The organism is Saccharothrix mutabilis subsp. mutabilis (assembly GCF_039521145.1).
GTDB classification, from domain to species: Bacteria; Actinomycetota; Actinomycetes; order Mycobacteriales; family Pseudonocardiaceae; genus Actinosynnema; species Actinosynnema mutabilis.
Map to the genome: position 1 here is coordinate 101075 of NZ_BAAABU010000018.1, position 57671 is coordinate 158745.

Below are 57671 nucleotides of genomic sequence, written 5' to 3' on the forward strand. Positions count from 1 at the left end.
CAGCGGCCCCAGCGGGCTCAGCAGCGCCCAGGCCCAGAAGTTGAGCGCGAACCCCGCTGTGGCCAGTCCCAGCACCAACCAGCGTGCGCGCTCCGAAGATGTCGCGGTCACGACCTCCACCCTGCGCCGCCGCCGCGCCCGCTGAAAGGGATCAACGGCCGTGCCCGTCGGGGACTTTGGTCCCTGCTCGGCGGGCACCCGGTCGGGTGGACTTCCAGGCATGGATTCCAGTGGCGAGGCCGGGCCGCTGCCGCGCGGCCGGCGGTACTTCACGCGCGGCGAGGTGTCGGCGGACGGGCGGACCCTGCACCAGATCGACCGCGGCGAGTGGGAGCGGTTCTACCGGGACCGGTGGTCGCACGACAAGGTGGTGCGCTCCACCCACGGGGTCAACTGCACCGGCTCGTGCTCGTGGCAGGTGTTCGTCAAGGACGGCCTGATCACCTGGGAGCACCAGGCCACCGACTACCCGTCCATCGGCCCCGACTCGCCGGAGTACGAGCCGCGCGGCTGCCCGCGCGGCGCGTCGTTCTCCTGGTACACCTACTCGCCCTCGCGGGTGCGCTACCCGTACGTGCGGGGCGTGCTGCTGAAGATGTGGCGCGAGGCCCGCGCCCGGCTGGGCGACCCGGTGCTGGCGTGGGCGGAGATCACCGGGGACCCGGTGCGCGCCAAGCGGTACAAGAAGGCGCGCGGCAAGGGCGGGTTCGTCCGGTCCACGTGGGACGAGGTGACCGAGCTGGTCGCCGCCGCGCACGTGCACACCACGAAGGCCTACGGACCGGACCGGGTGGTCGGGTTCTCGCCGATCCCGGCGATGTCCATGGCGTCGTTCGCCGCCGGCACCCGCTACCACTCGCTGATCGGCGGCACGCTGCTGTCGTTCTACGACTGGTACGCCGACCTGCCGGTGGCCTCGCCGCAGGTGTGGGGCGACCAGACCGACGTGCCGGAGTCCGCGGACTGGTGGAACGCCGGCTACCTGGTGATGTGGGGTTCGAACATCCCGGTCACCCGCACCCCGGACGCGCACTTCCTCACCGAGGCCCGCTACAAGGGCACCAAGGTGGTGGCGGTCAGCCCGGACTACGCCGACAACGTCAAGTTCGCCGACGACTGGCTCGCGCCGCACCCGGGCACCGACGGCGCGCTGGCCATGGCGATGGGGCACGTGGTGCTGGCGGAGTTCTTCCGCGACCGGCAGGTGCCCTACTTCACCGACTACACCCGCCGCTTCACCGACCTGCCCTTCCTGGTGCGGCTGGAGGAGCGGGACGGCGCGTTCGTGCCCGCCAAGTTCCTCACCGCGGCCGACCTGGGCTCGGCGGAGGAGAACGCGGAGTTCAAGACCGTGCTGCTGGACGAGGCCACCGGCGAGCCGGTGGTGCCGCCGGGCTCGCTGGGCTTCCGCTGGGGCGCGGAGGGCGAGGGCCGCTGGAACCTCGACCTGGGCGAGGTCGTGCCCGCCCTGACCCTCTACGAGCGCGGCGGCGACCGGGTCGCGGTGGACCTGCCCCGCTTCGACGTGGGCGAGACGGAGGGCGGCGGGTCGATCCGGCGCGGCGTGCCCACGGCCGTGGTCGGCGGGCACCGGGTGACCACGGTGTTCGACCTGGTCATGGCCCAGTACGGGGTGGGCCGCCCGGACCTGCCCGGCGACTGGCCGAGCTCCTACGAGGACACCTCCTCGCCGTGCACGCCCGGCTGGGCCGAGGAGATCACCTCCGTGCCCGCCGCGACCACCGCCCGCATCGCCCGCGAGTTCGCCCGCAACGCCGAGCGCACGCAGGGCCGGTCGATGATCGCGATGGGCGCGGGCACCAACCACTGGTTCCACTCCGACACGATCTACCGCGCGTTCCTGTCGCTGGTGCTGCTCACCGGCTGCCAGGGCCGCAACGGCGGCGGCTGGGCGCACTACGTGGGCCAGGAGAAGGCCCGCCCGGTCACCGGCATGCAGCACCTGGCGTTCGCGTTCGACTGGCAGCGCCCGACCCGGCACATGGCGGGCACCGCGTTCTGGTACCTGGCCACCGACCAGTGGCGCTACGAGGGGTTCCGGGCCGACGAACTGGCCAGCCCGCTGGGCAACGGGCTGCTGGCCGGCCGCTCGTTCGCCGACTGCAACGCCCAGGCGGCCCGGCTGGGCTGGCTGCCCTCGCACCCGACGTTCGACCGCAACCCGCTGGACCTGGCCGACGAGGCCGCCGCCCTGGGACGCCCGGTCGCCGAGCACGTGGTGACCGAGCTGCGCGAGGGCCGGCTCGGGTTCGCCGCGCAGGACCCCGACGACCCGGCCAACTTCCCGCGCGCGCTGACCGTGTGGCGGGCCAACCTCCTGGGCTCCTCGGGCAAGGGCAACGAGTACTTCCTGCGCCACCTGCTGGGCACCGACGCGCAGGTGCGCAGCGAGGAGTCCCCGCCGGACGCCCGCCCGCGCGAGGTGGTCTGGCACGACGAGGCCCCGGAGGGCAAGCTCGACCTGCTCACCACGATCGACTTCCGGATGACCTCCACGGCGCTGTTCGCCGACGTCGTGCTCCCGGCCGCGACCTGGTACGAGAAGCACGACCTGTCCACCACCGACATGCACCCGTTCGTGCACGCCTTCAACCCGGCCATCGCGCCGCCGTGGGAGGCCAAGTCGGACTACGACACCTTCCTCGGCCTGGCCGACAAGTTCGGCGAGCTGGCGGGGGAGCACCTGGGCAGGCGCACCGACGTGCTGGCCGTGCCGCTGGCCCACGACACCCCCGACGAACTGGCCCAGCCCGGCGGCCGGGTGCGCGACTGGCGGGCCGGCGAGTGCGACCCGGTCCCGGGCCGCACCATGCCGAAGCTGGTCGTCATCGAGCGCGACTACCCGGCGACGGGGGAGAAGATGCGCTCGATCGGACCCCTGCTGGACACCCTCGGGTTGACCACCAAGGGCATCACCTACCGGCCGGACAAGGAGATCGAGCACCTGCGCCGCCACAACGGCGCCCACGGCGACCGGCCCGCGCTGGACACCGCCGAGCACATGTGCGAAGCCATCCTCGCCCTGTCCGGCACCACCAACGGGCGGCTGGCCGTGCAGGGCTTCCGCACCCTGGAGCAGCGCACCGGCACCCGGCTGGCCGACCTCGCCGAGGAGCACGAGGGCAAGCGGATCTCCTTCGAGGACACCAGGAAGGGCCCGCAGGCGGTGATCACCTCGCCGGAGTGGTCGGGCAGCGAGACCGGCGGCCGGCGCTACTCCGCGTTCGTGATCAACGTCGAGCGCCTCAAGCCGTGGCACACCCTCACCGGGCGGCAGCACTTCTTCGTCGACCACGACTGGCTGGTCGAACTCGGCGAGCAGCTGCCGGTCTACCGGCCGCCGCTGAACCTGCACCGCCACTTCGGCTCGCCGGAGCTGCGCGAGGACGGCCGCGCCGAGGTCACCGTCCGCTACCTCACCCCGCACTCGAAGTGGTCGATCCACTCCGAGTACCAGGACAACGCCCACATGCTCGCGCTGTCGCGCGGCGGACCCGACATCTGGATGTCCACAGTGGACGCGGAGAAGATCGGTGTGGCGGACAACGACTGGGTCGAGGCGTACAACCGAAACGGCGTCGTCGTGGCGCGGGCCGTGGTCTCCCACCGGATGCCCGAGGGCACGGTGTTCATGTACCACGCCAAGGACCGCAACGTGAACGTGCCGCGCACCGAGATCGGCGGCAAGCGCGGCGGGGTGCACAACTCGCTGACCCGGCTGCTGCTCAAACCGACGCACCTGGTCGGCGGGTACGCCCAGTTCACCTACGCCTTCAACTACTACGGGCCCACGGGCAACCAGCGCGACGAGATCACCACCATCCGTCGCCGCGGCCAGGAGGTGCAGTACTGATGCGCGTGATGGCACAGGTGGCGATGGTGATGAACCTCGACAAGTGCATCGGCTGCCACACCTGTTCGGTGACCTGCAAGCAGACCTGGACCAACCGGGAGGGCACCGAGTACGTCTGGTTCAACAACGTCGAGACCAAACCCGGCATCGGCTACCCCAAGCGCTACGAGGACCAGGAGCGGTGGCGCGGCGGCTGGGTGCTCGACCGGCGCGGCCGGCTCAAGCTGCGCGGCGGCGGGCGGGTGCGGCGGCTGCTGAGCCTGTTCGCCAACCCCGACCTGCCGGCGCTGGAGGACTACTACGAGCCGGTCACCTACGACTACGACACGCTGCTGACCGCCCCGGCCGGCGAGCACACCCCGGTCATCCGGCCCAAGTCCGCGCTCACCGGGCAGGACACCGCGATCACGTGGGGCGCCAACTGGGAGGACGACCTGGGCGGCGCGCCCGAGCACGCGCCCGGCGACCCGAACCTGGCGGCGATGACGGAGAAGGTCCGCTTCGAGTACGAGCGGACGTTCATGTTCCACCTGCCGCGCATCTGCGAGCACTGCCTCAACCCGGCGTGCGTGTCGGCGTGCCCCTCGGGCGCGATGTACAAGCGGGAGGAGGACGGGATCGTCCTGGTCGACCAGGACCGCTGCCGCGGCTGGCGGATGTGCGTGTCGGCCTGCCCCTACAAGAAGGTCTACCTCAACCACGTCACCGGCAAGGCCGAGAAGTGCACGTTCTGCTTCCCGCGCATCGAGGCCGGGCAGCCCACGGTGTGCGCGGAGACCTGCGTGGGCCGGCTGCGCTACATCGGCATCGTGCTCTACGACGCCGACGCGGTGACCGCCGCGGCGAGCGTCCCGGACCCGACGGACCTGCTGGACGCGCAGCGCGGCCTGTTCCTGGACCCGCACGACCCCGCCGTGGCCTCGGCGGCGCTGGAGGCGGGCATCCCGGCCGACTGGCTCGACGCCGCCCGCCGCTCCCCGGTGCACCGGCTCATCTCGACCTACCGGATCGCCCTGCCGCTGCACCCGGAGTACCGCACGGTGCCGATGGTCTGGTACATCCCGCCGCTGTCGCCGGTCCTGGACGCGGTGTCCGGTCGGGACGGTGACGCGAGCGACCCCGACGACGTCTTCCACGCCATCCGGGACCTGCGCATCCCGCTGGAGTACCTGGCGAGCCTGTTCACCGCGGGCGACACCGAGGTGGTGGCGGGCGTGCTGATGAAGCTGGCCGCCATGCGCGGCTACATGCGGGCCCGGACCCTGGACGGCACGGTCGCCGAGGACCTCTTGGCCGCCACCGGCATGACCGGCGAGGACATGGAGGCGATGTACCGGCTGCTGGCCATCGCCAAGTACGACGAGCGCTACGTCATCCCCGCCGCCCACCGGGAGCAGGCCGCCGCCCTGGACGCCCAGGGCACCGGGTGCAGCCTCGACGTCGAGGGCGGACCCGGCATGGGCGGCGACGACTTCCACGTGCTGCCCGTCGACGGCCGCATCCGGCTGCCGCTGCACGTGGCCGACGCGAAGGAGGCACGGCGGTGACCGGGCGCGCGGAGACCTTCCGGCTGTTGGGGTTGCTGTTGCAGTACCCGGACGGCGGGCCGCCCGTCGTGCCGGCCACCGTGCCCGACGGCCCGGCGCGGGAGCCGCTGACGCGGTTCCTGGCCTGGTACGGCGCACAGTCGCCGTTCGACCTGGCGCAGCACTACGTGGAGACGTTCGACCTGCGCCGCCGCACCAGCCTGTACCTGACCTACTACCTGCACGGCGACACCCGGAGGCGCGGGATGGCGATGTTGATGCTCAAGCAGCGCTACCGCGCGGCCGGGCTCACCCCGCCCGAGGACGAGCTGCCCGACTACCTGCCGGTGGTGTGCGAGTTCGCCGCGCTGCTGGGGCCGGGCGCGGGCGAGGCGCCGTTGCGGCAGCACCGGACGGGGTTGGAGCTGATCCGCGCCGGCCTGCACGACGCGGGCTCCCCGTACGCGGCCCTGCTGGACGCCCTGACCGCGCTGCTGGGCGAGTTGACGCCGGAGGACCAGGCCGCGGTGCGGGAGCTGGCCGCCTCCGGGCCGCCCGACGAAGAGGTGGGGCTCGCGCCGTTCGCCCCGCCGGAGTACCTGACCGGACGGGAGGTCCGAGCGTGAACGTCGTGCTCTGGGTGGTGCTGCCCTACAGCGCGTTGACGGTGTTCGTGGTGGGGCACGTGTGGCGGTGGCGGGCCGACCAGTTCGGCTGGACCACCCGCACCACCCAGTTGCTGGAGCACCGGTGGCTGCGCTGGGGGTCGCCGCTGTTCCACCTGGGGGCGTTCGCCGCGATCGCCGGGCACGCGGTCGGCCTGCTGGTGCCGAAGTCGTGGACCGAGGCGGTCGGCGTGTCCGAAGGGCTCTACCACGTCGTGGCGGTGGGCGCGGGCACGGTCGCGGCGGTGATGCTGGTCGCCGGGCTCGGCCTGCTGCTGGCGCGCCGCTTCCTCCAGCCGCGTGTGCGCCGGGCGACCACGGCGATGGACAAGGTGCTGTACGCCGTGCTGGCGGTGGTGATCGCGCTGGGCGTGACGGCCACGGTCGGGGCGAACCTGCTCGGCGGCGGGTACGACTACCGGGCGACGATCGCGGTGTGGTTCCGCGGCCTGTTCTGGTTGCAGCCGCAGCCGGACCTGATGGCCGACGTGCCGTTGATCTTCCAGTTGCACGCGTTGAGCGCGTTCGCGTTGTTCGCGATCTGGCCGTTCACGCGGCTGGTGCACGTGTGGTCGGCCCCGATCGCCTACCTCTGGCGGCCCTATGTGGTCTACCGCCGCCGCGCCAGGGCCGGAGCGGTCCGGTGATCGAGGACCTCACCCTCGCCAAGCCGCGCCGCCGCGCTCCGGTGTTCGTGTGGGGCAACGCGCTGGTGCTGGTGTGGTTGGCCGTGGCGGTCGTCCTGCTGGTGGTGGGCGACCGGCTGGGGCTGCCGGAGTGGTTGCCGCTGCACGCGTTGCTGCTCGGGTCGGCCACCACGGCGATCGTGATCTGGTCGGACCACTTCGTGGCGGTGCTGTGCCGCGTGCCCGGGGCTTCGGAGCGGCACCTGGCGCGGGGGCTGGTGGCGATCACGCTCCTGGTCACCGCCGTGCTGGCCGGTGTCGTGGCGGACGTGCCCGTGCTGACCGGGGTGGGCGGGACGGGCCTGGCGGTGATCGCCTGCGTGCACGCCGTGGTCCTGCTGCGCCGCCGCCGTGCCGCGCTCAACCCGCGTTTCGGTTACCTGATCGGCTTCTACGCCGCCGCGAGCGCCGCGCTGGTGGCGGGCGCGGCGACGGGCGCGGCCCTGGCGTTGGGCGGCGACTGGTACGCCCGCGTGTGGCCCGCGCACGTGCACCTGACGTTGTTGGGCTGGGTCGGGTTGTCGGTGCTGGGGACGCTGTTCACGTTGCTGCCCACCGCGTTGGGCACGCGGATGGAGGAGGGCACGGCGCGGTCCGCGCGGTGGTCGCTGGGGGTGCTGTCGGCGGGGCTGGTCGTGGCCGCGGCCGGGATGCTGCTCGGGTGGCCGCTGCTCGCGGCGGCGGGCCTGGTGGGGTACGCGGCCGGGGTTGGCGTGGCGCTGGCGCCGCTGGTCGGCGCGCTGCGCCGCCGCCGGCCGCGCGGCCCGGCGGGGTGGATGCTCAGCGCGGCGACCGCGTGGCTGGCGGTCGCGGTGGTGGCCGACGCGGTGCGGGTGGCCGTCGTCGGGCCGGTCGGGGCGGTGGACCCGGTGCTGCCCGTGCTGGTGGTCGGCTTCGTCGCGCAGGTGCTGGTGGGGGCGTTGACGCAGTTGCTGCCGGTGGTGCTCGGTCGTGGTCCGGCCGAGCACAAGGAACTCGCCGCGGTGCTGGGCCACTGGTGGCGGGCGCGGGTCGTGGCGGCCAACGCGGCCGTGCCGCTGGTCGTGGTGTTCCCGCCGGTCGGGTGGGCGGTGGCGGCGTTGGCGTTCGGCGTGTTCGTCGTGCTGGCGTTGTCGATCGCGGTGCCGACCGCGCTGCACGGCGGTGCGCGGAAGGTCGACCGGCCGCAGTGGGTCGGGCTGGTGGCCGGGTTGGCCGCGGTGGTGCTCGCCGCCGGGTTCGCCACCAGCGGTCACGAGGCTCCCGCCGCCGGCGGCAGCCGCACCGTCGAGGTGGAGTTGGACGGCATGCGGGTGCGGCCCGCCGTGGTGGAGGTGCCCGCCGGGACCCGCCTGGTGCTGCGGGTGACCAACCGCGAGGCGATGCGCCACGACCTGCGGGTGGACGGCGGGCCGCGCACACCCCTGCTGCGCCAGGGGGAGACGGCCACGCTGGACGTGGGCGTGGTGCGCGACGAGCTGCGGGGCTGGTGCACGGTCGCCGGGCACCGCGCGGCCGGCATGACCTTCACCGTGCGCACCACCGGCGGGGGCGGCGGCGGACACCGCCACGGCGACACCCCCGACCACGGCGGTGAGACCCCTGACCCCGGTGGGGACGCCGCGACGGGCCTGGACCTGTCCGCCCGCCCCGGCCCCGGCTGGCAGGCCCGCGACCCGCGCCTGGCCCCCGCGCCCGCCCCGACCACGCACCGCGTCGAGCTGCGCGTCGTGGAGCACGAGGTGGAGGTGGCGCCCGGACGCCGGCAGCGGGCGTGGACCTTCGGCGGCACGGCGCCCGGCCCGACCCTGCGCGGCAAGGTCGGCGACCGGTTCGAGATCACCCTGGTCAACGACGGCACGATCGGCCACAGCATCGACTTCCACGCCGGCGCCCTGGCCCCGGACGGCCCCATGCGCACCATCGAGCCCGGCGAACGGCTCGTCTACGCCTTCACCGCCAACCGGCCCGGCGCGTGGCTGTACCACTGCGGCACGATGCCGATGTCGCTGCACATGGCCAACGGGATGCACGGCGCCGTCGTGATCGACCCGCCGGACCTCGCCCCGGCCGACGACGAGTACCTGCTCGTCGGCTCCCAGCTCTACCTGGGCGAGGGCGACGACCAGGCGGCCAAGGTCGCGCGCGGCGCACCCGACGGGTGGGCGTTCAACGGCATGGCCGCCCAGTACGACCACGCGCCGCTGACCACCGCGGTCGGCCGGCGGGTGCGGATCTGGCTGGTCAACGCCGGACCGGGCGACGGCATCGCGTTCCACGTCGTGGGCGGCCAGTTCGACGCCGTCTACAAGGAGGGCGCGCGGTGGCCCACGAGCGGGGCGCAGGCGTTGGACCTCGCGCCGGCGCAGGGCGGGTACGTGGAGCTGACCTTCCCGGAAGCCGGGCGCTACCCCTTCGTCGACCACGACATGCGGCACGCCGAGAACGGCGCGCACGGCTTCGTCGACGTGACGGGGTGAGGCCCCGTGCTCGACGTGTGGACGGTCGTGCGGTTCGTGCACGTGCTCGGCGCTGTGCTGTGGGTGGGCGGACAACTGACCCTGACGGCGGTCGTGCTGCCTCCCGTGCGGCGGCTGCTCGGCCTGGCCGAGCGCGGCGAGGTGCTCAAGGCCGTGGGCAAGCGGTTCGCGCTCATCACCGCCGCCGCGTTCCTGCCCGCCCAGCTCACCACAGGTGTCCTGTTGGCCATGCGGCACGGCGTCACGTGGCAGTCGCTGCTCGAACCCGGCTACGGCCGGCTCCTGGCGGCCAAGCTGCTGCTGTTCTGCTTCGTCATGGCCGCCGCCGCCCTGCACGGCCACGCCCAGGCCGGCGGCCGGACCGGCCGGGCGCGGGCCTCGTCGGCCGCCGCCCTGGTCGGGTCGCTGGGCGTGGTGCTGCTGGCCACGGGACTGGTGGAGGGCGGTTGACCACCGTCAGGCCAGCGGGACCCGCCAGGTCAGGAGGGTGCCGCCGGTGGGGCCCGGCTCGACCCGGCAGGCGCCGCCGAGGTCGTGGGCGCGCTGCTCCAGGTTGCGCAGGCCGCTGCGGGCGACCCGGGCCGGCAGGCCGACGCCGTTGTCCGAGACGGTGATCGTCAGCGCGTCGTCGGCTTCGACGGTGACCACCAGTTCGGTGGCCCGCGCGTGGCGCACGGCGTTGCTGACCGCCTCTCGCACGACCGCCTCGGCCTGGTCGCCGATGTGGTCGGGCACCGAGGTGTCGACCGTCCCGCTCATCCGCACGGACGGTGTCAGCGCCGTGTCCTCGGTCAGCTCGGACACGGCGTCGAGCAGCCGGCGGCGCAGCCCCGGCGCGTCGTCGCCGGACTGGAGGTCGAAGATGGACGTGCGGATGTCCAGCACCGTCTCGTCCAGTTGGACCACCGCCTTGCGCACCCGGTCGCGCACCCGCGGGTCGCTGATCGCGCCGAGCGCGCCCTGAAGGCTCATGCCGGTGGCGAACAGCCGTTGGATCACGTGGTCGTGCAGGTCGCGGGCGATGCGTTCGCGGTCCGCCAGCACGTCGAGCATCCTGCGGGCGTTCTGGTTGTCGGCGAACTCCAGCGCCACCGCGGTCTGGTCGGCGAACGAGGCCAGCAGCGGCACCTGTTCGGCGCCGAACTGGCCCTCGCCCTTGGCCCGCGCGACCAGCAGCACGCCGGCGGCGGCCGAACCGGTGCGCAACGGCACCGCGACACCGGGGCCGGCGTCGAGCGGCATGTCGCCCAGCCGGCCGTCCAGGTCCTCGATCAGCATCGGCGTGCCCGCGTCGAGCACCTCGGCGACCAGGGTCGCGGTCTCGGCGATCGGCGTGTCGAGCAGCCCGTCGGCGTCGCCGCCCGCGGTGGCGGCCACCCGCGGCTGTCGGCGGGGACCCTCGGCCAGCACGATCAGCGCCGTCGAGGCCCCGGTCAGCTCGCGCGTGCGCAGCGCGATCAGTTGCAGCGCCTCCGCGGTCGACGCGCCGCCCAGCAGCTCGGAGTTGACCTCGGCGGTCGCCTCCAGCCACCGCTCCCGCATCCGCGAGCGTTCGAACAGCCGCGCGTTCTCCACGGCGACCCCCGCGGCGGCGGCCAGCGCCGACAGCACCACCTCGTCGTCGGCGGTGAAGTCGGCGCCGTCGGTCTTGTCGGTCAGGTAGAGGTTGCCGAACACCTCGTCGCGCACCCGCACCGGCACGCCGAGGAAGCCGCGCATGGGCGGGTGGTTGGGCGGGAGGCCCACCGACGCGGGGTGCTGGGCCAGGTCGTGCAGCCGGATCGCCTTCGGGTCCTGGACCAGCAGCCCGAGCAGCCCCTTGCCGTGCGGCGAGTGCCCCATGCGCGCCCGTGTCTCGGGGTCGATGCCGACGTGGACGAACCGCGACAGGGTCCCGTTGCCGCCCAACACCCCCAGCGCGCCGTAGCGCGCCCCGACCAGGGTCACCGCGGCCTGCACGACCCGCCGCAGGGTGGAGTCCAGCTCCAGCCCCGCGCCGACCGCGAGCACCGCGTCCAGCAGGCCCTGCATCTTGTCCCGGGCCGACCCGATCTCGACCAGCCGCTCCCGCACCTCGTCGAGCAGCTCGTCCAGGCGGAGACCTTCGAGCAGGTGGTGCGGGCCTTCGTCGTCGGTGGCCGGGTGGTGCGCGGTCACGGCCCGAAAGTGATGTCGGCGCGGGTGAGGTCGAACTGGGCGTAGGTGAACGGCCCGTCCGGGAGGTGCCAGACGGCGGTGGCGCGGCGCGGGCGGATGCGCTCGGCGACCAGGCACCAGCCGTCGACGGGGGTGGACCAGCGCGCCCGCACCAGGCCCGTGGGCAGCGCGGCCCAGCGGTCCTCGGTGCTGAACTCGACCGGGGCGCCGCGGTCGTCCACGGTGACGTGGGCGGTGACGGTGGTGTTGTGGTCGGTGAGGGCGAGTCCGAAGGTGCGCTCGTCGACCGGGGTCCAGTGCACCGGCATCCGCAGCAGCATGGACGGGGCGAGCAGCACGGCGTCGTTGAGCAGCGTGACCAGCTCGCCCGCGTCGAACTCCGGCCCCTGCCCGTCGGCGAGGGTGAACATGCCGAGCGCGGTGGCGCGCATGTGCCCGTGCCCGTGGGCGTAGACGTCGGAGGCCTGGACCGGGATGAGGTGCGCCAGCATGAGCCGCATCCGGAAGTCGCGGCTGAGGGTCGTGGCGTCGTTGTGCTGCCACGTCGTGCAGGTCAGCCAGTTCTGGTCGGGCCGGAGGCGGAAGTGGCCGCGCACGGTGGCGTCGAACGACCCGTCGGCCGGGCGTCCGAGCACGCGGGTGAACCCGAGGTAGCGCCGCGCAGGTTCGGGCAGGTGTTCGATGTCCTCCTCGGTGACCGGGGCGGGTTTGGTGGCAACGTTCGTCATGGTGCACCTCCACCACCGAGCCTGCTCGACCGGCGGCGCCCGGGTCAGGGTCCAAGGCAACAACCGACCCGGGACTTCCGTCCGGTGGGTGCGCGACGACCTCCGCGCAGGCCCGCGAGACCGGGTTGACCACCGTGCCGATGCGGGCCTCGCGGGCTTCTCCCACCACACTGTTCTTGCGGGCGGTGTCGATGACGTCTTGTGCGGTGCGGGTGCCGAAGAACGAATCGCAGGTGTAGTGCTGGTGGGCGGCGTACCCGCCGACGCCGGCGGTCGTGGCGGCGATCAGCGTGCCGGCCAGGATCATCTTGGTGGTCACGACACCGCCCAGGCCGGTCGTGGTGGTGGTGCCGGTGGTGGCGCTGTTCGCGGCGATGGCGGCGACCGCCGTGCCGGTGGCGGACCCGACGGCCGCGCCGCCGATGCCGACGGCGGAGGACGAACGGCGTCCGCAGGAATACGGCGTCCGCGGGAGTGTTTGCCACCGGAGGGTTGTGTTGCTAGAAATCCGGCTTTGCGGCACCGGCGCGCCGGAGGGTTCGGGATGGTGGGGACGGTTCGGCACGCGGTTCATCGTGCGATGGTTCTCGTTGACGTCGAGGGGTTCGGTGCGGCTGCTCGGACGTTGCCGCACCAGTTGCGGACGCGGGCGGTGTTGTACGACGTCGTTCGGGAGGGGTTGGCGGCGGCGGGTGTGCCGTGGGACCGGTGTCATCACGAGGATCGTGGTGACGGCGTGTTCGTTTTGGTTCCGCCCGAGTACCCGAAGGGGCCGCTGGTGGAGGTGCTGCCTGGCGCGTTGGCGCGGGCGGTGGGGCGGCACAACGAACACAGCCAGGAGGCCGCGCGGGTGCGGTTGCGGGTGGCGGTGCACGCCGGGGAGGTTGCCTTTGACGAGCACGGTGTCACCTCGACGTCGCTGACCACCGCGTTCCGCCTCCTTGACGCCGTGCCGCTGAAGGTCGCCCTTGCGGGGTCGTCCGGTGTGGTGGCGATGATCGTGTCCGAGTCGATCTTCCAGGAGGTCGTGCGGCAGTCGGCGGCCGTCGACTCGGCGACGTTCCGGCCGGTCGAGGTGGCGGTGAAGGAGGTTCGTGAACGGGCTTGGGTTTCGCTGCCCGACCGTCCGTATCCGGCGGTCGCCGGTGGGGCCGCCTTGGACGAGGGGTTGCGCGCTTACCTGAGTGCCGCGCACCGGGCCGCCGAGGAGCACACCTACGACCCGGAGGACGCGCCCGCGCTGCCGGACATCTACGTGCGGCAGCGCAGCCGGCAGTCCGCCGGCGAGAACGCCACGGGGGTCGAGCCGTTCGAGGCGGTGATCGGCCGGGCGGAACGGGTGTGCGTCGTCGTCGCCGCTCCGGGTGGCGGGAAGTCCACGGCTCTGCGGATGCGGTTGCGGGACGTGGCGGCCCAACTGCTGGACGGCACCGGCGGCGTGGACGGTGCAGGCGGTGTGGACGGTGCGGGCGGCGTGGTTCCGGTGTGGGTCAGCGCGCGGGCGTTGGTGGACGACGGGACGCCGATCGCCGAGGCGCTGGCCCAAGCGACCGCCAGGCTGAGCCGGAACGCGCCCGACCCCGGGCTGCCGGCGGAACGCTTCCGGCGGAGTCCGTGGCCGGGCGCGCGGTGGCAGGTCCTCGTGGACGACCTGGACGAGGTGGCCGACGCCGGGCAACGTCGTGCCGTGCTGGAGAAGGTGGCCAACGCCGCCACCCACGCGCCACAGCTGTACCAGTTCGTCGTCGCGACCCGTCCGCTGCACGACCGGGAACTGGAGATCCTCGGCAAGCGGACGCCGCACCACGAGTTGCTGCCGTTCACCACCGACGACCTGCGCGCCTACGCCGAGAAGTGCTTCGCCGTCCGGTGGGAGGCGACCGAAGCCGCCCGGCACGCCGAGTTGTTCGCGCACGCCGTGGAGGCGGCCTCGCTGGCGGAGCCGGCCGGAACGCCCTTGATGGCGTTCATGCTGTGCCGCCTGTACCTCGCGGCGCCGGACCGGCGGCTGCCCGTGGGCCGCACCGCGCTGTACGAGGCGTTCACCGACCTGGTCTACGACAACAACCAGCACAAGCGGGTCGCCGACAGCCACGAGGAGTTGGTCGCGCGACTCGTGGACCGCGTCCAGAGCCCGAAGGAGCGCGCGGACACCGCGACCGCCGCGCGCCAGGCCCACGAGGCGGTGCCCGAACTGGTCGACCTGCTCGCGCACCACTGGCGCGGCGACCCCTCCGGTCCGCTGGTCGAGGTGGTGGGCAAGCACCGGTCGGTCCGCAGACCCCGCAAGATCCGTCCGGAGTGGTGGGAGGCGTTCCTGGAGGACCTGCTCCGGCTCACCGGCCTGCTGGTGCGCGGCGCGGGCGGCCTGCGCTTCGCCCACCAGACGTTCCTGGAGTACCACGCCGCGCTCCACGTCACCCGCGACCCGGCTCGGCGCGCACGCATGGTCAAGGCGTTGATGCCGTCCCTTCGAGGGGACATGGAATCGGCGCGGTACCCCTCGCCGGAGGCGTCCTACCTCGGGTTCGTCCTGGACCAACTGCTCCTCAACGAGGATTCCGCCGGTGAGACCGAGCGGCGACTGGCGGCGGTGGCCGAGCACGGCAGCATCCGGACGATCCACTTCCTGGTCATCCAGGCGACGCACCTGCGGACCGCGATACCGGCGGACCCGCTGATCCGGCGGCTGCGTCACCTGATCGAGCACCGCTCGGTGTACGACCCGATCGACACCGTGGTGTACGCGGCGGCGTGGCTGTCGTTGTTCGAGGGCCACCGGGAGGACGGCGCGGCCGTGCTGGCCCGGTTCGTGGCAGACGACGGCGAGCGGATCTGGGACCGCATCGAAGCCGCGAACTACCTGGGCGCGTTGGAGGAGCACGAGGAGGAAGCCGCGCGGTGGCTGCACCTGTTCGCCGCCCACGCGCTGCTCGAACCCGACGAGCGCACGAAGGCCGCCCAGGCGTTGGCGCGGATCGAGAGCCACCGGCACTGCGCCGTCACGTGGCTCAACCGGTTCGCGGGCACGGAGGGCTGGAAGCCCGGCGACCGGATCGCCGCCGCGCGGGCGTTGGCGACGATACCGAGCGAGGTGCCGGCCGCGGCGGCGCTGCTCACCGCCTTCGCCGACGGGTTCCCGACCGACGACGACCGCGTGGCGGCGGCGTGGTACCTCGCGACGATCGAGTCGTGCGAAGCCGAAGGGGCCGTGTCGCTGGTCCGGTTCCTGGAGGACCCGGCCGTCGACGACACGGCGCGCACGTGGGCGGCGTGGGGGTTGGCCCAGCTCGACGGGTTCGAGGAGATGGCGGTCGAGTGGTTGGTGCGGTTCGTCGGGCAGCGGGACGTGCGCGGCGAGGCGCTGCAACGGATGGCCCAGGTCGCGCCCGAAGCGTGCGTCGCGGCGCTGGAACGCATCGCCGAGGACCCGGCGGAGCCGCCGGCCACCCGGGAACTGGCGGCGAAGATCGCCGAGTCACGCGACCGGCCGTTGATCGACATGGTGCGCGTGTTGGGTTGATCAGCGGGGGCGGACCAGGAGGGACGCCCACAGCAGCGGGCCGTCGCCGAACGTCGGCAGGCTGCCGCACGCCACCGTGAGCCGCCGCACGCGGGCGAGGTCCGGGCTGGTCGTGGTCCGGCGTGGCGGGCCGCCCCGGTGCCGGGTGGCGAGGGTGAGGCGGCTGGGGAACAGTTCGGCGGTCACCACCAGCGTCACGCCCCTCGCTCGCGGCATGGTCTCGGCGAGGTGACCGGCGACCGGGACGGCGTGCGGGACGACGTCGGGCAACTGCCAGGCGGCGCACGTGCGGCGCGTGAAGTCCTGCGCCAGGGGCGCGGCTTCGTTGTCGGCGGTGAGCCGCGCCTCGTCGCGGCGGCGTTCGGGGAGCGCGGTCGTGGCGTCCAGCGCGGCGTCCAGGCGGTCGTAGCAGGGCAGGAAGCGGCTCAGGCCGGTGCGGACGACCAGGCGGCGCTGCGCCCCGGTGGTGGCGACCAGGATCAGCGGCGTGCCCGACCACGGGTTGGTGCGCAGCCACACGGTGGCGAACACGCTCGTCAACGGGTCGCTGACCACGTCGAGGTTCGGTCCCAGGACGACGATCACCGCCGAGGGTCCTTCGGCGACGTGCTTGAGCAGCTCCTCGCGGAGCGCGGTGTAGGTGGACGGGTCGAGTCGTCCGTGGGGCGACACCACGATCGCGTCGCCGTGCGGCGTGGCCTTGAGCCTGGAACCGGTCATGGCCGTCCTCGGGGGAGTGGGTTTCTGCCATTGGTAGCGCGGATGGGAGCGGGGGGCCGCGCCGGTCCGGCGGTATCGCCCGAATGGCCTGCCCCCACACCGAAGTTCACCGCCGCGCCGCGACCCGGTGCTCCTAATGTGGACGGTGGTGCCGATGAACGCCCCGACGGGGACTCGGGCGGCCGGGTCCGTCCGGGAGATGGAGGAGCCGTGTGCGCGAGTCCTCTCCACGTGGAACTGGCCGGTGAGGGCGGCGTCTGCGTCGTGAGCTTCTCCGGCGGGATGGAATTCCGCGACCACGTCCTGGTGCGCGACGCGGTGCTGCGGACGGCGGTCACCTGCCCGACCGCGGTGGTGGTGGACCTGACCGCCTTCGCGGCCGTGCCGCCGACCGCGGCGGCGGCGGCGCTGGCGGTCCGGGCGCAGGTCGCCGACTGGCCGGGCACCCCGATCCTGCTCGCCGGGGCGGAGGACACCCACCAGTGGGGCTTGCCGCGCCACGTGAGCGTCGCCGCGGCGGTGGCCGCCGTGGACCGCTCCCGGCCGCCTCCGATGGCGTTGTTGGCCGTTCCGCGGTCGTATGCGGCCGGGTTCGCGTGCGAGGCCGCCGAGAAGGCGTGCTGGGCGCGGGGGAGGGGCGACGTGGCCGCGATGGCGGGGCGGGTGGCGTGGCGGATGGTGGCCCTGCTGCACGACGCCGTGCGGCCCACGATCGCGTTCGACTGGCGTCCCGGCCTGCTGGTGGTCGTGGTGGGCGACGACGAGCCCGTGCCGTGCGGCCTGGCCGAGGTGGGGCGCATCGCGGCGGCAGGCCCGGTGGTGCGCTGCGGGTGGTCGGGGACGTGGTCGGGCGGGTCCGTAATCTGGGCGGCGGTGCACTTGAACGGATCTGCCTAGTTCGTGCGACCGTGGATGGGCCATGGCACAGGACGAATCGCATTCGGCCGACGAGTGGAGAGCGGGTCTGTGGAGCCGCATCCACGACCTCGCGGTGCAGGACGGCGTGGGGATCGCCCAACGGCACGTGTGCGCGGTGGCCGGCAAGGTCCTCGACGCCGAGGACGTCGTCGTCTACCACCTCACCACCGACGGCCGCTGCGAACCGGCGGCGCTGACCGGTCCCGGCGCCGACCGGCTCAGCGAGGCCGAGATCACCCTGGGCGAAGGGCCGGCGCTGGAGGCGCTGGACACCGAGTGCCCCGTCCTGGCCCGGGACCTGACCTCGCGGGACGGCTTGGCGCGCTGGCCGGTGTTCGCGCCGTTCGCGGTGTCCTGCGGGGCGGGCACGGTCTCGGCGTTCCCGGTGGTGATGGGCGCGGTGGTGGTGGGGTGCCTGGAGGTGTTCCACCGCGGTCCTGTCGAGCCCGGTTCGGAACTGGTGGTGGACGGGCTGTTGCTGGCGGACGCGGCGTTGCGGGTGTTCGTCGGTTCCGGGCCGACGGTGCCCGGGGTGGACCCGGCGGTGGACGCCATGGAGGCGCGGTGGGTGGCGGTGCACCAGGCGACCGGTGTGGTGGCGGCGCAATTGGGCGCGAGCCCGTCGACGGCTTTCGTGCGGATGCGGGCGCACGCTTACCTGACCGGCACGCGGTTGGCCGACGTGGCGGCGGACGTGTTGGCGCGGAAGCTGGTGTTCAGCTTCGGGGCGGATCCCGACGGCCGGCCGGGGTGACGCTGTTCTCCGTACCGGTTGTGTGGCTCGCTATAGGCGAGCGAAAGAGTTGAAAGCGGAAAGCGGAAAGCGGAAAGCGGAAAGCGAAAAGCGGAAAAGCTGAAAGGCGGCGCTCGCCGCGCGGCAGGCCCCCGGGGGTGGAAGGGCGTCGGTTCGTTCCCCGTACGGCCTGCCGGAGGCAACCACCCTTGGGGGTTCTTGGCAACCGGTGGAGCGTGGTTGCCAAGAACCCCCAAGCGTGGTTGGGCTGCGCCCAGGCCGTACGGGGAACGAACCGAGGCCCTTCCTGTGGCTCTCAGGAGCCGCTCGTGCTGACGTCGGACGGGCGTTGGGAGGTCGTTGTCCTGAGTCGACGCCCTGGGTCTCCGTTCGCCGGTGCGGTTCCCGTCCTGATCGCCTTCGGCTGCCGGGGTGGGGTTGCGAGGGTGGTGAGGCGGTGGAGTTCGTGGTCGATGTTGGTGGCCAGGACGTCCAGGTCCGGGGTGGTGGTCCGGTCGCCGGTGATGCCTATGGTCAGGTGGTTCTGGTAGGTCAGGGCGGCGATGCCGGTGCGCAGGTCCAGGGCCAGGGGGACGTAGGGCAGGATTTCCGCGACGGCGCGTCCGGCCAGCGACAGCTCGTGGCGTGGTCCTGGCACGTTCGTGGTCACGGTCGTGATGCTGCGCTGGGGGAGACGCGCGCCCAGCCGCACGCCGGACGACAGCAGGCGTGGGCACGCGTGTCGTGCCAAGGCCAGGAACGCCTGTCCGGCATCGGACTCGCCGGTTCCCCGGCGGTGGCGCATGGCGCGGTGGACCTTGTCCAGCGCTTCCAGCGGGTCGGTGATGTGGATCGGCAGGAACGGCAGTCGCACGGAGATCGCGTTGCCGCCCAGGCCGGTCCGCTCGTCCCGGACCGACACCGGCACCAGGGCGCGCACCGCGCGGGCGTAGGGCGGCTCGCCGCGAGCGAGGAGGAGGGCGCGCAAGCCGGCGCTCACGGCGGTGAGGACCACGTCGTTCACGGTGGCGCCGAAAGCGCGCCCGGCGGCGGCCACCTCCGGCAGGGACGCCCGGACCACCCGGTACCGGCGGCGCGCGCCGATCGGTCCGATGAGCGACGAGGTCGCCACCGGCACGGCCGCGCCGATCAGTTCCGCCGCACCGCGCACGACGCGTCGGGCGGCACGCAGCGGCGATGGCGTGGAAGGCCGCACGCCCCTCGGGCTGGTGGTGAGCTGGTCGGTGCACAACGCGGTCAGCAGGTCCACGCCGCCGACACCGTCGACCAGGCAGTGGTGGACCTTCAACACCACCGCCCACCGGTCGCCCGCGAGTCCTTCGACCACCCAGCACTCCCACAGCGGGTGGTCCCGGTCCAGGCGCTGTTCCATGATCGAGGCGACGAGGTCGTGCAGCGCCGCGTCGTCGCCGGGCGCGGTGGCGGCGACCCGCCGGACGTGGTGGTCGAGGCTGGAACGGTGGTCCTCGACCAGTTCGGGCGCGCCGAGCGGCCCGCGTCGGACGGTCGCCGTCGCGCCGGGCAGGGACAGCAGTCGCGGGCCGACCCGGGCGACGAACTCGGCGTGATCGGGTGGCGGTCCGTCCAGCACCAGCACCGAGCCGATGGCCAGGGAAACGTGCGGGTCGGCGTCCTCGACGTCGAGGAACGCGGTGTCCAGCACGCCCAGGTGCCGGGTGGTCGCGGTCATGGGGTTCGCCTTCGCCGGAGGTCGCCTATGACCACCGTGTCACCGGGCGCCTCGGGGCAGCAGGTGCGAAGGTCACTGCCTGGCACGGACCATTGGCGGGACGGGGGGCGTTCACCAGGGGAGTGGGGCGATGGGCACGACGGACGAGTACTTCGCGGGGCACCCGTTCGCGGCGGACGTGTTCGAGCGCGTCCGCCGCGTGGTCGCCGGGTTCGGGGAGGCCGAGGTGCGGGTGTCGCGCAGCCAGGTGGCGTTGCGGCGGCGGCGCGGGTTCGCCTACGTGTGGCTGCCCGGGAAGTACCTGGCGAAACCCGCGGCGGAGGTGGTGGTGTCCTTCGCCCTCGGCCGGCGGGACCCCTCGCCGCGGTTCAAGGAAGTCGTCCAGCCGGCTGCCGGGCAGTGGATGCACCACCTGGAGGTGCGTGACCCGGCCGAGGTCGACGACGAGGTGCGGCGGTGGCTGCGCGAGGCGTACGACCGGGCCGGGTGAGCGCGGTCACCGGGTCAACGAGCGGCGCAGCAGCCATGAGCCGACGGCGAACAGCACGGCGGCGTAGGCGGTGAGCACGCCCAGCGGGAGCAGGACCTCGGGCACGCCGCCGCCCCGGGACAGCGCCGAGAGCGCCTGTCCGGCCCACGCGTGCGGCGTGAACAGGGCCACCGTGCGCATGGTGTCGCCGAACAGCTCCAGCGGCACCATCACCCCGCCCAGGGCCGCGAAACCCAGGCCCATCAAGACCCCGATGCCGCCCACCTGCTGCTCGCTGCGCAGCACGGAACCGATCAGCATCCCCGCCGCCCCCGCGACCAGCGCGAACGCCGCCACCACCAGGGCCACCGCCACCGGGTCGCCCCACCGCACACCGAACAGCAGCCACGTGCCGGCGACGATGGCCACGCCCTGCACGGCCGCGACGGCCACCCGCCCCAACCCCTCGCCCAGCACGACGGCGCCCGCCGTGGTCGGCGTGGCGATCATCCGCCGGGACACCCCGAGCCGGCGCGTCTCCACCAGGGCCGCCGAACTGGTCAGCGCGGTCAGGAACACGAACAGCAGCAACTGGTTCGCCGCCCCCGTGTCGAACAGCCCCGTCGTCCGCGCCCCGCCGGAGGACGTCACGGTGACCGGCTCGACCGCGACCGACTCCACGACGGTCGCCGCGGTCGCGGGGTCCGCGCCGGTCTGCTCCGCGACGAACGCCACGACCTCGCGCCGCTGGGCGTCCCGGGCGAGAACCCCCTGGATCGCCAGGCGCACCTGCTGCCCGTACGCGTCCGGCCGGGCCAGGAACCGCGGCCCGGACAGCACCAGCCCGGCGCTCACCTCGCCGCGCTCGACCGCCGTGCGCACCTCCGCCTCCGACGCGAACGGCACGACCCGCACGCCGGGTTCGCCGCGCAACTCCTCGACCACGGCGCCACCGCCCACGACCCCGAGCTTGGGCACGATCGAGCCGCCGAACGTCGCGCCCATCACCAGCACCAGCAGGAACGGCAGCACGAACAGGAAGAACAGCCCCACGCGGTCGCGCAGCACGCGCCGCAGCTCCGTGCCCGCGATCACCAGGACCTTCACGGCCGCACCGCCTTCCGCGTCAACGACAACGCCAACCCCACGCCGACCGCGGCGAACGCGCACAACGCGCCGACCGCCGGCAGCACCGCGACCACCTCGCCGGAGGCCAGTTCGGACAGCCCGTGCAGGAACCACCGGTGCGGCGAGACGTACGACGCCGCCGCCAACGCGCCCCCGACCTGCGCGACGGGGAAGAACGTCCCGCCCAGCGCGCCGAGGGTGACCGCCACGGCCGCCTGCCAGCCACCGGCCTGGTCGGCGGTGCGGGCCAGCACCGCCACCACCGCCACCACCCCGGTCGCCGCGAGCACCCCCGCCACGACCAGCAGCGCCACCCCGAGCGGGTGCCCCCACCGCGCGCCGATGCCCAGGGTCGTGGCCACGACGAGCACCGCCATGCTCACGACCCCGATCACGGCGCTGGTCAACAGCTTCGCCAACAGCACCGACGCCGGGCGCAGCGGGGCGGCCAGCAGCCGCGGCAACGTGCCCTCACGCCGTTCGTCCAGCAGGCTGGTCACCCCGAACTGCACGGTGAAGAACAGGAAGAACACGGCCATGCCCGCCGCGTAGTACGTGGTCATGTCCAGCTGCCGCCGCCCCACGCCGTCCTCGGCGACCGGCGGCGGCACGGGCAGTTGCGCCGCGCGGCGGGCGAGTTCGGCCGGGTCCAGCGCCGACCCGCCGTGCACGGACGCGGCCACCGCGACCCGCACCGAGGTCAGCCGGTCGGTGAACGACCGCGCGAGCGACCGGGCGACCTGCGTGCCCAGCGGCGCGTCCGCGCTCCCGACCACCTCGACGGCGGCGGCGCGCCCGGACACCACCGCGTCGGTGAACCCGGCGGGCACCAGGAACGCCGCCGCCACCTCGCCGTCGGCGACCAGCCGGCGGGCCTCCTCGGCCGTCGGGACGACCCGGAAGTCCACCACCTCCCCGGCGGCCGGCAGGACGTCGTCCACGAAGGACGCCGCGACGGGCCCGCGGTCGTCGTCCACCACGGCGTAGTGGAACGGCGTGGCCCCGTCGACCCCGCTGAGCAGGAAGTTCATCAGGAACGTCAGCCCCAGCGGCAGCAGCAGGGCGAACAGGAACATCGAGCGGTCCCGGGCGCGTTGGCGCAGGTCCTTGGCGGCGATGAGCAGCACGTGGCGCACGACCTCACCCCCGCAGCGCTTTGCCGGTCAGGTGCAGGAACACCGCTTCCAGGTCCGGTTCGGCGACCTCCACCGACCGCACCACGACCCCGTCCCGCCCGACGCTCGCCAGCACGGCCGGCAGGCACGCGCGCGGGTCGTCCACCACGAGGTCGAGCCGGTCGTCGTGCGTGGCGGCCGACCGGACCTCGGGCAGCCCCTCCGCGAGCCGGCGGGCCGCCTCCGGGTCGCCCTGCACCACCAAGGAGATGCGGCTGCGCTCGCCGACGCGGGCGACCAGGTCGCGCCGCGTGCCCTCGGCGACCAGCCGGCCCGCGTCGATCACGCCGACCCGGTCGCACAGCCGTTCCGCTTCTTCCATGTAGTGCGTGGTGTAGAGGATCGCCATGCCGGTGGCGGCCAGTTCGCGGACGTTGTCCATGATGGCGTTGCGGCTCTGCGGGTCCACGCCGGCGGTCGGCTCGTCCAGGACGAGCAGCAGCGGCTCGTGCAGCAGCCCGATGCCCGCGTTGAGCCTGCGCTTCATGCCGCCGGAGTACTCGCGGGCCAGGTCGCCCGCGCGGTCGGCCAGGCCGACCACGTCGAGCACGTGGTCGACCCGCTTGGCCGCCGCGCGGCCCGACAGCCCGTAGAGGCGGGCGAAGAACCGGAGGTTCTCCCGGCCGGTGAGGTCCGGGTAGAGGGCCAGCTCCTGCGGCACGTACCCGATGCGCCGCTTGGCCGCCGCCGTCGAGGGTGGCGCGCCGTCGACCAGGACGGCGCCGGCGTCGGGCGCCAGGATGCCCACGACCATCGAGATGGTGGTGGTCTTCCCGGCGCCGTTGGGGCCCAGCAGGCCGTAGGTCTCGCCCGCGGTGATCTCGAACGAGACGTCGTCCACGGCCCGGACGTCACCGAAACTCTTGCGCAGTCCCCGACATTCGAGCACCGTCCGCGAGCCCATCTGCACCTCCTCCGGCCGGAACCACGACGACGGGGCAGGCGGCGTGCCGCAGGCAGTAGGAGGTGACCGGGCTGATGACCGTCACCCCTTCCCTGCGGTACCCGTGGCCGCCCAGGACCAGGTTGTGCGCGCCGGCGGACAGTTCCACCAGCACGGGCCCGGCGCTGCCGTTGGGCACGGACTCGACGACCTCGACGCCGGTGGTGTCCACCTGGTCGAGGGCGGTGCGCAGTTCACGTTGGTGCAGGGCCAGGAACGCGTCCGGCCCGTCCGCGCCGGGCGCCGGCGGCCGGACCCGGCACACGGACACGGCGTGCACGCGGGCCCCGGTGGTGCGCGCGTGGCGCACCGCCCAGGCCAGCGCCGCGGTGCTCGCGGGCGACCCGTCGACACCCACGACGATCGTCGGCTTGTTCATCGCTCACCGCAGCCAGGCGTTGTCGCGGACCTGCGGGATGGCGGCCCACGCGCGGCCCAGGCCCCAGGTGTCGCCGGCGCTCGTCCAGGCGACGGCGATCAGGGCGAGGGCGTAGACGACGTGGTAGTCCACGACGGGGTTGGTGGACATGGTCGGTTCGCCCGCCGAGTTCATCTGCGCGAGCGGCCACTCGGCGGCCCACATCATCAGCATCATGAGCGTGCCGGACACCGCGGCGACCCGCAGCCCGATCCCGAGCACGACGGCGACGCCGATGCCGAACAACCCGGCCATGAACAGCAGGTCCGCCCAGAACGCGCCCGCCCAGTCGTGGAACACCGACTCGAACGGCCCGACGTTCACGCGGCTGAGGAACCCCTTGGTCGGCGAGCCGCCGTTGAACCACGCGTTGGCGGGCTTGGTGGCGTAGCCGAAGCCGAAGGCCTTGTCGAAGAACGCCCACAGGAAGACGAAGCCGGTGGCGATCCGGAGCACGGCCAGCGCCTTGGCTCCGGTGTCGGTGTGGACGGGTGCTTTGGCGATCGCGGTCATTTCTCGCTCCCAGGGTTCTGTCTGTCGCTGTCGGGGTGAACACTCCTCGCGTGGCGGTTCGGGGAGCAGAGACCGAGGGCCTGCCGCGGGGGCACGAAAGTCCCTGCCGCGGCGGGACCCCGGGTCGGCGGCGGGCGCGTCGGCGGAGCGGGGGGTCACGACCGGCTCCAGGAGTCCTGAGTGGACGCGGAAGCGCCGGCTCGCGCCAGCTCCACCGCGCGGTCGACGTCCTCGGCCGTGACCAGGCCCAGCACGCGGCCGTCCCGCAGCACCACCACGACGTCGCGCGGCCGGGCCAGGGGGACGCGGGTCAGGACCTCGGCCAGGGGCTCGTCGGGACCCGCGGTCGCGGTCAACGGGCGGCAGACGTCGGCCACCCGGGTGGTCAGGCGTTGTTGTTCGGGCAGTTCGGTCAGTTCCGCCAGGCTGGTCACGCCCACCGGGACGCCGTCGAACGACACGACCGGGAAGACGCGTTGCCGCACGACCGGCGCGCGCCGCTCCAAGAACCCCTGAACCGTCCACCACCCGGGGGCCACCGCCGGGTCCGGCCGCATGGCGTCGCGGACCGGCAACTCGCCCAGCGCCTCGCGCACCACGGCGTACTGGCGTTCCGCCCCGGCGGCGGCGAGCACGAACGCGCCCATCAGCAGCCACCACACGCCGGCGGCGGCACCGGTCACCACCAGCGCCACCCCGGCCGCGAGCAGCAGGAAACCGAAGCCGCGTCCCGCGTCCGTCGCCGCCCGCTCACCCCGCGCCCGCGACCCGGTCCGCCACCACACCGCCGCCCGCAGCACCCGTCCGCCGTCCAACGGCGCGGCGGGCACGAGGTTGAACACCGCGAGGACGCCGTTGGTGAACGCCAGCCACAGCGCGGCCGTCGTCGCGAGCACCCCGCCGCCGACGGCGTCCACGAGCACCGCCACGCCGGCCGCGCCGACCGCCACCGCCGCGCTCGTCGCCGGTCCCGCGACCGAGATCAGGAAGTCCGCGCGCGGGGTCGGCGGCCGGGACGTCAGCTGGGACACGCCGCCCAGCAGCCACAGGTCGATCCGCCGCACCCCGACGCCGTGGCGGCGGGCGACGACCGTGTGCGCCAACTCGTGCGCCGCCAACGACGCGAAGAACGCCACGGCCACCACCACGCCGACCACCCAGTACACCGCCAAGGGGCGCCCCGGCGCGGCGGCCGGCAGCACCGACGCCGCCACGGCCTGCGCCACCAGCGCGACCGCCAGCAGCACCGACCAGTGCGCGCCGACCGGCACGCCGGCCCACCGGCCCAACGGGATGCGGCCCTTCACGGTGCACCTCCGGGGTTGGGCGACAGGTCCGGTCAGAAGTGGACCTGCGCGGGTTTGTGGGTCAGGGCCTCGATGTCGTCGGCGGTCGCGTTGAGCAGCGCGTGGGCCAGGTCGGCCAGTGCGCGGGCCGCCGCGAGCTCGTCGCCGATCTCGGGGACGTCGGTGTCGGTCGGGTTCAGCCGCGCCAGGCCGATGCCGGTCAGGTGGGTGCCGTCGCGGGTCTTCAGCTTCGCCTTGGCCCGGGTGCGGCCGTCGTGCTCGTCGAGGTGGATCTCGACGTACCAGGTCTTCATGATGTCCACGGTGTCCTCCTACTTGGGTTCGTTGCGCACTTCGACGCCGCCGAAGACGGCCGTCGCGTTGACCCGCAGCAGCGGGGCGTCGGGGTCGGGGTGCTGGACGGTGTTGTCGTCGTAGCCGCCGAAGACGGGCAGGCCGCTGAGCGCCACCCGCCAGCCCTCGGGCACGAGCACCTGGACGCCGCCGAACAGCGCCAGCGCGTCCACGTCGGCCTCGCGGTCGATGTGCGCGCCGCGCAGGTCCAGCGTCGCCCCGCCGAACACCGCCGACACGTCGGCGTGGGTCAGGTGCTCGGACCGGTTGCGCACCTTGGTGCCGCCGAACAGCACCACCGGGGTCGTGCTCTCGTCGCGGTGGTCGGTGCTGCGGTGGCGCAGCAGACCGGTCAGGATCGCGCCGCCCACCAGGACCAGCACGACCGGCCACCACAGGCCGCCCGACGCCCAGTCCCGCGTGTCGGCCAGCAGCACCAGCCCGATCGCGGCCACCACGACCGGGCCGAGGGACACGTGGCGCTGCGCGAGCATGGTCACCACGCCCAGCCCGACCACGGCCAGCGGCCACCAGCCGAGCACGTCGCCCGCGGCCAGCACGTCCAGCGCGTCCAGCACGCCGAACAGGCCCAGGGCCACCAACACGATTCCTATCCACAACCGCACGGGTTTCACGGCTCACACTCCTCTCGGGCACACGTCTGTCGCGTGTGGACTGTCAGCGGACGGCGTCCCGCTCGGCGGCCTGCTTGACCGCGCGCAGCACCACCCGTTCCATCAACCCCAGGAACGGCCGCGCGACCCGCCAGTACCGGCGGAACCGCACCCACGACTCCGGGTCGTCCAGGGCCACGCGCAGCTCGTAGGTCAGCACGCTGCGCCGCCCGCCGTACGGGCTGACCGCGAGGGAGCAGACCACCTTGCCGTAACCGGGTTCGGCGAAGTCGGCGAAGTCCCGCCCCTCCACCTCCCGCAGCTCCACGACCGGCCGCCAGAACCGGCCGACCGCGCCGAACACGACCTCGGTGTCGGGCCGTTCGCCGAGCAGCACCCAGTCCGTGCCCGCGGTGAGGTCGGCGATGGTGCGCCGGCTCGGCCGGCGGTGCTTGCGCCCGCGCAGCCGGGCGGGCAGGCGGCGCACGGCCTTGGCCGCGTCGAGCACCGGGTGGCGCAGCTGCGCGAGGTCCAGCGCGCGCACCGCCCGGAACACCGTCGCCGGCGGCGCGTCGACCAGCACGTGCGCGGTGCGCGTGAAGTCCGACGGCGCGGCGAACCGGTCGACCAGCAGCGGCACCGGGGCGGTGGACGTCATGGTGATCACCTCCGTGAGGGCTCACCCCGACGGTCGCGCGGACGGCGGCCGTTCGACAGGGTCGGCGGTGCCGGCACCACCGGGTCCTTGGTCCCGGGACCACCGAAGGGCCCCGCGAACAGGGGACCAATGACCGGCGAAGCGCCGCGGGGGGCCGCCTACCGTCGCCGTTACCAGCGGAAACGGGTGAGGTGCGTGATGAAGGCGGACGTGGGCGACTGGATCGTGGTGGAAGGCGCGGTGCTGGGTGTGCCGACCCGGCGCGGGCAGGTGGTGGAGGTGCGGCACCCCGACGGCACGCCGCCCTACGTGGTGCACTGGCTGGACACCGGCACCACGACCCTGGTGTTCCCGGGCCCGGACGCCCACGTCGTCACCGCCGCCGAGGAGGCGCGCAGGATCGCCGCGGCGTCCTGAGCGCGGGCGCCGTCGGCTTGCCGGGTCGCCGCGTGTCGCTACAGTGACCGGCTGTGACTACCCGTGACCGGATCGGGCCGGCGTTGATCCGGGTCCGGGCGGCGCGCGGGGTGGTCGGCGCGGGGTTCCTGGTGGCTCCCTCGCTGGCGGTGACCTGCGCGCACGTGATCGCCGACGGGCCCGACGAGCCGGTGGTCGTGGACTTCCCGCTGCTGGACCGGGCGCCGGTGACGGCGCGGGTCGAGGCGTGGCGGCCGGTCGCCGAGGACGGGCGCGGGGACGTCGCGGTGTTGCGGTTGCGGGCGCCGGACGGGGCGGTGCCGGTGCCGTTGGCGCCCGCCGAGAACGTGTGGGGGCACCGGGTGCGGGTGTGCGGGTTCCCGGCCGGGTTCGACGACGGGCGGTGGGTCGCGGGCGTCCTGCGCGGGCGGCAGGGGACCGGGTGGGTGCAGGTCGAGGTGGACGGGCCGGTGCGGGCCGGGTTCAGCGGCGCTCCGGTGTGGGACGAGGACAGCGGCGGGGTCGTCGGGATGCTCGTCGCGCGGGCCGGTGACCACACCGCGTTCCTGGTGCCCGCCACGGATCTCGGGGTGGATGTCGAGCTGCCCAACCCGTTCCGGGGGCTGGAGGCGTTCCAGGAGGACGATGCCGCCTTCTTCTTCGGGCGCGACGCGGATGTCGCGCGGCTTCGCGCGCATGTGGCCGATCGGCGCATGACCCTTGTCGTGGGTCCATCGGGGTGCGGGAAGTCGTCGCTGGTGCGGGCCGGGTTGGTGCCGTTGTTGCGGCGCGACGGGGTGGACGTGTCGGTGGTGGCGCGGGTTCCGGGTGCCGACGCGGCCGACGTGCTGGCCGGCGTGCGGCCGGGGCGGCGGGCGTTGGTGTTCGTCGACCAGTTCGAGGAGGTGGTGGACGAGGACCCGGGGACGGCGCGGGAGTTGCTGGAGCTGGTCAAGACCGCGCCGGAGGACGTCCGCGTGGTGTTGACCATGCGCTCGGACTCGCTGGACGGGCTGCTCACGGCGGCGTCCGCGGTCGCGTTGGAGCACGCCGCGCTCCTGGTCGGGCCGCTGGACGCGGACGGGCTCACGGCCGCCGTCACCGGACCCGTCGCCGCCACCGGCGGGGTGGAGTTCGAGGACGGGCTGGTGGAGCGCATCGTCGCCGACGCCGGCCGCGAACCGGGCCGGTTGCCGCTGGTGGAGTTCGCGTTGACCGAGCTGTGGTCCCGGCGCGCCGGCGGGCGGCTCACCCACCGCGCCTACGACGCGATCGGCGGCGTCTCCGGCGCGCTGACCCGCTACGCCGACCGCGCCCTGTGGCTGGAGACCGACCGCGCCCGCGCCGTGCTGACCCGCCTGGCCCGCCCGGACGGCAGCGGCGGCTACGTCCGGCAACGCGTGCTGGTGTCCGAAGTGGACGACCGTCGTGCGCTGGAACGGTTGGCCGCCACCAGGCTCGTGGTGATCAGCCACGGCGTCGCCGAACTGGCCCACCAGGCGCTGCTGGACCGCTGGGACCGGCTGCGGTCGTGGCTGGACGCCGACCGCGAGTTCCTGGCGTGGCGGGCGGACCTGGCGCAGCGGGTCGCGCAGTGGGAGGGCGCCGGGCGCGACCGCCGGAGCCTGCTCGGCGGGGTGGCGCTGGAACGCGCGCTGTCGTGGCTGGGCGCGCGGGAGCTGTCGGACGGGGAGCGGGACTTCATCGCGCGCGGCACGGCCGCCCGGCGGCGCGAGGCGTGGACGTGGCGGGCGGTCACCGCGGTGGTCGCGGTGGTCGCGGTGGTGGCCGGCGTCGCCCTGGTCCGCGCGGTGCGCCAGGGCGACGAGCTGGCCGACCGCGTGCTGGACGCCAACGCGACCCTGCTCGGCCAGGAGTCGTCGCGGCTGCACGACGTCCAGCCGACGACCGCGCTCCAGCTCGCCCTGGCGGCGTGGCGGGAGAACCCCGGCAACGCGGTGGCCGGCCGCGCCCTGCTGGCGCAGCGCCGGTACTGGTGGTCGGCGGTCGAGGTGGTGCGGCGGCCCGGCGGGTGGGCGGAGGCGAGCCGGGACGGCGACGTGGTCGCGGTGCGCGGCGCGGACGGGAAGGTCGTGGTGTGGCGGGGCGACCGGTCGTGGACCGCGCCGCCGAGTGGCGTCGCGGTGTTCGCGGTCAGCCCGGACGGCGCCCTGTTGGCCACCTCGACGGCGTCCGGCGAGGTCGCGTTGTGGCGGCTGCGCGATGGCGCGGGGAGCGGCCTGCCGGTGGCCGGCGGTGTGCGGGCGTTCGGGTTCGGTGCGGACAGCGGCACGGTGACCGTGTTGACCGGGCGGGACGGGCTGGTCGCCTTCGACACGACGACCCGGGACCGCATCGCGGAGTTCGCGCTGCCCGACGCCGGTGCCGCCGTCGTGAGTCCGGACAGGACGGTCATGGTGCGGCACGGCTCGGAGCCGTGGGTGGCCGTGTACGACCTCGCCGGCCGCGAGCTGCGCCGCTACGAGCCGGGCACGGCCTTCCTCGGCGCGGGCGAGGCCGTCGTGAGCTGCACCGACCGCGGTGTCCGGGTGCGCGAGCCCGACCGGGACCGGGTCCTGCCGGTGGGCTGGAACGCGTGCGGGCGGTGGTCGCCCCGCGGGTGGCTGCCCACCGACGCCACCGGCCGGTTCGTGGACCTGGGGGAGCACCCGTCGGGCCTGCGGACCCTGCTGCACTGGCCCACCGGCCACCGCGTCACCGTGCACGTGCCCCCGGCGACGGCCCCGGCGCTCGTCGCGTCCGCGACCGACGACGGCGGGTTCTCCGTGCTGGTGGTGCGGGACGACGTGGCGGTCCGGCTGCGGGCCGAGCACCCGGACCGCGCGGCCGGGACGGCGCACCCGGCGGTGTTCCACCCCGACGGCCGGTCCTGGGTGGACTTCGCGGGCGACGAGGTCCGGTTCGGCGAGGCCCGCGTGCGGTGGCCGGGGGCGCACCGGGCGGAGTTCACACCGGACGGGCGGTGGCTGGTGGTCGCCGACGACCGCGAAGCCCGCGTGTACGACGCCGCCACGCTGCGCCCGCACCGCAGGTTCCGGCCGCCGGACGTGGACCTGCCGTCCAAGCTGTCCTTCGCCGTGCTGTCCGACCACGCGGTCGCGACCCTGTACGGCGGCGAGCTGGTGCGGTGGCGGTTGGACACCGGCGCGGCGTCCGAGCCGATCCCGCTGTCGCCGGACCCGGCGCGGCTGCGCGAGATCGCCGACGCCGGCCACCTGCACCCGCGGCCCAACCACCCCGACCAGGTGGTGCTGGAGACGCCGACCGGCCGCGAGCTGTGGGAGGTCACGACCCCGCGGCTGCTGTTCCCGCTGCCCACGCCGGTCAACGGGGTGCGCGGCGGGTTCGTGTTCGACCCCACCGGGACGCGGGTGGCCGCCGTCCAGGCCGGCGGGCGCGGGGTGGAGGTGTGGGAGGTGCGGCCGGCGCGGCGGGTGGCGGAGTTCGTGACCGGGGCGACCGACCTGCTCGCGTTCGTGGACGACACCCTCGTGGTCGAGGTGGGCGAGCGCGTCCAGGTGTGGCGCGCCGAGACGCTCGTCGCCGACATCGACCTGCCCGACAACGCCCACCACACCTACCTGGTCCGCGACCGGACCCTGCACTACGTGGGCCGGCACGGCGGGGAGCAGGCGGTGGACCTGGCGTGGTCCATCCCGCTGAGCCCGTGGGACGCGTTCGACCAGCTGTGCGCCCTCGCCGACCGCGCCTTCACCGACACCGAACGCCGCCTGCTGCCGCCCGGCGCGCGCACCGACCCGCCGTGCCGCCGGTGACCACGGCCTGCTCACCACCCAGTTGATCCACGCGGGCGGGTACGGCCCCGGTGAGTGGGGTAGTCCTTGAGCACTTCGAGGCGCTCGCCGTCCGACCCGCGGCTAGCGGGCCAGGTGGTCGCGCAGGCGGGCGTGGCGGAACTCGTAGGTCGGGCCGGTGCGGCGCAGGACGCCCCGGTGGTGGGCGTCGGCGAGGAAGGTCATGAGGCGCAACGGGGTTCGGCCGCGGGCGGCCAGCCAGAGGCGGGTGAGGGTGAAGCGGGTCCACGCGGTGCCGCTCAGCCAGACGACGCCGTAGAACAGCCAGAAGGTGAAGAACGCCGCCGGCGCTTTCCACGGCGAACTCGCGAACGCGACGAGCGTGGCCAACAGCGCGGGGATCGGCAGGCTGCCCACCACGGTCGCGGCGAGGTCGGCGCGCAGCACGGAAAGCGGGCCGGCGGTGCGCGGCGGGGCGTTGTCGTGGATGCGGCCGACCACGCCCCACAGCACTGCGGAGACCGTCCCGACGGCCACGGCGGCGATCGGGCTCACCGCCCAACCGAGCAGGCACCCGAACCCGAAACCGCCCAACGCGCTCCACACGTGCAACCGCAGGCCGGTGTGCAGCCTTTGCACGTCCGGGTAAGGCCGCAAGAAGCCCAACAGCGCCACCACGAACGCGTTGGACAGCGCGATCATGAGGGCCAGTCCGGTGTCCTCCGGCAACCACAGCACCAGCCCGGCGTACACCACCGGCCCCACGACCAGCGCGGACAGCAGCGCGATGGCGGTGCGCGGCACGCTTCGCACCAGCCGCCACCAAGCGATGTCCTCCTCCCGCGCCAGGAACCGCAGCCACCGCTCCACCTGCCCGGCCCGCCACCGCCGCCGGCCGTCCGGTCGGGGCGTGTCGGGGTAGGCCGCGCCCACGAACCGATCCAACAACCGCCGCTCGACCTCGGCCTCCGGCAGCCCCACCAGTTCCGCCGGTTTCGCGCCGGACGCCATCGCCAGCCACAGCGACAAGGGCGAGGAAACCCCTTCCCACCCCGCAACGCGCGGCGGCCCCAGCTCCACCACCTCGGCCCCCGTCACCACGACCCGGTCCCGACTGGTCAGGATCAACGGATCGACCCCGGCTGGATCGTGCACCCGCTCCAACGCCCGCAACGCCGCCACCGGGTCGGACACCTCGTCCAACCCGTCGAGCACGGGCACGATCCGCCGCGCCCGCACCAGTTCCAACGCCACGGCGGGCGAGATCCCGTAGTCCCGGGCCAGTTCGGCGGCCATCCACCGGTGCGGGTGGTCCTTCAAGGGGTCCCAGGAGTGCAACGGGAACAACACCGCGACCGGCCCGCCCGGCGCACGCCGGGCCACCAACTCCCGCACCACCCGGATGGCCGCGACGGTCTTCCCGGCCCCGGCCGGCCCCACGATCACCAACCGCCGGTGCTCCGGCACCACGACGGTCGTCCACGCGGTCGCGATCCCCCGAACCTCGACCTCGTCCCGCCACTGCGCCCCCACCACCTCGGCCAGCCGGTCCAAGCGCTGGGCGGTGGACACCGGCCCGCGCCGGCGCAGCGCGAGGACGAGCCCGATGGCGGCCACCACGAACCCGGCCACGCTCGCGACCTGGTCCGCCGTCTCCAGCACCGTTCCATCATGGCGGACGACGACGGGCGGGAAGCGCCTGTCGGTGTTACCGGGAGCGGCGCTTGCGTGCGCGCAGGAGGTGGGCGTCCAGCGGGAGCGGGTGGGTCTCGAACAGGTCGAAGCCGGCTTCGGCCAGCAGCGCGCGGTACCGGGACTCCGTGCGTTCGCGGCCTCCGGTGTTGCACAGCATGTGGATGTCCCACGGCACGGCCAGGTCCTCGGTCTGCGACTCGGGCAGCAGGCGTTCGAGGACGACCAGTTCGGCGTGGTCGGGCATGTCGCGGAAGCAGGTGGCCAGGATCGCCTGGCACCGCTGGTCGTCCCAGTCGTGCAGGACGCGTGAGAGCAGGTAGACGTCCCCGGTGGTCGGCACGGACTCGGTGAAGTCGCCGGGGACCAGCGCGCAGCGGTCGGCGACCGGGGCCAGGGTCGGTTCGGCGGCGGCCAGGGCGTGCGGGCGGTCCATCAGGACGCCGTGCAGGTGCGGGTGCGCGGTCAGCACCCGGGACAGCAGCTCGCCGTTGCCGCCGGCCACGTCGACCACGACCCGCGCGGCGGACAGGTCCAGGACGCGGGCGGCCTCGGTGAACATCGCGCCGCCGGCGGCCATGGACTCGTGGAACAGCTCCGCCAGACCGGGATCGGCGGCCATGTGGGCGAAGTGGTGGGCCCCGAAGACCTTGGCGTAGGACTCCTCGCCGGTCCGCACCGCCTCGGTGAGCCCGGCGAAGGACCGGTAGAACGGGCCGCCGTACATCAGGGCCAGCGCCCGCATCGACCCTTCGACGTCCGAGCGCAGCAGCGTCCCGAGGTCGGTCAGTTCGTGGCCCGACCCCGACGGGCGGACGACGCCCAGGGCCGTCAGGTAGCGCAGCAGCCGGGCGAGGCTGTCCGGGTCGGCGCCGGTGGCGGCGGCCAGACCGGGCAGGCCGGGGGTGGTGACGAGGTGGTCGGGCAGGCGCAGCTCGGCGGCGGTCGCGATCGCCCGGGTGGCCCACGCGCCGGTCAGCAGGTGCAGCAGGGCGGTGGCCGGCGCGGACTCGCGGCGGTGGGCGGCGAGCAGGTCGGGGTGGTGGCCCGCGCAGATCAGCTCCAGCCGGTGGCGGTCGGCGGCGGTCGGGCGCGGGTCGCGGAAGTAGAGGACGGTGGCGTCCTCGTGCCCGTTGTAGCCGCCGCCGTCCGGGGACAGGTGGGCGCGCAACGTCGCCCGCGACCCGCGCACCACGACCGGGTCGGCCGGCGCGACGGTCAGCGCGAGGTGGCTCTCCCGGTCGTGCCGCCGCTCCTGCTCGGCGACGTGCCGCAGGTCGGGCGGCGTGACCAGGGCGAAGATCTCGACCTCGCACCGTCGTCCGGCGCGGTTGGCCACCGGGGCGCGCAGGATGACCACGTCCAGCCGCGCGGCGGGCACCGAGTACCGGCGGCTGAGCCGGTCGCGCACCACCACGCTCGACTTCGGCGCGCCGACTTCGAGGCCGTGCCGGCTCAGCTGGGCCGCCAACCCGTCGAGCGTCTCGGGGAAGACGAGCACGGCGGCGTGCGCGAACGCGGTGTGCCGCGCGAGTGCCGTGCGCTCGTCGTCGCCCAACAGCGGCATCGCCGAGGTGAGGACGGAGCCGGTGTCGAGCCGGCCGATAAGCCGCACCACCGAGAGCAGGCGGTCGAGGTCCTCGGCGTGGAGCGCAGGCGTGATCGTCGAAGTCATGTCCCGTTCCCGGTCGGTGGATCGCGAGTCCATGATCGACAAGCGCCGCCCGACCGGACGCTTGACACGCGGGGTGATCACTCCATCGTGTCCGGCCGTTCCCAGGATGGGCGCGCCCGCTCCGGGGCGTTCGAACCAGGGGAGCCCTCCGCGTGCCGTTCACCTTCGCCCACCCGGCCGCCGTGCTCCCGCTGCGCCGACGCCTGTGGTCGCCCGGTCCGGTGACGGGCTCGGTGGCGCCGGACCTCGCCTACCACCTGCCCGTGCCCGGCGGCGCGGACCTCACCCACTCGGTGCTCGGGGTCGTCGGGGTGGACCTCCTGCTGGGCCTGGCCCTGCTGGCGCGTGACCCCCGGAGGGCGGGGCCCGGCCCGTGGAGGCCGAGCCCCGTCCGGACCCGGGTCAGCTGGTCGGGAAGTTGTCCGCCGTGCTGACGCGGCTCTTGATGAACGCGCCGGACTCGGTGAGCACGCCGCCGCCGGTGTACGTGCCGCCGTCGCACGTGCCCGGCCGCAGGGCGGCGCTGCTCTCGTTCGCGTCGGAGTACGTCCAGTTCGCGTACCCGATCTTGAGCTGGTCCAGCAGGTCCAGCCACGCCGTGCTGCTCGCGCGGTCGAACGCCCCGCCGCCGGTGGCGCTGACCGTGCCGAACTCGCTGACGAACAGCGGCAGGCGCGACGCCGCCCGGCTCACCGTGGACCGGTAGTTGTCCTTGTGCGAGGCGGCGTAGAAGTGGAACGTGTACATGATGTTGGTCGCGTTGACCGGGTTGTTGACGATCTCGCTCTCGTTGGAGCCCTCCGAGACGCCCAACGACGACCACGCGCGCGTGCCGACGAGCACGACCGCGTCCGGGTCGGCGGCGCGGATCACCGGGATGACCTGCTCCGCGTAGCTCTTGATCGCCGCCCAGCTGACGCCGTTGGGCTCGTTGGCGATCTCGTAGACGACGTTCTTCTTGGCGGCGTTGCGGGACGCGACCTGGGCGAAGAACGTCTTGGCGCGGTCGATGTTGTAGTTCGGGTCGCCCGGCGTGAGGGTGTGGAAGTCGATGATCGCGTACATCCCGCGCGCCTCGGCCATGTCCACCAGGGTGTTGACCCGGTTGGTGAACCAGCTCGGGTTGGTCTCGTAGCCCTGCTCCTGCACGTACATCGCGATGCGGAACAGGTCGGACTTCCACTCGTTGGCCAGCGCGTCCAGCGAGGCGTTGTTGTAGCACTTGTCGAACCACTGGATGCCGTGCGTGCTCATGCCGCGCAGCTGGACCGGCCGGTTGTACTGGTTGCACAGGTTCACGCCGCAGACCCGCAGCTGGCCGTTGATCTCCACCGGCGTGCGCCCGACGGGCGGGTTGCCCGTGGTCGTCGTGGTGGTGGTCGTGGTCGTGACGACGGGGGAGCCGGTGCATGCGACCCCGTTGAGCGTGAACGCCGTGGGCGCGGGGTTGGCCCCGCTGAAGGTCCCGGTGAAGCCGATGTCGGCCGTCCCGCCGGTGCCCAGCGACCGGTTCCAGTCGACGTTCGTGGCGGTGACCGCGGTCCCGGACTGGCTCCAGCCGGCGTTCCAGCCCTGGGTGACCTTCTGCCCGCCGTCGGGGAAGGTGAACCCGAGCGACCACCCGCTCACCGGGTCGCCCACGTTGGTGATCTTCACACTCGCCTGGAAACCGCCCTGCCACTGGCCGGCGACGGTGTAGTCGACGCGGCAACCCGCCGCCGCGGCGACCGCGTGCGGGAACAGGGCCGCCGCGGAGCCGGCGGCCAGCAGGAAGGCCGCGGCGACGACCGTGGAGCGCTTCATCGAACTCCTCCTCGACGCAGTTCGGCGCACAGGACCACCAGTGCCGCCGTGAACAAGACCAGGTTCTTGACGACGAATTCGCCGGTCAGGGTGAGCAGCAGCGGGTTACCGGCCCGGAAGGCCACCGCCGGCTGCACCACCAGGGTCAGGAACGTGCCGCCCAGGTGCGCCATCACCAGGACGGCCGCCACCCGCAGGAACCGCCCGGCGACCAGCGCGAGGCCGAGCAGCACCTCCAGCACGCCGAGCCCCGCGACCAGGAATCCGGATGCCAACCACGGCACCGTGCTCGCCACCAGGTCGGCGACCGGCGTCGCGCCCGACACCTTCAACGCCCCGAACCACACGAACACCACGCCGAGCGACCCGCGCAGCAGCGGCACGCTCAGCGCGTCGAGCACGCGCATGCCCTCGACCAGGGCACCGGGGCGGGGGAATCCCTCCACCATCCACACCACATCCTCCATTGGACGCAACGGACTGGGAGCGCTCCCAGAACTGTAACGTGAAAGACACCGACTGTGAATGCCCGAGCAACCTCCGGTCACCGGAAGGCCGCTGACCTGCGCGTCTTCGGGTCGGTTTCGTGGGTCGAACGACCGTCAGCGGCCCGGCGGAGCCGTCTTGGGGTCGTCCGGTGGCGATCCCGCACCCGGCCCGCGCGGCCGGTCCCGTCCGAACGGCCGTCAGCCCGCTGCCGCGCCGCGTTGACCCGATCGCGCCCCTGCCCGGGGCGGTGCACCTCGACTTCGCGGGCGGGGCGGGCGCGCAGGTGATCCGGGTCCGGGGCCTGGTGGACCGCACGTCCGCCGCGTTCCTGGTCGCCCAGATCGGGTGCGCGCCGGCGGAGCGCCCGCGCCCGGTGCTGGTCGACCTGAGCGGCACGACGGTGGCGGACCCGGCCACGGCCGCGGTCCTGTGGCGGCTGCGCCAGTCGCTCCGGGCGCGCGGCTCGCGGTGCGCGGTGGTCGGCCCAGTGGCGCCGGTCCGGCTCGCCGAGGGCTCGGTCGGCCCCGTGGTGCCGGTCCGGCTCGCCGAGGGCTCGGTCGGCTCCGCGGTGCCGGTCCGGCTCGCCGGCGACCGCGCCGGGTAGCCGGTTCGGCTGGCCGCCGGCGTCCGCACGCGCGATGCTGGGTCGCGATGGCTACCCAGCGGGATCCGAGTCGTTCCGCACTGGCCGACCTGGTCGCCCGTCAGCGTGACGAGATCGACCGGTTGCGGGCCGCCGCGCGCCGCCAGGCCGTGGTCGAGCAGGCCAAGGGGGTGCTCGCCGAGCGGTTGTCGTGCCGGCCCGACGAGGCGTTCGACGACCTGGTCCGGCTGGCCCAGGCCACCGGCACGGACCTGGTGAACGTCGCCGCCGGCGTGCTCGGCGTCCCGCCGCCGCCCGGACCGGCCGCGCCGCCGGTCGAGGAGCGCTTCGACCCGACCCGGTACGTGCGGCCGGTGTCCGGGCTCCCGCCCGCGCCGCGCCCGGTGGCCCTGGCCGCGGTGGGGTCCGCGACCGACGCCGAGGAGTTGGCCGAACTGGTCCGCGAGCACGCCGGGTGCGACGCGGTGCTGCTCTACCTGGTCGAACCCGACGGCGGGGTGCGCATGGAGGCCGCGGCGAACGTGCCGGCCCGGGTGCGGCTGGAGTGGGAGCGGGTGCCGCTGCGCCTGGAGACCGGAGTTCTCGCCTCGGTGCGCAGCGGCCTGCCGCAGTGGCTGCCCGACCTGGAGGAGGCGCGGCGGCGGTTCACCCTGATCGGCGACCCGGAGACGGTGTGGCGGTCACGGGCCTGGGTGCCGTTCCGGGACCAGACGCGCACCGCGGGCGTCGTCGGTCTGCTGTGGACCGAGCACCACGACTTCGCCACCGAGGAGCAGTGGGACCTGGAGCTGGTGGTGCGCTCCGCCGGGTCCACGCTGCTCTCGCTGCTCGGCCCGGGCGGCGGCGCGCACGGCCGGAACTGGACGCTGTGGGCACAGCACTTCCTGGACGTGCTGCCCGGCTCGGTGGCCCTGCTCGGCGCGGTGCACGCGTCCGACGGCGAGGTCGTGGACTTCCGGTTCGAGGCCGCGAGCCCCGACGCGGTCGACTTCTCCGGCCGCCGCTACCGGCAGCTGGTCGGGCGCAGCATCCTGGAGAGCTACCCGACCGTCGAGGGCACCGAGCTGTGGGCGGCCTACCACCGGGTGCTGCGCACCGGCGTGCGCGAGGTGGTCGGCACGTTCGACTACGAGGAGAACAGCCCCGGCCTGCCCCAGCACGGCCGGTACACGCTGACCATCGGCAAGTTCGGCGACGGGCTCGTGCTGGCCTGGCACGAGCACGAGGGCCCGTTGCAGCTGGAACGGCTGCGCAGCGTGCAGCGCCTGGGCAACATCGGCTGGGGCGAGTGGAACCTGGTGACCAACGAGATCGACTGGTCCGACCAGCTCTACGTCATCTTCGACCGCGACCCCGCGCTGGGGCCGATGTCGCTGGACGAGATCCGCGCGTCCGTGGTCCCCGAGGACCTGCCGATCCTGCAGAACGCCGTGCGGCGCATGCTGGAGGGCGGTGAGCGCACCGACACCGAGCTGCGGCTCAAGGCCGGTGACGAGGTCCGGTCCGGGCGGTTCATCGGCGAGCCGGTGCTGGACGTGCAGGGGCGGCCGGTGCGGTTGGACGTGGTGTTGCAGGACATCACCGCGACGCGGCACGCGGAGAAGCGGATGTTCGACCTGAGCGAGCGGTTCGCCCGCGAGCACCAGGTCGCCGACCACCTCCGCTCCGCCGTCCTGCCGCTGCCCAGCGGACCGCTGGAGCTGCCGGGGCTGCGGGTGGCCGTGCGCTACCTCGCGGCCGAGCGGTGGGCGGAGGTGGGCGGGGACTGGTACCACGCCTTCACCATCCACGACGGCAGCACGCTGCTGGCCATCGGCGACGTCGCGGGGCACGGCCTGGCCACCGCGGCGGCCATGGCCAAGCTGCGCTACGCGTTCACCGGCGCGGCGCTGACCGCACCCGACCCGGCCGGGGTGCTGGACGTGCTCAACCGGATGCTGACCGCCGGCGAGGACGTCACGCTGGCCACGGCGGCGGTCGCCCGGTTCGACCCGGCGGCCCGCCTGCTGACCTGGGCCCAGGCCGGGCACCCGCCGCTGCTGCTGGTCCGGGCGCACGACGTGCACGTGCTCGACCGGCCGGCGGGTCCGGTCCTGGGCGGCCTGCCGGGCGCGGCCTACGGCACGGTGACGGCGGTGCTGGAGCCCGGGGACACGGTGCTGATGTTCACCGACGGCCTGGTGGAGCGCCGGCCGTCCGAGTCCGGCGACCGGGACGACCTGGACTACCTCATGGAGGACATCCGCGCCTTCACGGCCGACATCGACCCGGCCGACATGCCGGAGGCGCTGACCTCGCGGCTGGTCCCGGCGTCCCCGCTGGACGACACGTGCATCGTGGCCGCCGCCGTCACGTCCTGACCCGCTCGCGGGCGGCCAGCGGGACGAAGGCGAGCAGCACGAACCCGCAGGCGACCACCAACGCCGCCGCCGGCACCTCCACCCCCGCCAGCAACGCGCCCCCGGCGGCGCTGCCGACCGGGAAACCCAAGGCGCACAACGCCGTCCGCGCGCCCGTCACCCGCCCACGCACGTCCTCTGGCACCGCACGCTGGAACCTCGACCGTTCCACCGCGTAGTACGGGGCCCACAGGAACGACGCCACGCCCGCCACCACCACGGCGGCGACCACGGTGTCGACGACCGCGAACAACGCGAAGACCGGTGCGGCACAGGCGATCGCCGCCGACACCCGCCACCGCTCGGGCACCCGCCGGTACAGCGGCACCCCGAACACCGCCCCGCACAACCCGCCCACGCCGGCCGCGCCCAGCACGAGCCCGAACGCCACCGGCCCGGCGTGCAGCACCTCCCGCACGAACACCGGGTGGAACACCTCCACCACACCACCGAGGAACAGGAACCCGGTGGCGGACAGGGACAACACCAACGCCACCGGCAGCCGCAGCAACACCCCGAACCGCGCCGGCGTGCGCTCCTCGCCCGCCACCAGCGGCGGCAGCCCGAAGCACAACGCGCTGGTCACCAGGAAACTGGCCGCGTCCAGCAGCAACACCGCCTCCGCGCCCACCGCGCCGACCGCGAGCCCCGCCACCGGCGGCGCGACGACGTAGGCCACCTCCCAGTTCACCGAGAGCAGCGAGTTCGCCGACTCCAACTCCGCGTCGGCCACCAGTCTCGGCACCAACGCGCCCTCGGCCACCTCCGTCACGGCGGACAACGCCGCGCACGCCAGCACCACGGCGTAGACGTGCCCGATCCGCAATTCCCCGGCGTAGGCCAACACCGGGACGACGGCCACCAGCGCCGCGCGCAGCGCGTTGTCCCAGCCGAGCAGCAAACGCGCCGGGAACCGGTCCAGCAACCGTCCCGCCACCGGCCCCGTGACCACCCGGGGAAGTCCGAAGCACAGCAGGACGACACCCAATTGGGCAGGTCCGGCGAGGTCGAGGACCAGCCACGCCAACGCGACCGTCGTCAGCGCGTCCCCGGTCCGCGACACCGCCATGCCCAGCCAGAACCGCAGGAAAGCCGGTTTCCGGCACACGTCTCGACAGCCCCGAATGGTGTTCCGCATTCACCGCACGCTAACACCATGATTAATCGAGCGTTATATCGAATCTCGCGGTTGATTACCCGGCCAGGCGCGCTTGGACAGCAGGCGCAGGCCGTTGAGCGCGACGAGCACCGTGCATCCCCGCCCGGCTGCGGCACGGCCCGTGCGCGGTGGGGGAGTTGGCCGAGGCGATCGGGATGGAGCAGTCGGCCGTCTCCCACCAGTTGCGCCTGCTGCGCGCGCTGGGCCTGGTCGTCGGCACCCGGCACGGCCGCAGCCTGATCGGGTGGTCTTCTCGGGCACGGTCGGCAGCGGTCCGTGCGCCGGTGGAGCGGTCGGGGTCCACGAACGGGTAGACCTGCCGCGCCGACCCTGGTCGCCGTGCCCGCCGGCTGGTTGCGTGCACCCCGGTGGTCCCGTGGCAGAGAGGTGCCGAGTCGATGCAGCCGTTCCAGTTGCCGGAGTTCTACATGCCCTACCCGGCGCGGCTGAACCCCAACCTCGACCGCGCCCGCACGCACAGCAAGGCGTGGGCGCACGCGATGGACTTCATCGACGTCCCGCAGCACGGCACGGTCATCTGGACCGACGACGACCTCGCCTCGCACGACTACGCGCTGCTGTGCGCCTACACCCACCCCGACGCGTCCGCCGAGGACCTGGACCTGGTCACCGACTGGTACGTGTGGGTCTTCTACTTCGACGACCACTTCGTGGAGCTCTACAAGCGCAACCCGGACGACATCCGGGGCGCGCAGGCCTACCTGGACCGGCTGCCGCTGTTCATGCCGGTGGACGGCGTGATCACCGAGGAACCGGCCAACCCGGTCGAGAAGGGCCTCAAAGACCTGTGGGAGCGCACGGTCCCCGCGCACTCGATGGACTGGCGTCGCAGGTTCGCCGACAACACCAAGCACCTGCTGGACGAGTCCATGTGGGAGCTGCACAACATCAGCGAGGGCCGGCTGGCCGACCCGATCGAGTACGTCGAGATGCGCCGCAAGGTCGGCGGCGCGCCGTGGAGCGCCAACCTGGTCGAGCACGTGACCGGCATGGAGGTGCCCGCGCGCATCGCCCCGACCCGTCCGCTGGCGGTGCTGCGCGACACCTTCGCCGACGCCGTCCACCTGCGCAACGACCTGTTCTCCTACGAGCGCGAGGTGCTGGACGAGGGCGAGCTGAGCAACGGCGTCCTGGTGCTGGAGAAGTTCCTGGACCTGCCGACGCAGGAGGCCGCGGAACGGGTGAACGACCTGCTGACCTCACGGCTGCACCAGTTCGAGCACACGGCGTTGACCGAGGTCCCGAAGCTGCTCGACGAGCACCGCGTCGACCCGGCGGGCCGCCTCGCGGTGCTGGCCTACGTCAAGGGCTTGCAGGACTGGCAGTCCGGCGGCCACGAGTGGCACATGCGCTCCAGCCGCTACATGAACAAGGGCGCGCTGGACGGCACCGGCCTGGGCGGCCCGACCGGCCTGGGCACGCAGGCACTCAGGTCCCTGCTGAACACCGCGCCGCAACGGCTGCGCGCCTTCGCCCACGTCCCGTTCTCGCCGGTGCCGTCGATCCCGTGGCCGGAGATGCGCCTGCCGTTCCCGCTGAGGGCCAGCCCGCACGGCCGGGCGGCGACGGCGAACACGGTCGAGTGGTGCCGCGGGATGGGTTTCTTCGACGACCTGCCGGGCTTGTGGACCGAAACCATGGTCCGCGGCCACGACTACGGCCTGTGCTCCGCCGTCATCGACCCGGACGGCACCCCGGACGTGATCGCCCTCTCGGCCCTGTGGCTGACCTGGGGCACCTACGCCGACGACTACTACCCGGCGGTGTTCGGCCGAGCCCAGGACATGGCCGGAGCCAAGGCCCTCACCGCCCGGCTCAAGGACCTGATGGCCGTCGAGGGCGCGTCGGGCACCACGCCGGCGGTCCCGCTGGAACGCGGGCTGGCGGACCTCTGGCGCCGCACCACCGCGACCATGCCCCCGGACCGGCGCCGCGAGTTGAAGGCCGCCGTGTCGTCCATGCTGGACGCCTGGCTGTGGGAGCTGGAGAACCAACACCTCAACCGGGTCCCGGACCCGGTGGACTACGTCGAGATGCGCCGCCTGACCTTCGGCACGGAGCTGATCCGGAGCATGGCGAACCTGTCCACGGCGGACGGTCTGCCGCCGGAGCTGCGGCGGACGCGAACCCTCCGCAACCTGGAGAGCACCGCCGCCGACTACGGCTGGATGGTCAACGACCTGGTGTCGCACCGCAAGGAGGTGCAGTACGAGGGCGAGGTCCACAACCTGGTCCACGTGACCCGCAACTTCCTGGACTGCGACGTCCACCGGGCGTACGAGGTGGTCGAGAAGCTGCAAAGCGCCCGACTGGCCCAGTTCGAGCACATCCTCGACGTGGAGCTGCCGGGCCTGGTCGAGGACCTGGACCTGGATGCCGACACCGGGCACGCCCTGGCGACCCACGTCCAGAAGCTGAAGAACTGGATGCACGCCATCCGCGAGTGGCACCTGAAGACGCACCGCTACAGCGACGCGGCCCTGGAGGAGCACTTCGGCGGACGCGAGGCGGTGGCGGTCCAAGCGCTACGCGGCCCCACGGGCCTGGGCACCACCGCCCTGCGCAACCTGACCGCCGCCCGCCCGTGACCCGCGGCCACTACCCGCGCGCCAGGGCCGCGCAGTCGTCCTCGTCGGGCAGCAGGGGGCGCAGCCGCACGTGGTAGGCGGTGCCGCCGCTGGTCCACGTGGTGTCCGACCGGATGTCGCGGACCTCCGCCGCGGCGTACACCGCGCACCGCCCGGCGTTGAGGGGCGTTCCCTCGGCCAGCGGGCGCAGCGGCCACCGCGGGCCGGTCGGGGCGCCCGACGAAGCCCCCGCGACGACGGCGACGCGCTCGGGCCGGTAGCGCTCGTGCGGCGACTCCAGGTCCGTGTCCGGGTTGAGCGCCACCGCGCGGACGATCGCGCCCGCGTCGCCCGAGGACTTCCGGTCGGGCGCGGTGACCCGGGTGACCGCCCGGCCGGTGTCGTGGCCGAACACGACTTCCAGCACGGGCGCGTCCGGGCTCTGCTCGTCGAACGTCCGCCCGGTCGCCAGGCCGGCCGAGCGGGCGCGGCCGTAGACGCGGTCGAACTCCGCCTCGGTCAGGTGGTACTCGCGGGGCGCGTCGCCGTCGGCGGTGATCAGCGTGCGGTCGCCGTAGAGGACGAACTCCGGGAAGGTCACCCAGCCCGGCGGCAGCGGACCGCCCCCGTAGAGCTCGACGCGCAGCGCGACGGCCTTCCCGGACGGCGGCGCGGGCGGGGACTGGCAGGCGACGGCGAGGACCGCCACGGCGACGAGGACGAATCTCACGGTCAACGGACGGGCGGGACGCACGATGTGGTTGCACCTCCGGACGTGCCGGCCGGGGGAGCGGCCCCGGCCGGCACGCGGTGTGATCAGGCGCGGCTGAGCGTGTAGACGCCCGCCCCGCCCCGGTTGACCAGCACGACGCCGTAGCAGCCCGAGGACGTGGCGGTGTGCGTCAGCGTCTCCGGACTCCCCGGCCCCGCACCGGTGGCCTGCGCCACGGCCGACGCGCGGCCCTGCACGAAGCTCGCCGGCTGGTCGGGGTTGGACGCCAGCAGGAACAGTTCCGCGTCCTGCCCGCCGTCGGACGGGGTGGCGGTCAGCGTGATCACCTGCTCCGGCGTGACGCCGCAGACGTCCCGCACCGCGACCACGTCACCCGCGCCCATCGCGATCTGCGCGCTGGACGCGGGCGGCAGCTGGCTCGCGCCCTGGGCCAGTTGGACCTGGTAGTCGCCGTGCCCGGACGCCACCCGCACCTGCGGGTAGTAGTCGCCCAGCGGCCTGCGGTTGGAGTCGACCGCGACGAAGTTCACCACGTCCGGCCCCAGGGTGCTCGACGCGAGCTGTTGGGTCAGCTCGCGGTTGCCGAACACCGCCAGGTCGTACCGCGCGCCCGCCGGCGGCCGGACCGCCACCGCCGACCAGAACACCGTCGTGGTCCGGAAGTGGTAGTTGTGCGGCGTCCGCGGCTCCGGCCTGGTCAGCGCCTGGTTGTCGGCCAGCGGGTCGCGGTAGCCGTAGTCGATCGTGTTCTGGTAGAGGCTGCCCTGCGGGCGGTCGGACACGTCGAACTGGTCCTGTCCCCGCTGCCGCCAGTACTCGTTGAACGACGTCGAGCGGTGGTTGAGGAACGTCTCCCACAGCCGGTTCGGCGCGCCTTCGCCGTAGGAGTCCCAGTACTGCTCCGCGCCGGAGTCGGCGAGGTCGATCAGCGCGCCCGCGACCCGGCCCTCGACCCCGTCGCCGTTGTCCCAGTCCGCAGTTTCCCACGTCGGCGTCTCCAGCTGCACCTCGAAGTTCGGTCCGCCGACGTAGCGCGGGTCGTTGTAGACGGCGGCCTGGTACCAGTCGGCGAAGCCCTCCGTCCACGCGCAACTGGGCGAGGACGTGCGGTGGATGAAGTGCGGGCTGCAGTTCTCGGTGCGCGGGAAGTCGTCCTCGTACACCTCGTCCATCACCGCGTGACCCAGTTCGTGCACCACGACGGAGCGGAAGTTCGGGTCGTCGGCGCGCAGGTAGACCCGGTTCTCGCCGGTCCGGTAGAACGCGCCCTCGGTCGAGGTCGGCGTCCAGCGGAACCGCACGACCCGGCAGTCGGTGTGCCGGGCGTCCCAGCAGTCGCCGGGGGTCCAGTTCTTGGCGTCGTTGACCTCGTCGAACGCGTGCAGCGCGCGCATCAGGTTGTTGTCGGCCGGGTTGAGCGCGCCGAGGTCGACCGTCGCGCCGTTGCCGATGCGCTGGATGTCGCGGCTGACGAACGCGTACGGGTCGTTGTCGTCGTCCGTGACCGACCACTTGCCGTTCTCGGCGAAGAACCGGACGTAGACGTCGTTGCCGGCCGCCGCGGTCGAGCACACCCGGTACGCGCCGTTCTCGTCGGTGATGTCCGAGGTGAGCAGCTGCGGCCCGAGGAAGGTGCGCCGCCACAGCTGGACCTGGAAGTTCGCCGACGGGTGCCACCGGGAGTCCTGGTCCTGGTAGCGCCACGAGCCGCGCACGCAGGTCAAGGCCTGCGCCTGCGGGTCCGGCGGCAGGTCGGGCTTCGCGAGCCCGTCGGCGCCGACCGACCGGTGCGGCAGGTGCGGCGTCGCCCGCGTGACCACCGCCGGCGCCGGCGTGGCGGCGACCCCGTTGACCTCCGCCTCCCGGTAGCCGCGGAAGGACTCGGGCCGCGTCGCGCCGACCGTCACGACCAGGCTGCCGGACGCCGTGTCGACCTGGCTGCGCGCCGCCCCGACCACGGCGGCCCGGATCGGCGCCGCACCGGCGGCCACCGCCGTCACCGCCGCGTCAAGCCGAATCGTCTGTCCACTGTGGAGTTTCACGGTGCCGGAAGCGCGTTCCACCACACCGCCCGCCTCGGGCGACGCGCCGGTGACCCGCTCCGTGGCGAACCCTTCCGGCGCCCGCTCCCAGCGCAACGTGGCGGGCAGGTCGACCGTCACCGCCACCTCGCCGACCTCGGCCTGCGCGGCGACCTCGACGCCGATCGCGGCCGTGCCACCGACCTCGGGCACCGTCGGCAGGTCGATGCCGACGCGGACGCAACGCGCGAGTTCACCTTCGGTGAAGGTGCAGTTCTCCGTGGCGCGGCCGGGTTGTCCGACCCCCTGTGCGGCACCTTGTCCCGCGCCTGCGGTCGTCGTGGACGCCAGCACCGTGGCGAACGCGACGAGAATGGGCACTAGTGATCTACGTGGTAACACAAAGCCCCCTGAACAAAGACGAAGCCGGGGGTACCGGCGTCGCTTCGGTGCGCACGCGCCGTCACGCGGATTCGGTAACCGCCGCACGGCAACGCGGCTGTGTCGCTCCACCCCCCGGCTTGAGCAGTCGCTGCGGAAGAACCATCGCAACGATCACAGCGTAGCAGTGCGAGTCAAACCCCATACCGAACAACGAAAATTCCGCGTGACAGGGAAACTAAAAGTCCATTGTGGACTAGACATCGCGACCGGCATTCCCGATCATCCACTCCGGACCCGAATCGAGGCCCAGTTCGGTGAGCACGGCGGCTTCGACGGTCGGCACCGCCGCCGCGACCGCCGGGGTCAGGCCGAGGCCGAAGCCGACCTCCGCGACCTCCACGGCGAACACGACCAGCCGGTCCGGCAGGCGGCCCAGGGCGTCGGCCAGTTCGACCGCCTCCGGCACGCCGAAACCGTGGGAGCTGGTCGCCGACGGCAGGCTCCCGCCGAACGACACCCGGTGCACCCGGCCCGGCACGGCGGGGGCGCAGCGCATCGCGTCCACCACGACCACCAGCTCCGCGTCCGCCCACGCCTCCATGAGTCGCACCGGATCGCCGTCGGTGACCTCGGCCCGCACGCCGCGCCGGGCGAGCGACCGCGCCACCGCGGGTCCGATGCCGTCGTCGCGCCGGAACTCGTTGCCCACGCCCACCACGACCGCCCTCACCGGTCCTCCCGGCGGAAGTCCAGGAAGTGCGCCGAGCACGAGATGCACGGGTCGTAGTTGCGGATCGCGCGTTCGCACAGCGACACCAGGGCGTGGTCGTCCAGGTCGAGGTAGCTGGTGACCAGTTGGGTCACGTCGTCCTCGATCGCGGACTGGTTCTGGGAGGTCGGCGGCACGATGTCCGCCGACGCCACGAGTCCGTCCGCGCCCAGCTCGTAGCGGTGGTACAGCAGGCCGCGCGGCGCCTCGGTCGCGCCGTGGCCGACGCCGGCGCGGGCGGGCACGTCGACGGCGGGCGGGTCCGGGCGCTCGTACTCGGCGATCAGCCGCAACGCCTCCTCCACCGCGTACACCACCTCGACCGCGCGGACGACGATGCTCTGGAACGGGTTGCGGCACACGGCCTCCAGCCCGGCGTCGGCGGCGGCGCCCGCGGCGGCGGGGGAGAGGCGGTCGGCGTTGAGGCTGTACCGGGCCAGCGGGCCCACCAGGTACATCTGCCCGTCCAGCCGGGCGTGCAACGCCGTGGAGTGCGGCACCTGGTGCTCCACGACGTGCTCGCCGAACGCCGAGACCGGGAACGACGCGCCGGTGGACACGTGCGGCACGCCCCGGTCGATCGGGTAGCCCTCGGTGTCCCGCAACGCCAGCAGGTCGTGCGGCACGTCCAGCTCCGGGAAGTCGAACGACGACACCCACGCCACCGTGGCCAGGGCGTCGTCCAGGGCGCGGCGCAGCTGCTCGGCCAGCGGGCGCAGCTCGGCGCGGGTGGGCGCGCGGTAGAAGCCGCCGACGCGGACGTTGACCGGGTGGATCGCCCGGCCGCCGACCAGGTCCATCACCGCGTTGCCCGCCTTCTTCAACGCCAGCCCGCGTTCCACGACGGCCCGGTGCTCGGCGGCCATCGCGATGCCGTCGGGCAGGCCGAGGAAGTCGGGGGCGTGCAGCAGGTGGATGTGCAGGGCGTGGCTGGAGATCCACTCGCCGCAGTACAGCAGCCGCCGCAGCGCCCGCACCGGCGCGGGCACCGCCACGCCGCACGCGTCCTCGATCGCCAGGCACGCGCTCAGCTGGTAGGCCACCGGGCAGATGCCGCAGATGCGGGCGGTGATGTCGGGCGGTTCGCGGTGGCCCCGGCCGCGCAGGAACGCCTCGAAGAAGCGGGGCGGCTCGTAGATGTTCAGCTCCACCTGGTCCACGCGGCCGTCGGTGGTGCGCACGCGCAGCGCGCCCTCGCCCTCCACCCGGGCCAGCCCGGCGACCCGCAGCGTGCGGTTCGAGCGGTGCGTCATGTCCACTCCCCGGCGGTGTTGAAGGTGTGGAAGACCCGGTCCAGCTCGCCCTCGCCCATGCCGTGGCGGCGCAGCAGGGGGATCAGCGCGGGCACGTTGGGCTGATTCATCGGGCCGAAGCAGCCGTAGCAGCCCCGGTCGACCGCCGGGCACAGCGCGCCGCACCCGGCGTGCGTGACCGGTCCCAGGCACGGCGTGCCGTGCGCGACCATCACGCAGGTCAGGCCGCGCCGCTTGCAGTCGGTGCACACGCTGGTGTCGGGCAGGTCCGGCGCGCGGCCGGCGAGGAAGGCGGTGAGCACCTCCAGCAGCTGCCCCCGGTCGATCGGGCAGCCGCGCAGCTCGTAGTCCACCGGCACGTGCGCCGAGATCGGCGTGGACGTGGCCAGCGTGTCGATCAGCTCCGGCGACGCGTAGACCACCGACCGGAACTCCTCGACGTCGGCGAGGTTGCGCAGCGCCTGGATGCCGCCGGAGGTGGCGCACGCGCCGACCACGACCAGCACCCGCGACTGCTCGCGGATCCACCGGATGCGCTGCACCTCGGCGGGGGTGGTGACCGATCCCTCCACGATGGACACGTCGTAGGGGCCGGGCCGGGTGCGCGGGGTGGCTTCGAGGAAGTGGGCGATCTCGACGCGTTCGGTCAGCGCGAGCAGTTCGTCCTCGCAGTCGAGCAGGGTGAGCTGGCACCCGTCGCACGAGGTGAACTTCCAGACCGCGAGGCTCGGCGCGTCCATCACAGCTCCTTCACCGCGAACAGCGGTTCGGCGACGGGGAAGTCGACCACCGGGCCGTCCCGGCACAGCAGCAGCGGCCCGAGCTGGCAGTGCCCGCACCGGCCCGTGCCGCACTGCATGTTGCGTTCCAACGACACCTGGACGCGGTCGGCGGGCACGCCGCGGGTGATCAGGGTCCGGGCGCTGAACCGCATCATCGGCTCCGGCCCGCACAGCAGGGCGGTGGTGCGCTCGACGTCCAGCGGCAGCACGGCCAGCGGTTCGGTCACGAACCCGACCCGGCCGGTCCACCCCGGCCCGCCGCGGTCGACGGTGGTCACGACCTCGACGGCGTCGGCCCACCGCTCGACCTCCGCCCGGAACGGCAGGTCCTCGGGCGTGCGGGCGCCGGCGACCAGCACCACCCGCCGGTAGCGGTCGCGGTGGGCCAGGGCGTGCCGCAGCACCGGCCGCAGCGGGGCCAGCCCGATGCCGCCCGCGACGACCAGCAGGTCCTCGGTGCGGTGCAGGTCCCAGGTGGTGCCGAACGGGCCGCGCGCCCCGAGCACCGTGCCCGGCTCCGCGCCGTGCAGGGCGCGGCTGACCGCCCCGACAGCGCGCACGGTGTGCAGGAGGTCGCCGCCGCCGGGGATGCCGCTGACGGAGATGGGGATCTCGCCGACGCCGTGCGCGTAGAGCATCGCGAACTGCCCCGGCCGGAAGGGCGGCAGCGGGTCGTGCACCGGGCGCAGCAGGAGGGTCGCCGAGTCCGCGGTCTCCTCGGTGCGCCGCACGACCCGGTGCGCCACGGGCAGCCAGGGGTCGGTCATGACGGGTTCCGGTACAGGTCGAGCAGCCGGTAGCGGGTGGACTGGAGGCGGTGCAGCATCGCTTCGGCCAGCACGAGGGAGAGCCGGTAGCCGAACTCCGGGTCCCGCTCGGCGGTTTCGCGCAGCCGCGCCACGTCCAGCCGGGCCAGGTGCGCCGGGACGACCACGGTCGCGCCGAAGTGCCACCGGTGGGGCGGCACCAGCCAGGACAGGCCGAGCAGCTCGCCGGGCCCGACGCCCTGGACGGTCACCGCGCCCCGTCCGGGCACGGCGGCGTCCAGCGCGACGCACCCGGTCAGCACGACCCAGCTGTGCTCGGCGGGCTGGTCCTGGTCGAACAGCCGGGTGCCGGCCGGGTGGTGCTCGGGGTGGGCGCTCGCCGCGATCAGCGCCCGGTGGGCGGGCGCGAGCGGGCGGAACAGCGCGAGGTCGGCGAGGTCGGTGGTCACGGCGCGCCCCTGGCCAGCGCGGCGGCCTCCGCGGTGACGTCGATGCCGGCCGGGCACCAGGCCACGCACCGGCCGCAGCCGACGCACCCGGACGTGCCGAACTGGTCGTGCCAGGTGCCCAGCTTGTGGGTCAGCCACTGGCGGTAGCGGGCGGCGGGTGAGGTGCGGACCGCGCCGCCGTGCAGGTGGGAGAAGTCGACCTCGAAGCAGGACGCCCACCGCTCGCGCCGCTCGGCCTCGCCGCCGGCCAGGCTGGTGACGTCCTCGACCGTGACGCAGAAGCAGGTCGGGCACACCATGGTGCAGTTGCCGCAGGTGAGGCAGCGTTCGGCGACGTCCTGCCAGTGCGGGGACTCGCGGTTGGCCGCGAGCAGGTCGCGCAGGTCCACCTCGGGCATCGCGCGGCCCATCCGCCCCGCCGCGTCGGCCACCTCCGACCGGGCGGCGGCGGCCTCGGCGGGGGTGGCCGGGCGCGCGGACAGCCAGTCCAGCAGGAACAGCCCCTGCGCGCTGCCCGCGTCCGCGACGAACCGGTGGCCCTCCTCGTCCACCCGCTCGACCAGCGCGATGTCGTAGCCCGGCCCGGCCGCGGGACCGCAGCCCATCGAGGCGCAGAAGCACACCCCGCCGGGCTCGGTGCACTCGGCGGCCACCACGAACGGGGCCCGGTCGCCCAGGACCTGGCACAGCTTGCCGATCGCGGCCAGGTCGCACGGCCGCACCCCGAGGAACGCGTACCGCGGCCGGGGTTCGGCGATCGAGCGGAACTCCCCCTCGGCACTGGCCACCAGCGCCCGGCGCGGCGGGTGCAGGAAGTTCTTCCACGACAGCGGCCCCGCCGAGTGGCCGAACACCGCCTCGTCGCCGCGCCGCCGCACCCGGTAGTGGCCCGGCGCGGTCTCCACGCCCCACCCGGCGGGCAGGTCGGCGACCGACTCGACCTCGGCCAGGGTGATCGCGCCGTCGCGCAGCACCGGCCCGACCACGACGTGCCCGGTGAACCGCAGCTCGCCGATCAGGGCGTCCAGGCCCGCGAGGTCGAGGACGGCGGTCACGGCAGGCTCCGCGCGACCAGGTCGGCCAGTTCGACCGTGCGGTTGGCGTAGCCCCACTCGTTGTCGTACCAGCCGAAGACCTTCACGATCCCGCCGGTCGACTTGGTCAGCTGCGCGTCGAACACGCACGAGGCCGGGTCGGCGATGATGTCGCGGGAGACGACCGGGGCCGTGGTGTAGCGCAGGATGCCCTTGAGCCGGCCGTCGGCGGCCTCGGCGAAGGCCCGGTTGACCTCCTCCGCCGACACCGGCCGCTCCAGCGCCACGGTCAGGTCGGTCAGCGAGCCGTCCTCGACCGGGACGCGCACGGCCAGGCCGTCCAGCCGGCCCGCCAGCGACGGGATGACCAGGCCGACCGCCTTCGCCGCGCCGGTCGAGGTCGGGATGACGTTCACCGCCGCCGACCGGGCGCGCCGCAGGTCCTTGTGCGGCCGGTCGAGCAGGGACTGGTCGTTGGTGTAGCTGTGGATGGTGGTCATGAGGCCCTCGCGGATGCCGAACGCCTCGTGCAGCACCGACGCCATGGGCGCCACGCAGTTGGTGGTGCAGGAGGCGTTGGAGATCACGTGGTGGGTGGCGGGGTCGTAGGTGTCCTCGTTGACGCCCAGCACGATCGTGGCGTCCACGTCCTTGCCGGGCGCGGTGATCAGCACCTTGCGGGCGCCGCGCGCCAGGTGCGTGGCGGCGGCGTCGCGGGTGCGGAAGCGGCCGGTGGCCTCGATGACGACGTCCACGCCCAGCGCGCCCCAGTCCAGGTCCGCGGGCTCGGTGTGGGCGGTGGCGGTCAGCGTGCGACCGTCGACGGTGATGCGGCCGGGACCGGCGCCGACCTCGCGCCGCCACGGCCCGTAGGTCGAGTCGTACGCCAGCAGGTGCGCCAGCGTCTCGGGTGCGGTGACGTCGTTGACGGCCACCACTTCCAGGTCGCCGTCGTGCCGGTCGACGGCGCAGCGCAGCACGTCCCGCCCGATCCGCCCGAACCCGTTGATGCCCACCCGGACCGCCATGTCGTCTCCTCCGCCCGTGCCGGTGATCTCGTCCTCCCGATGCTCGCCGGGTCGGCGCGGGGTGAGCAGTGGCGAAGGTCCCTGCCCGACCGGGCCCCCGGTCAGCAGATGCGGGGGAGTTGCTCGCCGATCAGCATGTCGACGATCCGGGTGGACCCGATGAGGGTGCGCGCGGTGACGCGGCCCGCGGGTCCGTCGACGACCCGGCCGACGGCGCGCGCCCCGGCGCCTTCGGGTCGGGCGCGCATCGCCGCCAGCACGTCCGGCGCGCTCCGCGGCGCGACGAACGCGACCAGGCAGCCCTCGTTGGCCACGTGGAAGGGGTCCAGGCCCAGCAGTTCGCACGCCGCCGCGACCGCGCGCGGCACCGGCACGTCGTCCTCCACGACCTCGACGGCGACGCCGGACGCGGCGGCCAACTCGTTGAGGGCGCTGGCCAGCCCGCCGCGGGTGGGGTCGCGCAGCACGTGCACGTCCTCGCCGCCGGCGTCGAGCATCGCGGCGACCAGGCGGTGCAGGGGCCGGCTGTCGGAGGCGATCTCCGCCTCGAACCCCAGGCCCTCGCGGGCGCTGAGGATCGCGGTGCCGTGCGCGCCGATCGGCCCGGACAGCAGCACGACGTCCCCGACCCGACCGGCCGCCGCCGACGGCCGCGCGCCCGGCAGCCGAACGCCGAGCCCGGTGGTGGTCACGTACAGCCCGTCGGCCGCGCCCCGGCCCACGACCTTGGTGTCCCCGGTGACGACGGGCACGCCGACGTCCTGGGCGGCCTTGGCGGCCGACCGCGTGACCAGGCGCAGCTCCTCCACCGGCAAGCCTTCCTCGACCACGAACGCCAGCGCCAGCGCGATCGGCCGCGCGCCGCGCATGGCCAGGTCGTTGACGGTGCCGTGGACGGCGAGCGAGCCGATGTCGCCGCCGGGGAAGAACCGGGGCGTGACCACGAACCCGTCCGTGCTGAGCACGAGATCGGCGCCGGGCCCAAGCACCGGGTCGCCGCCGGGCCCGACGTCGGCCGCGGTGAGGACGGCGGCGTCCTCCAGCGGTCCGCGCGTGCCGAGTTCGCGGGCGATGACCTGGTCGATCAGCTCGGCCATGAGCCGCCCGCCGGAGCCGTGGCCGAGCAGCACGCGCTCGGTCTCCTCGTGGGGCAGGGGGCACGTGGTCATCGGAACTCCAATCCGCGGCCGGCGTTGTGGAACGCGGCGCAGGTGCCTTCGCTGGACACCATCGGCGCGCCCAGGGGGTTGCGGGGTGCGCAGGCACGGCCGTAGGCGGTGCAGTCGGTGGGCACCCTGGTGCCGCGCAGGATGTCGCCGGCGATGCACTCGGGCGCCTCGCGCGCGGTGACCTCGCCGACGGCGAACCGGGTCTCCGCGTCGAAGTCCGCGAACTCCGGGGCCAGCGCGAGCCCGCTGGCCGGGATCGGCCCGACGCCGCGCCAGGTGCGGTCGGTGACCCGGAAGACCCGCCGGACCACGTCCTGCGCGGTGGTGTTGCCCGAGCGCCGGACCGCCCGCGCGTACTGGTTCTCGACCTCCGCCCGGCCCTCCTCCAGCTGCCGCACCGCCATGAGGATGCCCTCCAGCAGGTCCAGCGGCTCGAACCCGGTCACCACGATCGGCACGCGGTAGCGGGCGGCGATCGGCTCGTACTCGGTCCAGCCCATCACCGCGCACACGTGCCCGGCGGCCAGGAACGCCTGCACCTCGTTGTCCGGCGCGTCCAGCAGCGCGGTGATCGCGGGCGGCACCAGCACGTGGCTGACCAGCGCGGAGAAGTTGCGCACCCCGGTGCGGGCGGCGTGCAGCACGGCCATCGCGTTGGCCGGCGCGGTGGTCTCGAAGCCCACGGCGAAGAACACGACCTGCTTGTCGGGGTTCTCGCGCGCGATCCGCACGGCGTCCAGCGGCGTGTAGACCACCCGCACGTCGCCGCCGCGCGCCTTGACCCCCAGCAGGTCGCCGGTCGTGCCCGGCACGCGCAGCATGTCGCCGTAGCTGGTGAACACCACGCCGGGCCGCGCCGCGATGGCGATGGCCCGGTCGACGGTCTCCAGCGGGGTCACGCACACCGGGCAGCCGGGGCCGTGCACCATCCGGACGCCGGCGGGCAGCAGCTCGTCGATGCCCTGCCGCACGATGGTGTGGGTCTGGCCGCCGCAGACCTCCATCAGCGCCCACGGCCGGGTCGCGGTCGTCCGCAGCTCGGCCAGCAGGCGGCGCGCCAGCACCGGGTCGCGGTACTCGTCCAGGTGCTTCACGACGGCCCCAGCTCACCGGCCAGCGCGTCGGGCATGGCCCGCAGCACCGCCAGGGTCCGGGCCGCCTCGGTCTCGTCCACGACGCTGATCGCGAAACCGACGTGCACGATGACGTAGTCCCCGACCCGCGCCTCCGGCGCGTAGACCAGGCACACCGGCCGCCGCAGGCCGTCGAAGTCGACCGTGCCGGTGCGCGGTTCGCCGTCCTCGACGGCCACCACGCGTCCCGGGATCCCCAGGCACATCCGCGTTCACCCCTCCAGCCGGGCCGCGGCGACCGCGGCCTGTCCGTAGCTGATGCCGCCGTCGTTGACCGGCACCCGCTGCCCCACGTGCACCTCGAACCCGGAGTCGGCCAGCTCGCGGACCACCGCGTCGGTCAACCGCCGGTTCTGGAACACCCCGCCGCCCAGGCACACCACGTGCACCCCGGTCGCGTCGGCGGCCTGCTCGACCAACGCGCGGGTGGCGTGCGCGACGGCGGTGTGGAACCGGGCCGCGACGACGGCCTTCGGCCCGGTCGCCGCGGCCAGCTCGCGCAGCGTCGGCACCGGGTCGTAGACCCACAGCCCGTCGCGGTGGTGCAGCCGCCAGGCCAGGGCGTCGTGGTCGGGCTCGCCGTGCGCCGCCGCCTCCAGCAGCACCGCGGCCTCACCCTCGTAGGTGGCGTCGTCGCACAGCCCGAGCAGGGCCGCCGCCGCGTCGAACAGCCGGCCCACGCTGGAGGCGACGGGGCTGTTCACACCGCGCGCCACCATCCGGCGCACGACCTCGGCCTCGCGCACCCCGACCCGTTCCAGCAGCGCGTCCGCGCACCCGTCGAGGCCGACGCCGAAGTCCTCCGCGCCGTGCAGGTAGCCCAGCGCCATGCGCGCCGGGCGGCGGACGGCGGCCTCGCCGCCGGGCAGCGGCGCGGTGCCGACCCGGCCGACCCGCCGGTAGTCCCGGTAGGTCGCGAGCAGCACCTCGCCGCCCCACAGGGTGCCGTCGTCGCCGTAGCCCAGGCCGTCGTAGGCGACGCCCAGGAACCGGCCCCGCACCCCGTGCTCGGCCGCCGTGGCGGCCACGTGCGCGTGGTGGTGCTGCACGGCGATCCGGCGGTGCGCGGGCCAGCGCCGCGCGTGCCCGGTGGACAGGTAGCCGGGGTGGCGGTCGTGCGCGCAGTGCCCGGGTTCGACGCCCTGCGTGCGGGCCAGCGCCGCGGCTGTCTCCTCGAACGCCGCGAAGGTCGCCGCGTTGGACAGGTCGCCGGTGTGCGGGCCGAGGAACGCCCGGTCGCCCACGGCCAGCGCGGTCGTGTGCTTGAGCTGCGCGCCCAGGGCGAGCACGGGGGAGGCCACGGCGGTGGGCAGGGGCAGCGGGTCCGGCGCGAGACCGCGGGCGCGGCGCAGCACGGCCCGGCCGCGCACCACCGAGTCGTCGTAGCGGGACCGGATGCGCCGGTCGTGCGCGAGGACGCCGTCCACCAGCGGGCCCAGCGTGGCGCGGGCCTCGTCGTCGGAGGTGGTGATCGGCTCGCCGGCCCGGTTGCCGCTGGTGACCACCAGCGGGCGGGCCAGGTCGGCCAGCAGCAGGTGGTGCAGCGGGCTGTAGGGCAGGAACAGGCCCAGCTCGGCCATGCCGGGCGCGACCGACGGCGCGAGCCCCGCGTCCCGGCGGCGGGGCAGCAGCACGATCGGCGCGGCCGTGGCCCGGAGGGGGCCCGGGTCGTCCACGAAGGAGAGCCGGCGGGCGTCCTCGACCGTGCGGACCATGACGGCGAACGCCTTGCGCGGGCGTCGCTTGACGCGCCGCAACCGCCCGACCGCTTCCTCGTCGGCCGCGTCGCAGACGAGTTGGTAGCCGCCGATGCCCTTCACCGCCACCACACCGCCGCCCGCGACGACCGCCACGGCGGCGCGCAACGCGTCCTCCCCGGCCAGCGCGCCCCACGTCAGCGCGGGACCGCAGGCCGGGCAGGCGACGGGCTCGGCGTGGAAGCGCCGGTCGGTCGGGTCGTGGTACTCCGCCGCGCACGCCGCGCACATCGGGAACTCGCGCATCGACGTGCGCACCCGGTCGTAGGGCAGCGCCTCGACGATGGTGGCGCGCGGGCCGCAGTCGGTGCAGTTGACGAAGGGGTAGCGGTGGCGGCGGTCGGCCGGGTCGAACAGCTCGGCGACGCACGCCGCGCAGGTGGCCAGGTCCGGCGGCACCGACCGCGGCCCGGCGACCGCGCCGGCCCTGCTCTCCCGCACCACGAACCCCGGCGGCGGCGCGGCGGTGGACGGCAGGCGGCACACCTCCAGCCGCTCGACCCGCGACACGGCCGGCGACCGTTCCCGCACC

At 74.0% G+C, this 57671-nt stretch carries 48 protein-coding genes and 1 pseudogene (2 of these 49 running past the window's edge); 17 read left to right on the forward strand and 32 right to left on the reverse strand.

All coding sequences use genetic code 11. The features are described from left to right. A protein-coding gene (locus tag ABD126_RS29090) for an MFS transporter (RefSeq protein ID WP_343937168.1) crosses the window boundary here: on the reverse strand, window positions 1–111 show its 5' portion. It extends 1077 nt beyond the left edge of the window; 111 of the gene's 1188 nt are visible here — the first part of the coding sequence; its start codon is at window positions 109–111; its stop codon lies beyond the left edge, outside the window. Between the two features lie 109 nt (window positions 112–220). On the opposite strand from ABD126_RS29090, the gene ABD126_RS29095 reads away from it, so the two are divergent. From ABD126_RS29095 to ABD126_RS29120, 6 genes are read left to right on the forward strand one after another with little or no spacing between them, the layout of a single operon-like run. After that, window positions 221–3874, forward strand: a complete 3654-nt coding sequence (locus tag ABD126_RS29095) for a nitrate reductase subunit alpha (RefSeq protein WP_343937169.1) — start codon at window positions 221–223, stop codon at window positions 3872–3874. Continuing rightward, the gene (gene narH / locus ABD126_RS29100; RefSeq protein ID WP_343937170.1) at window positions 3874–5421 is read left to right on the forward strand and encodes a nitrate reductase subunit beta; all 1548 of its coding nucleotides are present in this window, start codon (window positions 3874–3876) and stop codon (window positions 5419–5421) included. The genes ABD126_RS29095 and narH overlap by 1 nt, the downstream gene beginning before the upstream one ends. Further along, the gene (gene narJ / locus ABD126_RS29105) at window positions 5418–6026 is read left to right on the forward strand and encodes a nitrate reductase molybdenum cofactor assembly chaperone (protein ID WP_343937171.1); all 609 of its coding nucleotides are present in this window, start codon (window positions 5418–5420) and stop codon (window positions 6024–6026) included. Before narH ends, narJ begins: the two co-directional genes overlap by 4 nt. Beyond that, window positions 6023–6712, forward strand: coding sequence for a respiratory nitrate reductase subunit gamma (gene narI, locus ABD126_RS29110; RefSeq protein WP_343937172.1), 690 nt, complete (start codon window positions 6023–6025; stop codon window positions 6710–6712). The genes narJ and narI overlap by 4 nt, the downstream gene beginning before the upstream one ends. Then, the gene (locus tag ABD126_RS29115) at window positions 6709–9210 is read left to right on the forward strand and encodes a multicopper oxidase domain-containing protein (RefSeq protein WP_343937173.1); all 2502 of its coding nucleotides are present in this window, start codon (window positions 6709–6711) and stop codon (window positions 9208–9210) included. Before narI ends, ABD126_RS29115 begins: the two co-directional genes overlap by 4 nt. 6 nt (window positions 9211–9216) lie before the next feature. Next, window positions 9217–9660: a hypothetical protein gene (locus tag ABD126_RS29120; RefSeq protein ID WP_343937174.1), complete on the forward strand. Its 444-nt coding sequence runs from the start codon at window positions 9217–9219 to the stop codon at window positions 9658–9660. A 6-nt stretch (window positions 9661–9666) separates the two neighbouring features. On the opposite strand, the gene ABD126_RS29125 is transcribed toward ABD126_RS29120, so the two are convergent. Further along, window positions 9667–11367: a sensor histidine kinase gene (locus ABD126_RS29125; protein WP_343937175.1), complete on the reverse strand. Its 1701-nt coding sequence runs from the start codon at window positions 11365–11367 to the stop codon at window positions 9667–9669. After that, window positions 11364–12095 carry a DUF6544 family protein gene (locus ABD126_RS29130; RefSeq protein WP_343937176.1) on the reverse strand — a complete coding sequence of 244 codons (732 nt, stop codon included), beginning with the start codon at window positions 12093–12095 and terminating at the stop codon, window positions 11364–11366. Before ABD126_RS29130 ends, ABD126_RS29125 begins: the two co-directional genes overlap by 4 nt. Window positions 12096–12831: 736 nt before the next feature. On the opposite strand from ABD126_RS29130, the gene ABD126_RS29135 reads away from it, so the two are divergent. After that, complete coding sequence (locus tag ABD126_RS29135; protein WP_343937177.1) at window positions 12832–15618, forward strand: NACHT domain-containing protein; 2787 nt, start codon at window positions 12832–12834, stop codon at window positions 15616–15618. On the opposite strand, the gene ABD126_RS29140 is transcribed toward ABD126_RS29135, so the two are convergent. Continuing rightward, window positions 15619–16338, reverse strand: coding sequence for a hypothetical protein (locus tag ABD126_RS29140; RefSeq protein ID WP_343937178.1), 720 nt, complete (start codon window positions 16336–16338; stop codon window positions 15619–15621). 210 nt (window positions 16339–16548) lie between these two features. Here ABD126_RS29140 and ABD126_RS29145 point away from each other — a divergent pair, with 210 nt between their 5' ends. Continuing rightward, entirely contained in the window at window positions 16549–17235 is a 687-nt protein-coding gene (locus ABD126_RS29145) for a hypothetical protein (RefSeq protein WP_343937179.1), read from the forward strand. Between the two features lie 22 nt (window positions 17236–17257). Next, complete coding sequence (locus ABD126_RS29150; protein ID WP_343937180.1) at window positions 17258–18010, forward strand: ANTAR domain-containing protein; 753 nt, start codon at window positions 17258–17260, stop codon at window positions 18008–18010. A gap of 295 nt (window positions 18011–18305) precedes the next feature. On the opposite strand, the gene ABD126_RS29155 is transcribed toward ABD126_RS29150, so the two are convergent. Continuing rightward, on the reverse strand, window positions 18306–19700 hold the full coding sequence (locus ABD126_RS29155; RefSeq protein WP_343937181.1) for a wax ester/triacylglycerol synthase domain-containing protein: 1395 nt from the start codon (window positions 19698–19700) through the stop codon (window positions 18306–18308). Window positions 19701–19830: 130 nt separating this feature from the next. Here ABD126_RS29155 and ABD126_RS29160 point away from each other — a divergent pair, with 130 nt between their 5' ends. After that, complete coding sequence (locus tag ABD126_RS29160) at window positions 19831–20190, forward strand: DUF5655 domain-containing protein (protein ID WP_343937182.1); 360 nt, start codon at window positions 19831–19833, stop codon at window positions 20188–20190. 6 nt (window positions 20191–20196) lie between these two features. Here ABD126_RS29160 and ABD126_RS29165 read toward each other — a convergent pair whose 3' ends face one another. The 9 genes from ABD126_RS29165 to ABD126_RS29205 all read right to left on the reverse strand — a co-directional run bounded on the left by ABD126_RS29165 (window position 20197) and on the right by ABD126_RS29205 (window position 27258). Further along, entirely contained in the window at window positions 20197–21276 is a 1080-nt protein-coding gene (locus ABD126_RS29165) for an ABC transporter permease (protein WP_343937183.1), read from the reverse strand. Beyond that, window positions 21273–22433, reverse strand: a complete 1161-nt coding sequence (locus ABD126_RS29170; RefSeq protein ID WP_343937184.1) for an ABC transporter permease — start codon at window positions 22431–22433, stop codon at window positions 21273–21275. Before ABD126_RS29170 ends, ABD126_RS29165 begins: the two co-directional genes overlap by 4 nt. Window positions 22434–22437: 4 nt before the next feature. Further along, window positions 22438–23376 carry an ABC transporter ATP-binding protein gene (locus ABD126_RS29175; protein ID WP_343937185.1) on the reverse strand — a complete coding sequence of 313 codons (939 nt, stop codon included), beginning with the start codon at window positions 23374–23376 and terminating at the stop codon, window positions 22438–22440. Beyond that, window positions 23324–23794 carry a universal stress protein gene (locus ABD126_RS29180; protein WP_343937186.1) on the reverse strand — a complete coding sequence of 157 codons (471 nt, stop codon included), beginning with the start codon at window positions 23792–23794 and terminating at the stop codon, window positions 23324–23326. Before ABD126_RS29180 ends, ABD126_RS29175 begins: the two co-directional genes overlap by 53 nt. Window positions 23795–23797: 3 nt before the next feature. Then, window positions 23798–24346, reverse strand: a complete 549-nt coding sequence (locus tag ABD126_RS29185) for a hypothetical protein (protein ID WP_343937187.1) — start codon at window positions 24344–24346, stop codon at window positions 23798–23800. Between the two features lie 155 nt (window positions 24347–24501). Next, window positions 24502–25653, reverse strand: a complete 1152-nt coding sequence (locus ABD126_RS29190; RefSeq protein WP_343937188.1) for a site-2 protease family protein — start codon at window positions 25651–25653, stop codon at window positions 24502–24504. A gap of 32 nt (window positions 25654–25685) precedes the next feature. Then, window positions 25686–25946: a dsRBD fold-containing protein gene (locus ABD126_RS29195; RefSeq protein WP_343937217.1), complete on the reverse strand. Its 261-nt coding sequence runs from the start codon at window positions 25944–25946 to the stop codon at window positions 25686–25688. Between the two features lie 18 nt (window positions 25947–25964). Next, complete coding sequence (locus tag ABD126_RS29200) at window positions 25965–26621, reverse strand: LiaF transmembrane domain-containing protein (protein WP_343937189.1); 657 nt, start codon at window positions 26619–26621, stop codon at window positions 25965–25967. Between the two features lie 43 nt (window positions 26622–26664). Then, complete coding sequence (locus ABD126_RS29205) at window positions 26665–27258, reverse strand: hypothetical protein (protein ID WP_343937190.1); 594 nt, start codon at window positions 27256–27258, stop codon at window positions 26665–26667. Between the two features lie 198 nt (window positions 27259–27456). Between ABD126_RS29205 and ABD126_RS29210 the strand changes: the two genes are divergently transcribed. Beyond that, window positions 27457–27675 carry a DUF1918 domain-containing protein gene (locus tag ABD126_RS29210; RefSeq protein ID WP_343937191.1) on the forward strand — a complete coding sequence of 73 codons (219 nt, stop codon included), beginning with the start codon at window positions 27457–27459 and terminating at the stop codon, window positions 27673–27675. A gap of 53 nt (window positions 27676–27728) precedes the next feature. Then, on the forward strand, window positions 27729–31472 hold the full coding sequence (locus ABD126_RS29215) for an nSTAND1 domain-containing NTPase (protein ID WP_343937192.1): 3744 nt from the start codon (window positions 27729–27731) through the stop codon (window positions 31470–31472). A 102-nt stretch (window positions 31473–31574) separates the two neighbouring features. Here ABD126_RS29215 and ABD126_RS29220 read toward each other — a convergent pair whose 3' ends face one another. Beyond that, on the reverse strand, window positions 31575–33113 hold the full coding sequence (locus ABD126_RS29220) for an NACHT domain-containing protein (protein ID WP_343937193.1): 1539 nt from the start codon (window positions 33111–33113) through the stop codon (window positions 31575–31577). A 46-nt stretch (window positions 33114–33159) separates the two neighbouring features. Beyond that, a complete protein-coding gene (locus ABD126_RS29225; RefSeq protein WP_343937194.1) occupies window positions 33160–34818 on the reverse strand; it encodes a methyltransferase in 1659 nt (552 codons plus the stop codon). 152 nt (window positions 34819–34970) lie between these two features. Between ABD126_RS29225 and ABD126_RS29230 the strand changes: the two genes are divergently transcribed. Beyond that, a complete protein-coding gene (locus ABD126_RS29230) occupies window positions 34971–35252 on the forward strand; it encodes a DUF4184 family protein (RefSeq protein ID WP_343937195.1) in 282 nt (93 codons plus the stop codon). On the opposite strand, the gene ABD126_RS29235 is transcribed toward ABD126_RS29230, so the two are convergent. Both ABD126_RS29235 and ABD126_RS29240 read right to left on the reverse strand, forming a co-directional pair. Then, complete coding sequence (locus tag ABD126_RS29235; RefSeq protein WP_343937196.1) at window positions 35221–36621, reverse strand: cellulase family glycosylhydrolase; 1401 nt, start codon at window positions 36619–36621, stop codon at window positions 35221–35223. The genes ABD126_RS29230 and ABD126_RS29235 overlap by 32 nt on opposite strands. Continuing rightward, on the reverse strand, window positions 36618–37070 hold the full coding sequence (locus ABD126_RS29240) for a DoxX family membrane protein (protein ID WP_343937197.1): 453 nt from the start codon (window positions 37068–37070) through the stop codon (window positions 36618–36620). The genes ABD126_RS29235 and ABD126_RS29240 overlap by 4 nt, the downstream gene beginning before the upstream one ends. Window positions 37071–37258: 188 nt before the next feature. Here ABD126_RS29240 and ABD126_RS29245 point away from each other — a divergent pair, with 188 nt between their 5' ends. Both ABD126_RS29245 and ABD126_RS29250 read left to right on the forward strand, forming a co-directional pair. Beyond that, window positions 37259–37714: an STAS domain-containing protein gene (locus ABD126_RS29245; RefSeq protein ID WP_343937198.1), complete on the forward strand. Its 456-nt coding sequence runs from the start codon at window positions 37259–37261 to the stop codon at window positions 37712–37714. A 47-nt stretch (window positions 37715–37761) separates the two neighbouring features. Next, on the forward strand, window positions 37762–40074 hold the full coding sequence (locus tag ABD126_RS29250) for a SpoIIE family protein phosphatase (RefSeq protein ID WP_343937199.1): 2313 nt from the start codon (window positions 37762–37764) through the stop codon (window positions 40072–40074). Here ABD126_RS29250 and ABD126_RS29255 read toward each other — a convergent pair. After that, window positions 40064–41251: an MFS transporter gene (locus ABD126_RS29255; protein ID WP_343937200.1), complete on the reverse strand. Its 1188-nt coding sequence runs from the start codon at window positions 41249–41251 to the stop codon at window positions 40064–40066. The genes ABD126_RS29250 and ABD126_RS29255 overlap by 11 nt on opposite strands. Window positions 41252–41367: 116 nt before the next feature. Between ABD126_RS29255 and ABD126_RS29260 the strand changes: the two are divergent. Continuing rightward, window positions 41368–41514, forward strand: a pseudogene (locus tag ABD126_RS29260) (ArsR/SmtB family transcription factor); the annotation flags it as partial. Window positions 41515–41670: 156 nt separating this feature from the next. Further along, window positions 41671–43881 carry a terpene synthase family protein gene (locus ABD126_RS29265; RefSeq protein ID WP_343937201.1) on the forward strand — a complete coding sequence of 737 codons (2211 nt, stop codon included), beginning with the start codon at window positions 41671–41673 and terminating at the stop codon, window positions 43879–43881. A gap of 10 nt (window positions 43882–43891) precedes the next feature. Here ABD126_RS29265 and ABD126_RS29270 read toward each other — a convergent pair whose 3' ends face one another. The 13 genes from ABD126_RS29270 to hypF form a co-directional block, all read right to left on the reverse strand. Next, window positions 43892–44596: a hypothetical protein gene (locus tag ABD126_RS29270; RefSeq protein WP_343937202.1), complete on the reverse strand. Its 705-nt coding sequence runs from the start codon at window positions 44594–44596 to the stop codon at window positions 43892–43894. 80 nt (window positions 44597–44676) lie between these two features. Continuing rightward, window positions 44677–46995, reverse strand: coding sequence for a hypothetical protein (locus ABD126_RS29275; protein WP_343937203.1), 2319 nt, complete (start codon window positions 46993–46995; stop codon window positions 44677–44679). Window positions 46996–47251: 256 nt separating this feature from the next. Then, complete coding sequence (locus tag ABD126_RS29280) at window positions 47252–47728, reverse strand: hydrogenase maturation protease (protein ID WP_343937204.1); 477 nt, start codon at window positions 47726–47728, stop codon at window positions 47252–47254. Then, a complete protein-coding gene (locus ABD126_RS29285; protein WP_343937205.1) occupies window positions 47725–49020 on the reverse strand; it encodes a Ni/Fe hydrogenase subunit alpha in 1296 nt (431 codons plus the stop codon). The genes ABD126_RS29280 and ABD126_RS29285 overlap by 4 nt, the downstream gene beginning before the upstream one ends. After that, window positions 49017–49760 (reverse strand): NADH-quinone oxidoreductase subunit B family protein, encoded by a 744-nt coding sequence (locus ABD126_RS29290; protein ID WP_343937206.1) that lies wholly within the window; start codon window positions 49758–49760, stop codon window positions 49017–49019. Before ABD126_RS29290 ends, ABD126_RS29285 begins: the two co-directional genes overlap by 4 nt. Beyond that, the gene (locus tag ABD126_RS29295; protein WP_343937207.1) at window positions 49760–50569 is read right to left on the reverse strand and encodes an FAD/NAD(P)-binding protein; all 810 of its coding nucleotides are present in this window, start codon (window positions 50567–50569) and stop codon (window positions 49760–49762) included. Before ABD126_RS29295 ends, ABD126_RS29290 begins: the two co-directional genes overlap by 1 nt. Then, a complete protein-coding gene (locus tag ABD126_RS29300) occupies window positions 50566–51018 on the reverse strand; it encodes a Crp/Fnr family transcriptional regulator (RefSeq protein WP_343937208.1) in 453 nt (150 codons plus the stop codon). The genes ABD126_RS29295 and ABD126_RS29300 overlap by 4 nt, the downstream gene beginning before the upstream one ends. Beyond that, window positions 51015–52073, reverse strand: coding sequence for a 4Fe-4S dicluster domain-containing protein (locus tag ABD126_RS29305; RefSeq protein WP_343937209.1), 1059 nt, complete (start codon window positions 52071–52073; stop codon window positions 51015–51017). Before ABD126_RS29305 ends, ABD126_RS29300 begins: the two co-directional genes overlap by 4 nt. Further along, the gene (gap, locus tag ABD126_RS29310) at window positions 52070–53080 is read right to left on the reverse strand and encodes a type I glyceraldehyde-3-phosphate dehydrogenase (RefSeq protein ID WP_343937210.1); all 1011 of its coding nucleotides are present in this window, start codon (window positions 53078–53080) and stop codon (window positions 52070–52072) included. Before gap ends, ABD126_RS29305 begins: the two co-directional genes overlap by 4 nt. Window positions 53081–53181: 101 nt before the next feature. Continuing rightward, window positions 53182–54249 carry a hydrogenase expression/formation protein HypE gene (gene hypE / locus ABD126_RS29315; protein WP_343937211.1) on the reverse strand — a complete coding sequence of 356 codons (1068 nt, stop codon included), beginning with the start codon at window positions 54247–54249 and terminating at the stop codon, window positions 53182–53184. Continuing rightward, the gene (gene hypD, locus ABD126_RS29320) at window positions 54246–55343 is read right to left on the reverse strand and encodes a hydrogenase formation protein HypD (protein ID WP_343937212.1); all 1098 of its coding nucleotides are present in this window, start codon (window positions 55341–55343) and stop codon (window positions 54246–54248) included. Before hypD ends, hypE begins: the two co-directional genes overlap by 4 nt. Beyond that, the gene (locus ABD126_RS29325; protein WP_343937213.1) at window positions 55340–55588 is read right to left on the reverse strand and encodes a HypC/HybG/HupF family hydrogenase formation chaperone; all 249 of its coding nucleotides are present in this window, start codon (window positions 55586–55588) and stop codon (window positions 55340–55342) included. The genes hypD and ABD126_RS29325 overlap by 4 nt, the downstream gene beginning before the upstream one ends. Before the next feature lie 6 nt (window positions 55589–55594). Further along, window positions 55595–57671, reverse strand: partial view of a carbamoyltransferase HypF gene (hypF, locus tag ABD126_RS29330; protein ID WP_343937214.1) — the 3' portion only. It continues 179 nt past the right edge of the window; 2077 of the gene's 2256 nt are visible here — the last part of the coding sequence; its start codon lies beyond the right edge, outside the window; its stop codon occupies window positions 55595–55597.

What these genes read in the sequence shown, in the direction of transcription:
- ABD126_RS29095 (WP_343937169.1), top strand. Translation starts at nt 221, where the DNA reads ATGGATTCCAGTGGCGAGGCCGGGCCGCTGCCGCGCGGCCGGCGGTAC.
- narH (WP_343937170.1), top strand. Translation starts at nt 3,874, where the DNA reads ATGCGCGTGATGGCACAGGTGGCGATGGTGATGAACCTCGACAAGTGC.
- ABD126_RS29130 (WP_343937176.1), bottom strand. Translation starts at nt 12,095, where the DNA reads ATGACGAACGTTGCCACCAAACCCGCCCCGGTCACCGAGGAGGACATC.
- ABD126_RS29140 (WP_343937178.1), bottom strand. Translation starts at nt 16,338, where the DNA reads ATGACCGGTTCCAGGCTCAAGGCCACGCCGCACGGCGACGCGATCGTG.
- ABD126_RS29150 (WP_343937180.1), top strand. Translation starts at nt 17,258, where the DNA reads ATGGCACAGGACGAATCGCATTCGGCCGACGAGTGGAGAGCGGGTCTG.
- ABD126_RS29155 (WP_343937181.1), bottom strand. Translation starts at nt 19,700, where the DNA reads ATGACCGCGACCACCCGGCACCTGGGCGTGCTGGACACCGCGTTCCTC.
- ABD126_RS29160 (WP_343937182.1), top strand. Translation starts at nt 19,831, where the DNA reads ATGGGCACGACGGACGAGTACTTCGCGGGGCACCCGTTCGCGGCGGAC.
- ABD126_RS29175 (WP_343937185.1), bottom strand. Translation starts at nt 23,376, where the DNA reads ATGGGCTCGCGGACGGTGCTCGAATGTCGGGGACTGCGCAAGAGTTTC.
- ABD126_RS29180 (WP_343937186.1), bottom strand. Translation starts at nt 23,794, where the DNA reads ATGAACAAGCCGACGATCGTCGTGGGTGTCGACGGGTCGCCCGCGAGC.
- ABD126_RS29185 (WP_343937187.1), bottom strand. Translation starts at nt 24,346, where the DNA reads ATGACCGCGATCGCCAAAGCACCCGTCCACACCGACACCGGAGCCAAG.
- ABD126_RS29195 (WP_343937217.1), bottom strand. Translation starts at nt 25,946, where the DNA reads ATGAAGACCTGGTACGTCGAGATCCACCTCGACGAGCACGACGGCCGC.
- ABD126_RS29205 (WP_343937190.1), bottom strand. Translation starts at nt 27,258, where the DNA reads ATGACGTCCACCGCCCCGGTGCCGCTGCTGGTCGACCGGTTCGCCGCG.
- ABD126_RS29210 (WP_343937191.1), top strand. Translation starts at nt 27,457, where the DNA reads ATGAAGGCGGACGTGGGCGACTGGATCGTGGTGGAAGGCGCGGTGCTG.
- ABD126_RS29225 (WP_343937194.1), bottom strand. Translation starts at nt 34,818, where the DNA reads ATGACTTCGACGATCACGCCTGCGCTCCACGCCGAGGACCTCGACCGC.
- ABD126_RS29235 (WP_343937196.1), bottom strand. Translation starts at nt 36,621, where the DNA reads ATGAAGCGCTCCACGGTCGTCGCCGCGGCCTTCCTGCTGGCCGCCGGC.
- ABD126_RS29240 (WP_343937197.1), bottom strand. Translation starts at nt 37,070, where the DNA reads ATGGTGGAGGGATTCCCCCGCCCCGGTGCCCTGGTCGAGGGCATGCGC.
- ABD126_RS29250 (WP_343937199.1), top strand. Translation starts at nt 37,762, where the DNA reads ATGGCTACCCAGCGGGATCCGAGTCGTTCCGCACTGGCCGACCTGGTC.
- ABD126_RS29255 (WP_343937200.1), bottom strand. Translation starts at nt 41,251, where the DNA reads ATGCGGAACACCATTCGGGGCTGTCGAGACGTGTGCCGGAAACCGGCT.
- ABD126_RS29265 (WP_343937201.1), top strand. Translation starts at nt 41,671, where the DNA reads ATGCAGCCGTTCCAGTTGCCGGAGTTCTACATGCCCTACCCGGCGCGG.
- ABD126_RS29285 (WP_343937205.1), bottom strand. Translation starts at nt 49,020, where the DNA reads ATGACGCACCGCTCGAACCGCACGCTGCGGGTCGCCGGGCTGGCCCGG.
- ABD126_RS29290 (WP_343937206.1), bottom strand. Translation starts at nt 49,760, where the DNA reads ATGGACGCGCCGAGCCTCGCGGTCTGGAAGTTCACCTCGTGCGACGGG.
- ABD126_RS29295 (WP_343937207.1), bottom strand. Translation starts at nt 50,569, where the DNA reads ATGACCGACCCCTGGCTGCCCGTGGCGCACCGGGTCGTGCGGCGCACC.
- gap (WP_343937210.1), bottom strand. Translation starts at nt 53,080, where the DNA reads ATGGCGGTCCGGGTGGGCATCAACGGGTTCGGGCGGATCGGGCGGGAC.
- hypE (WP_343937211.1), bottom strand. Translation starts at nt 54,249, where the DNA reads ATGACCACGTGCCCCCTGCCCCACGAGGAGACCGAGCGCGTGCTGCTC.
- ABD126_RS29325 (WP_343937213.1), bottom strand. Translation starts at nt 55,588, where the DNA reads ATGTGCCTGGGGATCCCGGGACGCGTGGTGGCCGTCGAGGACGGCGAA.